The organism is Serratia sp. OS31, assembly GCF_014164835.1.
Lineage (GTDB): Bacteria > Pseudomonadota > Gammaproteobacteria > Enterobacterales > Enterobacteriaceae > Serratia > Serratia liquefaciens_A.
In genome coordinates, this window is record NZ_JACJFQ010000029.1 from 1 (window position 1) to 55,771 (window position 55,771).

General features: G+C 57.2%; 60 protein-coding genes (1 of these 60 cut by a window edge). 38 read left to right on the forward strand and 22 right to left on the reverse strand.

The features are described from left to right. Window positions 1–142: 142 nt before the first annotated feature. Window positions 143–1,369, reverse strand: a complete 1,227-nt coding sequence (locus tag H5P17_RS20265; RefSeq protein ID WP_182824877.1) for a Xaa-Pro peptidase family protein — start codon at window positions 1,367–1,369, stop codon at window positions 143–145. A 600-nt stretch (window positions 1,370–1,969) separates the two neighbouring features. On the opposite strand from H5P17_RS20265, the gene H5P17_RS20270 reads away from it, so the two are divergent. The 9 genes from H5P17_RS20270 to kynA all read left to right on the forward strand — a co-directional run bounded on the left by H5P17_RS20270 (window position 1,970) and on the right by kynA (window position 10,580). Further along, entirely contained in the window at window positions 1,970–3,178 is a 1,209-nt protein-coding gene (locus H5P17_RS20270) for an MFS transporter (protein WP_044552129.1), read from the forward strand. A gap of 62 nt (window positions 3,179–3,240) precedes the next feature. Continuing rightward, window positions 3,241–4,107, forward strand: coding sequence for a cupin-like domain-containing protein (locus tag H5P17_RS20275; RefSeq protein WP_197022773.1), 867 nt, complete (start codon window positions 3,241–3,243; stop codon window positions 4,105–4,107). Beyond that, complete coding sequence (locus tag H5P17_RS20280; RefSeq protein ID WP_044552125.1) at window positions 4,094–5,317, forward strand: aminotransferase class I/II-fold pyridoxal phosphate-dependent enzyme; 1,224 nt, start codon at window positions 4,094–4,096, stop codon at window positions 5,315–5,317. The genes H5P17_RS20275 and H5P17_RS20280 overlap by 14 nt, the downstream gene beginning before the upstream one ends. Further along, complete coding sequence (locus H5P17_RS20285; RefSeq protein ID WP_044552122.1) at window positions 5,314–6,177, forward strand: CoA ester lyase; 864 nt, start codon at window positions 5,314–5,316, stop codon at window positions 6,175–6,177. Before H5P17_RS20280 ends, H5P17_RS20285 begins: the two co-directional genes overlap by 4 nt. Continuing rightward, window positions 6,174–7,061 carry an acetaldehyde dehydrogenase (acetylating) gene (locus H5P17_RS20290; protein ID WP_182824879.1) on the forward strand — a complete coding sequence of 296 codons (888 nt, stop codon included), beginning with the start codon at window positions 6,174–6,176 and terminating at the stop codon, window positions 7,059–7,061. Before H5P17_RS20285 ends, H5P17_RS20290 begins: the two co-directional genes overlap by 4 nt. Next, window positions 7,045–8,046 (forward strand): 4-hydroxy-2-oxovalerate aldolase, encoded by a 1,002-nt coding sequence (dmpG, locus tag H5P17_RS20295; protein ID WP_182824881.1) that lies wholly within the window; start codon window positions 7,045–7,047, stop codon window positions 8,044–8,046. The genes H5P17_RS20290 and dmpG overlap by 17 nt, the downstream gene beginning before the upstream one ends. 2 nt (window positions 8,047–8,048) lie before the next feature. Continuing rightward, on the forward strand, window positions 8,049–8,999 hold the full coding sequence (locus tag H5P17_RS20300) for an ornithine cyclodeaminase family protein (RefSeq protein WP_182824927.1): 951 nt from the start codon (window positions 8,049–8,051) through the stop codon (window positions 8,997–8,999). Then, window positions 8,993–9,487 (forward strand): MaoC family dehydratase, encoded by a 495-nt coding sequence (locus H5P17_RS20305; RefSeq protein WP_044552113.1) that lies wholly within the window; start codon window positions 8,993–8,995, stop codon window positions 9,485–9,487. The genes H5P17_RS20300 and H5P17_RS20305 overlap by 7 nt, the downstream gene beginning before the upstream one ends. Before the next feature lie 250 nt (window positions 9,488–9,737). After that, entirely contained in the window at window positions 9,738–10,580 is an 843-nt protein-coding gene (gene kynA, locus H5P17_RS20310) for a tryptophan 2,3-dioxygenase (protein ID WP_020827548.1), read from the forward strand. A 34-nt stretch (window positions 10,581–10,614) separates the two neighbouring features. Here the strand turns inward: kynA and H5P17_RS20315 are convergent, their stop codons facing one another. Then, window positions 10,615–11,544, reverse strand: a complete 930-nt coding sequence (locus H5P17_RS20315; protein ID WP_182824883.1) for a LysR family transcriptional regulator — start codon at window positions 11,542–11,544, stop codon at window positions 10,615–10,617. A gap of 98 nt (window positions 11,545–11,642) precedes the next feature. Here H5P17_RS20315 and pcp point away from each other — a divergent pair, with 98 nt between their 5' ends. Next, the gene (pcp, locus tag H5P17_RS20320) at window positions 11,643–12,290 is read left to right on the forward strand and encodes a pyroglutamyl-peptidase I (RefSeq protein ID WP_182824885.1); all 648 of its coding nucleotides are present in this window, start codon (window positions 11,643–11,645) and stop codon (window positions 12,288–12,290) included. Window positions 12,291–12,334: 44 nt separating this feature from the next. On the opposite strand, the gene H5P17_RS20325 is transcribed toward pcp, so the two are convergent. From H5P17_RS20325 to ydgT, 3 genes are all read right to left on the reverse strand, one after another. After that, a complete protein-coding gene (locus H5P17_RS20325; RefSeq protein ID WP_182824887.1) occupies window positions 12,335–13,369 on the reverse strand; it encodes an NADP-dependent oxidoreductase in 1,035 nt (344 codons plus the stop codon). 78 nt (window positions 13,370–13,447) lie between these two features. After that, window positions 13,448–13,867 carry a universal stress protein UspC gene (uspC, locus tag H5P17_RS20330; protein WP_044552103.1) on the reverse strand — a complete coding sequence of 140 codons (420 nt, stop codon included), beginning with the start codon at window positions 13,865–13,867 and terminating at the stop codon, window positions 13,448–13,450. A 151-nt stretch (window positions 13,868–14,018) separates the two neighbouring features. Beyond that, window positions 14,019–14,234: a transcription modulator YdgT gene (gene ydgT / locus H5P17_RS20335; protein WP_012145712.1), complete on the reverse strand. Its 216-nt coding sequence runs from the start codon at window positions 14,232–14,234 to the stop codon at window positions 14,019–14,021. Between the two features lie 1,407 nt (window positions 14,235–15,641). Here ydgT and flhD point away from each other — a divergent pair. The 17 genes from flhD (at window position 15,642) to umuC (ending at window position 33,637) form a co-directional block, all read left to right on the forward strand. Continuing rightward, complete coding sequence (flhD, locus tag H5P17_RS20340) at window positions 15,642–15,992, forward strand: flagellar transcriptional regulator FlhD (RefSeq protein WP_044552100.1); 351 nt, start codon at window positions 15,642–15,644, stop codon at window positions 15,990–15,992. Continuing rightward, window positions 15,992–16,576: a flagellar transcriptional regulator FlhC gene (gene flhC, locus H5P17_RS20345; RefSeq protein ID WP_020827541.1), complete on the forward strand. Its 585-nt coding sequence runs from the start codon at window positions 15,992–15,994 to the stop codon at window positions 16,574–16,576. The genes flhD and flhC overlap by 1 nt, the downstream gene beginning before the upstream one ends. Before the next feature lie 158 nt (window positions 16,577–16,734). Continuing rightward, window positions 16,735–17,625 (forward strand): flagellar motor stator protein MotA, encoded by an 891-nt coding sequence (gene motA, locus H5P17_RS20350; RefSeq protein WP_020827540.1) that lies wholly within the window; start codon window positions 16,735–16,737, stop codon window positions 17,623–17,625. Further along, window positions 17,622–18,587 carry a flagellar motor protein MotB gene (gene motB, locus H5P17_RS20355; protein ID WP_182824888.1) on the forward strand — a complete coding sequence of 322 codons (966 nt, stop codon included), beginning with the start codon at window positions 17,622–17,624 and terminating at the stop codon, window positions 18,585–18,587. The genes motA and motB overlap by 4 nt, the downstream gene beginning before the upstream one ends. Window positions 18,588–18,591: 4 nt before the next feature. Next, window positions 18,592–20,565 carry a chemotaxis protein CheA gene (gene cheA, locus H5P17_RS20360; protein WP_182824890.1) on the forward strand — a complete coding sequence of 658 codons (1,974 nt, stop codon included), beginning with the start codon at window positions 18,592–18,594 and terminating at the stop codon, window positions 20,563–20,565. A 32-nt stretch (window positions 20,566–20,597) separates the two neighbouring features. Further along, on the forward strand, window positions 20,598–21,098 hold the full coding sequence (cheW, locus tag H5P17_RS20365; protein WP_020827537.1) for a chemotaxis protein CheW: 501 nt from the start codon (window positions 20,598–20,600) through the stop codon (window positions 21,096–21,098). A 171-nt stretch (window positions 21,099–21,269) separates the two neighbouring features. After that, window positions 21,270–22,940, forward strand: a complete 1,671-nt coding sequence (locus tag H5P17_RS20370) for a methyl-accepting chemotaxis protein (RefSeq protein ID WP_044552092.1) — start codon at window positions 21,270–21,272, stop codon at window positions 22,938–22,940. 83 nt (window positions 22,941–23,023) lie between these two features. Continuing rightward, entirely contained in the window at window positions 23,024–24,649 is a 1,626-nt protein-coding gene (locus H5P17_RS20375; protein WP_044552089.1) for a methyl-accepting chemotaxis protein, read from the forward strand. A gap of 28 nt (window positions 24,650–24,677) precedes the next feature. Next, the gene (cheR, locus tag H5P17_RS20380) at window positions 24,678–25,550 is read left to right on the forward strand and encodes a protein-glutamate O-methyltransferase CheR (protein WP_044552087.1); all 873 of its coding nucleotides are present in this window, start codon (window positions 24,678–24,680) and stop codon (window positions 25,548–25,550) included. Beyond that, on the forward strand, window positions 25,550–26,599 hold the full coding sequence (locus tag H5P17_RS20385; RefSeq protein WP_044552080.1) for a chemotaxis response regulator protein-glutamate methylesterase: 1,050 nt from the start codon (window positions 25,550–25,552) through the stop codon (window positions 26,597–26,599). Before cheR ends, H5P17_RS20385 begins: the two co-directional genes overlap by 1 nt. 211 nt (window positions 26,600–26,810) lie before the next feature. Next, a complete protein-coding gene (cheY, locus tag H5P17_RS20390; RefSeq protein WP_020827532.1) occupies window positions 26,811–27,200 on the forward strand; it encodes a chemotaxis response regulator CheY in 390 nt (129 codons plus the stop codon). A 12-nt stretch (window positions 27,201–27,212) separates the two neighbouring features. Then, entirely contained in the window at window positions 27,213–27,857 is a 645-nt protein-coding gene (cheZ, locus tag H5P17_RS20395) for a protein phosphatase CheZ (protein WP_182824892.1), read from the forward strand. 174 nt (window positions 27,858–28,031) lie between these two features. Continuing rightward, window positions 28,032–29,183: a flagellar biosynthesis protein FlhB gene (gene flhB, locus H5P17_RS20400; protein ID WP_182824894.1), complete on the forward strand. Its 1,152-nt coding sequence runs from the start codon at window positions 28,032–28,034 to the stop codon at window positions 29,181–29,183. After that, the gene (flhA, locus tag H5P17_RS20405) at window positions 29,176–31,254 is read left to right on the forward strand and encodes a flagellar biosynthesis protein FlhA (protein ID WP_020827529.1); all 2,079 of its coding nucleotides are present in this window, start codon (window positions 29,176–29,178) and stop codon (window positions 31,252–31,254) included. The genes flhB and flhA overlap by 8 nt, the downstream gene beginning before the upstream one ends. Further along, window positions 31,254–31,658 (forward strand): flagellar protein FlhE, encoded by a 405-nt coding sequence (locus H5P17_RS20410; RefSeq protein ID WP_044552074.1) that lies wholly within the window; start codon window positions 31,254–31,256, stop codon window positions 31,656–31,658. The genes flhA and H5P17_RS20410 overlap by 1 nt, the downstream gene beginning before the upstream one ends. 298 nt (window positions 31,659–31,956) lie before the next feature. Then, a complete protein-coding gene (gene umuD / locus H5P17_RS20415) occupies window positions 31,957–32,391 on the forward strand; it encodes a translesion error-prone DNA polymerase V autoproteolytic subunit (protein WP_182824896.1) in 435 nt (144 codons plus the stop codon). Next, complete coding sequence (gene umuC / locus H5P17_RS20420; RefSeq protein WP_182824899.1) at window positions 32,375–33,637, forward strand: translesion error-prone DNA polymerase V subunit UmuC; 1,263 nt, start codon at window positions 32,375–32,377, stop codon at window positions 33,635–33,637. The genes umuD and umuC overlap by 17 nt, the downstream gene beginning before the upstream one ends. Before the next feature lie 91 nt (window positions 33,638–33,728). Here umuC and H5P17_RS20425 read toward each other — a convergent pair whose 3' ends face one another. The 5 genes from H5P17_RS20425 to flgA all read right to left on the reverse strand — a co-directional run bounded on the left by H5P17_RS20425 (window position 33,729) and on the right by flgA (window position 36,208). Then, on the reverse strand, window positions 33,729–34,031 hold the full coding sequence (locus H5P17_RS20425; RefSeq protein WP_044552069.1) for a DNA-binding transcriptional regulator: 303 nt from the start codon (window positions 34,029–34,031) through the stop codon (window positions 33,729–33,731). Next, window positions 34,012–34,398, reverse strand: a complete 387-nt coding sequence (locus tag H5P17_RS20430; protein ID WP_182824901.1) for a type II toxin-antitoxin system RelE/ParE family toxin — start codon at window positions 34,396–34,398, stop codon at window positions 34,012–34,014. Before H5P17_RS20430 ends, H5P17_RS20425 begins: the two co-directional genes overlap by 20 nt. Before the next feature lie 226 nt (window positions 34,399–34,624). Then, window positions 34,625–35,059 carry a flagella synthesis protein FlgN gene (locus H5P17_RS20435; RefSeq protein ID WP_044552068.1) on the reverse strand — a complete coding sequence of 145 codons (435 nt, stop codon included), beginning with the start codon at window positions 35,057–35,059 and terminating at the stop codon, window positions 34,625–34,627. A 47-nt stretch (window positions 35,060–35,106) separates the two neighbouring features. Next, window positions 35,107–35,433: a flagellar biosynthesis anti-sigma factor FlgM gene (flgM, locus tag H5P17_RS20440; RefSeq protein ID WP_044552066.1), complete on the reverse strand. Its 327-nt coding sequence runs from the start codon at window positions 35,431–35,433 to the stop codon at window positions 35,107–35,109. Window positions 35,434–35,554: 121 nt separating this feature from the next. Further along, window positions 35,555–36,208, reverse strand: coding sequence for a flagellar basal body P-ring formation chaperone FlgA (gene flgA, locus H5P17_RS20445; protein WP_182824903.1), 654 nt, complete (start codon window positions 36,206–36,208; stop codon window positions 35,555–35,557). A 160-nt stretch (window positions 36,209–36,368) separates the two neighbouring features. Here flgA and flgB point away from each other — a divergent pair, with 160 nt between their 5' ends. The 11 genes from flgB to flgL all read left to right on the forward strand — a co-directional run bounded on the left by flgB (window position 36,369) and on the right by flgL (window position 46,640). Further along, the gene (gene flgB / locus H5P17_RS20450; RefSeq protein ID WP_020827522.1) at window positions 36,369–36,782 is read left to right on the forward strand and encodes a flagellar basal body rod protein FlgB; all 414 of its coding nucleotides are present in this window, start codon (window positions 36,369–36,371) and stop codon (window positions 36,780–36,782) included. Window positions 36,783–36,787: 5 nt separating this feature from the next. Next, entirely contained in the window at window positions 36,788–37,192 is a 405-nt protein-coding gene (gene flgC / locus H5P17_RS20455; RefSeq protein WP_020827521.1) for a flagellar basal body rod protein FlgC, read from the forward strand. A 12-nt stretch (window positions 37,193–37,204) separates the two neighbouring features. Then, on the forward strand, window positions 37,205–37,882 hold the full coding sequence (gene flgD, locus H5P17_RS20460) for a flagellar hook assembly protein FlgD (protein WP_044552063.1): 678 nt from the start codon (window positions 37,205–37,207) through the stop codon (window positions 37,880–37,882). Window positions 37,883–38,001: 119 nt separating this feature from the next. Then, window positions 38,002–39,225 carry a flagellar hook protein FlgE gene (flgE, locus tag H5P17_RS20465; RefSeq protein ID WP_020827519.1) on the forward strand — a complete coding sequence of 408 codons (1,224 nt, stop codon included), beginning with the start codon at window positions 38,002–38,004 and terminating at the stop codon, window positions 39,223–39,225. Between the two features lie 12 nt (window positions 39,226–39,237). After that, window positions 39,238–39,993 (forward strand): flagellar basal body rod protein FlgF, encoded by a 756-nt coding sequence (locus H5P17_RS20470; protein WP_020827518.1) that lies wholly within the window; start codon window positions 39,238–39,240, stop codon window positions 39,991–39,993. Window positions 39,994–40,011: 18 nt separating this feature from the next. After that, complete coding sequence (flgG, locus tag H5P17_RS20475) at window positions 40,012–40,794, forward strand: flagellar basal-body rod protein FlgG (protein ID WP_020827517.1); 783 nt, start codon at window positions 40,012–40,014, stop codon at window positions 40,792–40,794. A gap of 235 nt (window positions 40,795–41,029) precedes the next feature. After that, window positions 41,030–41,731 (forward strand): flagellar basal body L-ring protein FlgH, encoded by a 702-nt coding sequence (gene flgH, locus H5P17_RS20480; RefSeq protein WP_044552059.1) that lies wholly within the window; start codon window positions 41,030–41,032, stop codon window positions 41,729–41,731. Window positions 41,732–41,741: 10 nt separating this feature from the next. After that, window positions 41,742–42,842 carry a flagellar basal body P-ring protein FlgI gene (locus H5P17_RS20485; RefSeq protein WP_044552058.1) on the forward strand — a complete coding sequence of 367 codons (1,101 nt, stop codon included), beginning with the start codon at window positions 41,742–41,744 and terminating at the stop codon, window positions 42,840–42,842. Beyond that, complete coding sequence (flgJ, locus tag H5P17_RS20490; RefSeq protein ID WP_044552056.1) at window positions 42,842–43,783, forward strand: flagellar assembly peptidoglycan hydrolase FlgJ; 942 nt, start codon at window positions 42,842–42,844, stop codon at window positions 43,781–43,783. Before H5P17_RS20485 ends, flgJ begins: the two co-directional genes overlap by 1 nt. Window positions 43,784–43,972: 189 nt before the next feature. Further along, complete coding sequence (flgK, locus tag H5P17_RS20495) at window positions 43,973–45,622, forward strand: flagellar hook-associated protein FlgK (protein ID WP_044552055.1); 1,650 nt, start codon at window positions 43,973–43,975, stop codon at window positions 45,620–45,622. A 58-nt stretch (window positions 45,623–45,680) separates the two neighbouring features. Next, window positions 45,681–46,640: a flagellar hook-associated protein FlgL gene (gene flgL, locus H5P17_RS20500; protein WP_020827512.1), complete on the forward strand. Its 960-nt coding sequence runs from the start codon at window positions 45,681–45,683 to the stop codon at window positions 46,638–46,640. A 430-nt stretch (window positions 46,641–47,070) separates the two neighbouring features. On the opposite strand, the gene sra is transcribed toward flgL, so the two are convergent. The 12 genes from sra to fliH form a co-directional block, all read right to left on the reverse strand. Next, window positions 47,071–47,202: a stationary-phase-induced ribosome-associated protein gene (gene sra / locus H5P17_RS20505; RefSeq protein WP_182824905.1), complete on the reverse strand. Its 132-nt coding sequence runs from the start codon at window positions 47,200–47,202 to the stop codon at window positions 47,071–47,073. Between the two features lie 344 nt (window positions 47,203–47,546). Continuing rightward, window positions 47,547–48,329 (reverse strand): flagellar biosynthetic protein FliR, encoded by a 783-nt coding sequence (fliR, locus tag H5P17_RS20510; RefSeq protein WP_020827510.1) that lies wholly within the window; start codon window positions 48,327–48,329, stop codon window positions 47,547–47,549. Between the two features lie 2 nt (window positions 48,330–48,331). Next, window positions 48,332–48,601, reverse strand: coding sequence for a flagellar biosynthesis protein FliQ (gene fliQ / locus H5P17_RS20515; protein WP_041414697.1), 270 nt, complete (start codon window positions 48,599–48,601; stop codon window positions 48,332–48,334). Between the two features lie 35 nt (window positions 48,602–48,636). Then, window positions 48,637–49,413: a flagellar type III secretion system pore protein FliP gene (fliP, locus tag H5P17_RS20520; RefSeq protein WP_255477967.1), complete on the reverse strand. Its 777-nt coding sequence runs from the start codon at window positions 49,411–49,413 to the stop codon at window positions 48,637–48,639. Beyond that, window positions 49,410–49,814 (reverse strand): flagellar biosynthetic protein FliO, encoded by a 405-nt coding sequence (gene fliO / locus H5P17_RS20525; protein ID WP_044552048.1) that lies wholly within the window; start codon window positions 49,812–49,814, stop codon window positions 49,410–49,412. The genes fliP and fliO overlap by 4 nt, the downstream gene beginning before the upstream one ends. After that, window positions 49,814–50,227 (reverse strand): flagellar motor switch protein FliN, encoded by a 414-nt coding sequence (gene fliN / locus H5P17_RS20530; protein WP_020827506.1) that lies wholly within the window; start codon window positions 50,225–50,227, stop codon window positions 49,814–49,816. The genes fliO and fliN overlap by 1 nt, the downstream gene beginning before the upstream one ends. Next, window positions 50,224–51,225 carry a flagellar motor switch protein FliM gene (fliM, locus tag H5P17_RS20535; protein WP_044552047.1) on the reverse strand — a complete coding sequence of 334 codons (1,002 nt, stop codon included), beginning with the start codon at window positions 51,223–51,225 and terminating at the stop codon, window positions 50,224–50,226. The genes fliN and fliM overlap by 4 nt, the downstream gene beginning before the upstream one ends. Window positions 51,226–51,230: 5 nt before the next feature. Beyond that, entirely contained in the window at window positions 51,231–51,713 is a 483-nt protein-coding gene (gene fliL / locus H5P17_RS20540; protein WP_044552046.1) for a flagellar basal body-associated protein FliL, read from the reverse strand. 416 nt (window positions 51,714–52,129) lie between these two features. Next, a complete protein-coding gene (locus tag H5P17_RS20545; RefSeq protein ID WP_182824907.1) occupies window positions 52,130–53,344 on the reverse strand; it encodes a flagellar hook-length control protein FliK in 1,215 nt (404 codons plus the stop codon). Then, the gene (gene fliJ, locus H5P17_RS20550; RefSeq protein WP_020827502.1) at window positions 53,341–53,787 is read right to left on the reverse strand and encodes a flagellar export protein FliJ; all 447 of its coding nucleotides are present in this window, start codon (window positions 53,785–53,787) and stop codon (window positions 53,341–53,343) included. Before fliJ ends, H5P17_RS20545 begins: the two co-directional genes overlap by 4 nt. Before the next feature lie 22 nt (window positions 53,788–53,809). Beyond that, complete coding sequence (gene fliI, locus H5P17_RS20555; RefSeq protein ID WP_020827501.1) at window positions 53,810–55,171, reverse strand: flagellar protein export ATPase FliI; 1,362 nt, start codon at window positions 55,169–55,171, stop codon at window positions 53,810–53,812. After that, window positions 55,171–55,771, reverse strand: the 3' portion of a protein-coding gene (fliH, locus tag H5P17_RS20560) for a flagellar assembly protein FliH (protein ID WP_044552043.1). Its footprint extends 104 nt past the window's final position; 601 of the gene's 705 nt are visible here — the last part of the coding sequence; the start codon falls outside the window, past its right edge; its stop codon occupies window positions 55,171–55,173. Before fliH ends, fliI begins: the two co-directional genes overlap by 1 nt.

Genomic DNA, 55,771 nt, shown 5'->3' on the forward strand with positions numbered 1-55,771 from the left:
GGTTAGGATGGTGTTATAAATTAATGGTTATATTAAATTGAATAATTAAATAAGATGACTAAATGAAATCGATATTAATAACCGCTATTTTCATTGGCCAGCTTATCTTTTAATTCGGGCGGCATCGCCGCCCGAAGGGGGATCAGGAGGCTAAACCAAAGGGATCATCAATAGATTTTGCCGGGGGGGTAAACCAGCGTGCCCCGTTTTCAGTGACGTAGAAATGATCCTCAAGACGAATGCCGAACTCGCCCGGCAGGCATAGCATGGGTTCGATACTGGCGCACATGCCCACGTCGAGCGGCTCCTGCTGCTTGCGGATCAGATACGGCGCTTCATGAATGTCCAGTCCGATACCGTGCCCGGTGCGGTGCGGCAGCCCCGGCAGTTGATAATCCGGCCCAAAACCATGAGAAATCAGCGCTTCGCGCGCGGCATCATCCACTTTATGGCAGGGTACTCCGGGCGCGATAACGGCAAATGCCGCAGCCTGCGCATCATGTTCAGCCTGCCAGGCAAAGCGTTGGCGCGGGTTGGCTTCGCCGTACACATAAGTTCGGGTGATATCGGACAGGTACCCCTTGTAGCGACAGCCGGTATCCAGCAGCACGACATCGTTATATTGCAGCGGGTTGGGGGCTTTTACGCCATGAGGAAACGCGCTATCGGATCCGAACAGTGCAATGCAGAAGTAAGAGCCGGTGGTGCCCATTTTGCGATGGGCCTGATCGACAAAATCGACCAGCTCTCTGGCGGTGATCCCTGGACGCAATATGCTTGCCGCCGCCTGTTGGGCCCGCAGGGTAATGTTATTTGCGGTTTGCATCAGCGCAATTTCGGCCGCCGATTTGCGGCTGCGGCAGTACCCGGTGACCGGCAGGGCGCTGACCAACTTTATCTCACCGGCATGCTGTTGCAGGCCGAGGAACAGCGTAACCGACGCGGTTTCGCAAATGGCCACTTTGAGTTGGCGGCCTGAGCCTGTCAGCCCACGCACGGCCAGTACGGTGAAGAACAACCGATAGGGATCTTCTTCCTCATGCCAGCTAAATATTTCCCCCTCAATCACCTGCGCATCCCTGAACGTGCCGATCTCAAACCAGGGCACAATATAGGCGATTTCCCCCTCGGCCGGGATCACCGCGCCCACCATACGTTCGCTGGGCGACCAGGAGGTACCGGTAAAATAGAGCAGATTGCTGCCGGCATTGAGGTAGCAGGCGTCAATGCCGTTGTCGCGCATCAGGCGCTGTGCGTGCTGAATGCGTTGCCGGTATTCCACAGCGGCGATTTCAGGCGGGTTGTCCGTGAGCGGTTGCAGCTGTTCCAGGGCCTGTTGTGGCGTACAACCGCCAATGCCTGTAGCCATGTGTTCTCCTAGCGTGATGTTAATGTCAGGGCCAATGTCCCCGCGCGTCAAACCTTCATCATAAATAAAGCGCGGCAGGAATACTTGGCTCCAATAGGGAATAAAAATGACGATTACGGCACAGTTTCTGCTTTCTGCGCCGCTATACCGCCAGAGGTCCCAGAGAGTTTGGTTCAAAGGGCGTTATTCGCGGACTGAAAATTATAATTTCCACCTTAATTAACACCTAACACACTGTATTTAATTATGAATGCAATAACGCATCAATGTGATGCAAAAACGCTCTTGTAAATAATGATTAGCGTTGCTAATTCTTAATGCCCATGCATTAAAATTGTTTATGATAAATTTCGGGGACTTTTTAAGATGGTGAATTAATCATTATTAACCAGGATGATTTCAACGCTAACAATATCCTATGGCTTGAACGCCATTCGGGAAGGATTAACGCCTGAGCGCGTTACCTTCGCTTTATTGTTGCGCATAAATAAATATTTAAATCATTTATTCCATTGAGTGTATCCATTCAAATAAATGAGTGGGTATGTTCGATTGATATATTCATTCTTTTTTTTTGCGAATTTCTCTTGAGAGCACCTTATGGAAACAGAGGCCGTTGAGTCCAAGTTCAGTTTTGGTTCTTATACCCGATTATTGTCTGATCCCGGACATGCGACGCTTTCATTATTTGGCCTGCTGGTCAGGTTTCCGGTGGCGATGCGGTCCATCAGTTGCATAATGTTGATTTCCGCCACTATGGACTCGTTATGGATTGCCGGAACCGTGGCGGGAACATTAATGATTACGCAGGCGATAGCCAGCCCGGTATTAGGCCGATTTGCCGATAAATTCAGTCAGCGAAAGGTGCTTATTATTACTTGCTGCTGCCACGTCATTGCGATCCTTTCGTTAATTGGCCTGGTGCTGCTGAATATGCACTTATGGGCCATTATGGCGGCGGCCATTGCTACCGGTTGCTCGTCGGTGCCGGTGGATGGATTTATTCGTACTCGCTGGGCCGCCATGGTGACCGACGAAGCGCTACGAACCGCGTACGCGTTAGAAACCGTGCTTGATGAGATCATTTTCTTATTGGGGCCGTTAATCGCCATTGTTTTGGCCACGGCGTGGCACCCCGCTGCGGGGCTGGCGTTATGCGCCGCGCTCACCTTCAGCGGTTCTCTGGCCCTGGTGTTACATCGGCGTTCTGAGCCGGTTATTGTGCACAAGAGCGAAGAAAGCGACCGTCGGGCAATCAGCATGCTCTGGGTACGGGCGCTAATGATCTCCTATGCGGCGGTAGGCCTGTTTCTTGGCTCAATCGACGTCATGATGATCGCCTACGCCAAAGAGGTGGGCAATCCAACCCTCGCCGGGGTGCTGTTGTCCATTTGCGCCGCGGGCAGCCTGGTGGGCGGCACTTGCTACGGCGCCATGAACTGGTCTTTATCGCAACCCCGCCTGCTGCTTATCACTTCCGCCACTCTGTGCGCCGGCACGCTGCCCCTGATTTTCACCAGCGTTCCCGTTGTCATGGGCATTTCCGCTTTCATCGCCGGGCTGTCGGTGGCGCCGTTATTGATCACCTGCAGCAATCTGCTGGAATCCTTGACGCCGAAAGGGTGTTTATCCGAAGGCTTCTCCTGGTTGTCCAGCGCCGGTTGGCTGGGCTTTTCACTGGGCGTCTCGCTTGGCGGACAGCTTTCCGATCAAAGCGGAGCGGGTCAGGTGGCCTGGGTCGCCATGGCCGCCGGAACACTCGCTTTATTATCCAGCCTGTTTAGTCAGAAATTACTCAGCAATAAATAAAAACCACGCCCCAGAATAGCGGGGCCTCACATTATTATTTTCGAAACAGGAAAACGGCAATCGTGAAACAGTTAACGACGGGGGTTCCCGTTCCACGCATGACCTTTAAAGAGTTCGTCGCCTTTGGTGTTGAAGCTATTTTCCGAGCCGACGTCCCGGTCATTATTACCGATTTACCCATTGATACCAGCATAGGGGCGAGTGACCTGATTTCACAACGCTTGGGCGATGACAATGTCACCTTATTCCGGGAGGCCAGTAATAAAGAAAACACCGAACGCTGGCAAACCATGAAAATTCAGCTGCGTGGTTTTTTGGAAAATAAAGAGTACCAAAGCGACAATAATACCTGGTATCGCGTGGTTTCCAATATTATGCACCGCCCCGAGGACGTCAATAATATCCTTGGCTTCGATGCCTTTTCCCTGTTGGCCTCCCGTCGTGGGTTGAACGCCGCCAATTTATGGGTCAGCTACCACGGGGTCTTTACCCAAAGCCACTTCGATGAGCTGGAAAACTTTAATATTTCTTTGCAGGGCAGAAAACGGTTCATTCTTTTTCCTCCTGGCCGCAGAGATTACTATCCGCGATCTATCCTGCAGGGCTTCGGCGATAAATCCCAGGCCTTTGATTTTGACAATATCGACCCGCAACGTTTTCCCCGGTTGGCGGCAAAAATCCCGCAGCGCCGTGACTTTATTTTAGAACCCGGCGAAATGCTGTATTTGCCGCTGGGGTGGTGGCACCAGGCCGAATCTTTAGACGACCTGAATATCAACGTTAATTTTTGGCTGTGGGATCTGAAAATCCTGCGCCGCCCTTATGTTTTCTACTCCGCGCTCTACACGGCGGCTTACCGCAAGTTTAAAGGCATCTACAACTATCAACCAGAACCCACCAAGAGGAAGGCACTTGATGAGCAGCCGTAAGCAGATCATTCCCACCAATAAATTCCGCAACAACGATAAGGCCATCGGCATAGGCAATCCTTTCTGGGATATGTCAGAGCAAAACGGCCTTGCGGGTATCGTTGCCGGGCTCGATAACGACCTGTTGTCCACCCCAAGTGGCCATCAGTTCGTCAATTTCAGCTGCTGCTCCTACCTGAACCTGGACTCCCACAGTAAGGTGATCGAAGGCGCTATCGACGCTGTGCGCCGCTACGGCGTGCTGGATCATTGCATCGCCCGCAGCCGGGTCCAGCTCCCTGCCATGAAGGAGTTGGAGGCGTCGCTGGGTGAGCTGTTCCAGGCCGATGTGCTCAGCGGCGTGTCGGCGAGCAGCGTCAGCGGCGGCTTGCTTCCGCTTATCGCCTCGGGCCATTTAGGCAACGGCGTGCGGCCTTTGATGATATTCGATAAGCACGCCCACGTGTCGCTGGCGGCGGCCAAACCCGCCTGTGCCGATGAAACCGAGGTCGTTACCTGCAATTACCACGATCTGAATTTCATCGAAGACTGCTGCAAACAATATCAACGGGTCTGTTACGTGGTCGACGGCAGCGATAGCCTGGGAGGCTATGCCCCGGTCAAAGCCTTGGCTGAACTGCAGGATAAATACGGCCTGATGGTGTTTTACGACGATTCGCATTCGATCTCCGCTTATGGCGAACGCGGTATTGGCTATGTTCGTTCCCATAGTCCGGCGTTGGATGAAAACACCATTATGGTGGTCACGCTCAACAAAGCTTTCGGCACCAGCGGGGCAGCGATATTGCTCAACGGTTATTCGCAGCAGATGCTGCGCCTGGTCGAACGCTTTGGCGGCGGGCTCAACTACTCGCAAAACCTGAATACGGCGGCCATTGGCGCCAGCCTGGCGTCAGCGGAAATTCACCGCACGGCCGAATTGCCCCGGCTGCAAAAGAAACTGTACGACAACATCTCGCTGTTCGATTCCCTGATCCCGACGGAGCAAAGCGGCAATACCTACCCGATCCGCCTGGTGCCGATGAGCGATGAGCGGGTGATCGAGGCCGGGCGTCAGGTGATAGAGGCTGGCTTCTATGTCTCGCCGGTCTTTTTCCCGATCGTCGCCAAAGGCACCGCCGGCCTGCGGGTCATGATGCGAGCCGGACAAACGCAAGAGCAGATCCGCGGCCTGTGCCAGGTGATCTCTGCTGTCAGGGGGCCGCAATGACGGATATCGCCCGGGCTGTTCCCCGCAGCATTCTGTACACGCCGGCCTTGTCGCTCAGCCGGGTCGTCAAGGCTCTGTCCTATGACGCCGATGTGCATTTGATGGATTTGGAAGACTCGGTACCTGGCCCGGCGAAAGCGGAGGCCAGGACCATTTGCCGCACGGCTCTCGATAATGCGCCGCCCTCAGCCAATATTGCCGTGCGGATCAACGCGCTGGGCACGATTGACGCTTTGCATGATCTGGTGATGCTGTGTTCCGGTCAAACCACGCCCAGTTTTATCGTGATGTCCATGGTTCGAACCCCGGCCGAGGTGGTTTTCCTACGCGAAACCTTCGCCTCTGCCGGAAGGTTTCCTGAAATTTACCTGACGATAGAGACCGTCGAGGCCATTACCGATCTGGACAATGTCGCGGCGGTGGCGGATGGGCTGATTTTTGGCTCTGCAGATTTGGCGGCCACTTTAGGGGTGCCGATCACCTGGTCCGGGATGCTGGCCGCGCGCCAGGCGATGGTGTTGGCGAGTGCCAGACACGGTATTGGCTGTATCGATACCGCCAATTATCGGCTTTCCGAACCCGACGTGTTGGCTAATGAAATTCAGTGCGTCAAAGATCTGGGCTTCCATGGCAAAGCCACAGTTCATCCCAGCGAGCTCGAACTGATCAACTCGACGTTACGGCCCTGCGAGAGCGCACTTTTGGCGGCAAGCCGCATTACCGATGCCGTGAAAGCGGCGCAGGGCGGAATTGCCTTGTTGGATGGGCACATGGTGGGGCCGCCTTTTGCCCGCATGGCGCGCAATACCCTGCTATCAGGCAAGGCTTGGGCCGCTCGTTTCAGTAGGGGGAACTCATGACGCTCTCCGTCGCGGTCATTGGAACCGGCGCCATTGGTATGGATCTGGTCAATAAGATCCAGCGTTCCCCGCTGCTGCATTGCGGGTTGCTGGCGGGGCGCAACAAGGACTCCGCCGGTCTTGAGGCCGCCGTCCGGTTGGGCTGCCCAACCAGCGCCGGTGGCATTGACGCTGTTTTGGCGTCGCCAACGCCTTTCGACGTGGTTTTCGACGCCACCAACGCGATGTCGCATGTCAGGCATTGGGCGCTGCTGCGTCCGCTGGGCTCCTTGCTGATCGACTTAACACCCAGCCACTTGGGAAAAATGATTGTACCCACGGTAACGGGAACCGAGGCGCTGGCCGAGCGCAATGTCAGCCTGATCAGCTGCGGTGGACAGGCGTCGATACCCATTTTGCATGCCCTGAGCCGACATTTTCGCATCAACGATATCGAGGTGGTGGCGACCGTCGCCAGCAATATTCTGGGGCGGGCCACCCGGATCAACATCGACGAATATGTGGACACCACGCAGCGGGCACTCAGCGCTTTTACCGGCGTAGCCAACACCAAGGCGATCCTCAACATCAGCCCGGCCGCGCCGCCCGCCATGTTCAGGGTCACCATTTTTGCCGGTATCCCTGGGGTCACAAAGGAACAGATCGCTCCGGTACTTGCTGAAGCCGTTGAAGCGGTGCGGGGATTCTCGGCGGGCTATTCGCTTACGGCGCTCAACGTCAGCGAAGGACGCGTTTCAGTCTCGCTGGAGGTGGTTGCCAGCAGCAAGGTGATGCCTGAATACGCCGGGAATCTGGATCTGATCAATTCTGCCGCCATCCTGGTTGCCGAACAGTATGCGAGCTATCGAAATAAAACGGAGGGGGCTAATGGCCATTCTGATTAACGACTCCACCCTGCGTGATGGTCAACACGCGGTGAAACATCAACTCACGGTGGCTCAGCTACGAGACTACGCGACGGCGGTGGATAAAACGGGGGTGGCGATTGTCGAGGTTGGCCATGGCAACGGGCTTGGCGCCTCTTCGTATCAGGTCGGGCGCGCCGCGTTGAGCGATGAAACCATGCTGAACACCGTGCGCGAGTGTTTGCAAAACAGCAAGATGGGCGTATTTATGCTGCCCGGTTGGGGAACCATCGTCGATCTGGCGAAGGCGTTATCCTGCGGTGCGGATGTGGTGCGGATCGGGACCCATTGCACTGAGGCAACCCTGGCCGAACGTCATCTGGGATGGCTGCGTGAGCACGGGGTCGAGGCGCATGCGGTACTGATGATGAGCCATATGGCCACGCCCCAACAGTTAGCCGATCAGTCTCAATTGCTGGTGGAGTACGGTGCGCAGGCCGTTGGCATCATGGATTCTGCCGGCAACCTGTTGCCGCAGGATGTGACCGAACGCATCACCGCGATGCGGCGGCAGGTGGATGTGCCACTTATTTTCCACGCCCACAATAATTTGGGCATGGCGGTAGCCAACTCGGTCGCCGCCGCTCAGGCCGGCGCTACCCTGATTGATGGCTGCGCTCGCGGGTTCGGAGCTGGGGCAGGGAACACCCAACTTGAAGTTCTGGTGCCGGTATTGGAACGTTTGGGATTCAACACCGGTATCGATCTTTATCATTTTCTGGACGCTGCCGAGCTTGCCGCCCGGGAGCTGATGGTCACCCCACCGATGATCGACTCCGTGGGCATCGTCAGTGGCCTGGCCGGCGTTTTTTCCGGCTTCAAAAACCCGGTGTTAAGCCATTCGGCCTCTGCGGGTGTCGATCCGCGTGATGTCTTCTTCGAATTGGGAAAACGCCAGGCGGTGGCCGGGCAAGAAGACCTTATCGTAGAAGTGGCCGCGCAGTTGAAGAGGGTCACCCTGTGACGATGCAAATCATCAATGCTGCCGAAATGTCCGGAGAGATCCGACTGCGGCAGGTCATGGCGATGCTGAGTGAGGCGTTCGGGGATTTACGTCGTGGCGACGAACAATCGCCGACGCGGACCTTACTCCAGCATGGTCCTTCTGAGACCTTGATCAGCCCGGCGGCCTGGAGCAGACGCGGTGTCGCCAGCGTCAAAATCACTACGCTCACGCCCGGCAATGCTGAGCATGGACTGCCGTTGATTCATGGTGTGGTGGTACTCACGAACATCAATACCGGCCAGATACTGGCTTTGCTCGACGGCGCAAGTTTGACCGCCGTGCGAACCGGCGCGGTGGCCGGGCTGGCGACCCAGCTGTGCGCGCCTGAGCAGGCCGGCGATCTTGCCATCCTGGGCGCGGGCGTGCAGGCACGCGCCACGCTGTTGGCGATGCTGGCGGTGCGGCAGATCCGCAAGGTGCGAATTTTTTCCCGTTCGGCGCTCAGAACGCAAGAGTTTGCGCACTGGGCCCGTACGCTGACAACCGCGCCGGTCAGCGTTTGCAGTAGCGCATTCGAGGCCGTGCAGGGGGCGGATCTTATCTGCACCACCACCTCAACCCATGCCCGTGAACCTTTGGTGTATGCCGATTGGGTAGCGCCAGGAGCCCACCTGAACATTATCGGCGGCACCCACGAGGACGCCATTGAGGTCGACCCTGCGTTATTGAAAACCGCCTTTGTGGTGGTGGAAACCGGCGCGGCCGCCAGGGAGGATGCGGGAGAGGTTCGAAGCGCTCTGGCGCACGGATACATTCAGCCTGAAGGACTCAATGAGCTGGGTGCTCTCGTTTTGGGTGAGTCCGCGGCAACGGCGGGGCAGACCACGGTATTTCGCAGCGTGGGGCTGGCCATTGAAGACACCGCTGCCGCGGTTGCGCTATACCCATTCAGGGAGAAAACCCCATGTTAAGAAAAGTCGGCGAAAATGAGTATCAGGAAGAGCACGGTGGGGACTATGAAGACTTCGAAACCGGCATGACGATTAAGCACTGGCCGGGGCGCACGCTTTCCGAAGCCGACAACACCTGGCTTACCCTGTTGACGATGAATCAGCATCCTTTGCATTTCGATCGGGCCTATGGCGCCCAAGCTGAATATGGCCGCGTTTTGGTCAACAGCAGCATCACGCTGGCGCTGGTCAGCGGAATGACCGTGCAGGCATTGTCTGCCAGGGCGGTGGCTAATCTGGGCTGGGAAACGGTGCGCCTGAAAGAGCCGCTTTTTGTCGGCGATACGCTTTACGCCACCAGCAGGATCCTGGCTAAACGGCCGTCAAAATCCCAACCGCACAACGGCATCATCACGGTAGAAACTCGGGGTATCAAGTCAACGGGAGAGACGGTGATCACCTTCGAGCGCTCCTTTATGGTTCGGCGACGAGATTACAAAGAGTCTTGATTTTCAGCGGTTCGGGGATCGGCAGAGCAATGTTTATGCTCAGGCGTCGCCGATCCCATCCCCGCAGATAATCACTGCGGGGGGCAATTCAGGCCTTAATAAGGAGGGCGTCGACCTGGCATGACCAACCCTGAAATCTGCGAGGCAACTCTCGTTTATAGTCCTTCGCGGTGGGGAGTTATGGACTATTGTTTTCTGTTTGCAGCACGCTACACGCCGCTTCCGGCCGTGAGCGCAGCGGAGAGAGCAGATGAACAAACGAGAATTAGAAAGCGCGATTGTCACCGATTTTTCCAAACGCATGAGCTATGGCGACTATCTGTGCCTGGATCAACTGCTGGACTGTCAGCACCCGCTGTCCAACCCGCAACACCATGATGAAATGCTGTTTGTGGTGCAGCACCAGACGTCGGAACTGTGGATGAAGTTGATGCTGCATGAACTGCAGGCGGCGCGGATGCTGGTGCAACAAGATAAGCTCAGCCACTGCTTCAAGATCCTGGCGCGGGTCAAACAGATCCAGCGGCTGCTGTTCGAACAATGGGCGGTGCTGGAAACCCTGACGCCGTCGGAGTACGTCGAATTTCGCGACGTGCTGGGCAGTTCGTCGGGCTTCCAGTCCCATCAATACCGTTCGATTGAATTTTTACTCGGCAACAAGAATGCGGCGATGCTGGCGGTGTTCAGCAACGATGCGGAAAAACACGCGGCGCTGAAGGCCATTCTTGAAGCGCCCAGCCTGTACGATGAATACCTGCTTTACCTGTCCCGCCACGGTCTGCCGATCCCGCAGGAGTGTATTGAACGTGACTGGACGCAACCTTACCAACGCAATCCAAACCTGCTGCCGGCTTTTAAAGAGATCTATGACCATCCGCAAAAGTATTGGGAAGCCTATGAAATGGCCGAGAAGCTGGTGGATATAGAGGAAAGCTTCCACCTGTGGCGTTTCCGGCACATGAAGACGGTGGAGCGGATTATCGGCTTTAAAACGGGCACCGGCGGTTCGAGCGGCGTCAGCTTCCTGAAAAAGGCGCTGGAGTTGACTTTCTTCCCTGAACTGTTGGATGTGCGCACCGAAATCGGCGCCTAGCTTAGGGCCTTGATCGTACCAGCAGAGGCAATTTTCATCGATTCTCTCCCCAATTCAGTTGGGTAAGGGTATCGCACAGCCAGGTCAGCGCCGGATCGCGCCGGGCCTGGCGACCGGCAACCAGATCGACAGAAAACTCGCCCACCGCCAGTTCTGCCGGCAGCGGCAGAAAGCGCACCTTCGCCGGATCGGCGAACTGCCTGGCGACGCTGTGCGCCAGGGTTGCGATCAAATCGCTGCCGGCGACGACCGCAGGCAGCGCGACGATATGCGAGAATGTTGCGGCCACGCGTCGTTCCAGCCCCAGTTCAGCCAGCCGACGATCGATAATCCCGCGTGCAGAGCCGTCGTCCGAAGGCGCGTAAAGGGCGTGGGGCAGGCCGACGTATTGCGCCAGGCCCCAACTTTCGGCAGCTAACTGCGGATGATGTCGGCTGGCGATACAGGTAAAGCTTTCGGTAAACAACGGCTGCACCAGCATGCCCTTCACCGCCTCGATATGCCCGCCCAGCGCCACATCTATCTCGCCACTCTCAAGCTGTTGCACCACATTGCGGCGATCCAGCCGAGAAACCCGGATATCTATGCCCGGAGCATCCTGCCGCAGCCGACTGATAATGGTGGGCAATAGCGTGATATCGGCGTAGTCGCCGGCGGCTAGCCTGAATCGGCGCTGGCGGGCCGTCGCGGGATCGAAGCGCATCGGCGGCGTCAGCGTCTGGTGGATTTGTTCCAGCACCGGATGGATTTGCAGCATCAGTTGGTGAGCTCGCGCGGTTGGCAACATGCCGCCGCCGCTGCGGATAAACAGCGGATCGTCAAACAACAGCCGCAAGCGAGACAGCGCATTGCTGACCGAAGGCTGTGCACGGTTCAGACGTCCGCCGGCAGCAGTGACATTGCGTGTTTGGTATAACGCTTCAAACACCACCAGAAGATTGAGATCGACGCTGGATAAATTCATTTTATGAATACTCTATATACAGATAATCCATTTCCAGAATCATAGCGCGTTGTTTAGGCTGAGAGCACGCGGATTCAATAACAACCTGAGGTGTGACGATGGAAAGGGTATTGGTGACCGGCATTGAGCCGTTTGACGGGGACGAGGTTAACCCTTCGTGGCAGGTGGCGCAGGCGCTGGCGGGAGAGCGGATCGCCGGCGTAGAAGTGGTGGTGCGTCAATTGGCCTGCGTGCTGGGGTTGTCCAACCAGCAGCTGATTGCCGCCATCGAAGAGCTGCGGCCCAAAGCCGTGATCTGCCTGGGGCTGGCCGGCGGGCGTGGCGAAATCTCCGTTGAACGGGTCGCCATCAACCTGATTGACGCCCGCATTCCGGATAACGCCGGAAAACAACCGATAGACATCCCGGTGGTGGAAGGGGGGCCGGTGGGCTATTTTTCCACGCTGCCGGTAAAGGCGATCGTGCATCATTTACATCAGGCAGGCATTCCCGCCGCGGTGTCGCACACGGCAGGCACTTATAATTGCAACCAGCTTTTCTACGGGCTGAGCCATCATATCGCCAGCCAAAATTTGGCGATCAAAGGTGGGTTTATCCACATTCCTTACAGCCATCAGCTGGCGGTGAATCATCCGGGAAAACCCAGCCTGGCGTTAACCACAATGATAGAGGCGGTACGCAGTATTGTGCATACCACACTGACGGTGGATGAGGATTTATCCCTCAGTGGCGGTGCGCTGCATTGAGGGCATATCAGGGCGCGGCAGTTCATCTCCGCGCCCAGCGGGGCTTACTCGTCGGCGACGCGGATCACCAACTTGCCGAAGTTCTTGCCCTGCAACAGGCCGATAAATGCCTGAGGTGCATTTTCCAGTCCGTCGACCAGGTCTTCACGGAATTTTATTTTCCCCTGTTCGACCCATTCTCCCATTTGCTGCAGGAATTCATCAAAGCCTTCCGCGAAGTCATCGAAAATGATGAAGCCTTGCATGCGGATGCGCTTGCGTAAGATCAACCCCTGCAACATCGGCAGACGATCCGGCCCGGCAGGCAGGTCGGTGGCATTATAGTGGGCGATAATTCCGCAGACCGGGATACGTGCCTGGGTATTCAACAGCGGGATCACCGCATCAAACACCGCACCGCCGACGTTTTCATAATAGATATCGATGCCCTGTGGGCAGGCGGCGGCCAGTTGCTCGGCAAAGTCGGCAGCACGATGATCGATACAGGCATCGAAGCCCAGCTCCTCCACCACATAGCGGCATTTTTCTTTACCGCCCGCCACGCCGACGACCCGACACCCTTTCAGTTTGGCAACCTGCCCGACGACCGATCCGACGGCACCGCTGGCGGCAGCCACCACCAGGGTTTCACCGGGTTTCGGCTGGCCGATCTCCAGCAGCCCCATATAAGCGGTGAAGCCCGGCATACCCAGAACGCCGAGCAGGCGAGAAGGGTGCGCCTGATGAGGGCCGAGGTTGCGCAGGCCGCTACCGTCAGACAGCGCGTAATCCTGCCAGCCGTCGTAGCCTAATACCCAGTCACCGGGTTTGAAATCGGGGTGCTGTGAGGTCACGACCCGTGAGACCGTGCCGCCCACCATGGTTTCGCCGATCTGCACCGGCGGGGCGTAAGAGGGCGCATCGCTCATGCGGCCTCGCATGTAAGGATCGAGTGACAGGTAGACGGTGCGCAATAACACCTGGCCGGCGGCGGGCTGCGGCGTAGCGACGGTTTCCAGACGGAAGTTGTCTGCGACAGGCTCGCCGTGCGGGCGAGAAGCCAACAGAAAACGACGGTTTTGTTGTGTAGACTGAGACATCAGGCATTCCTTATGCGGACAAGAGAGCCTAAGTCTAGTCAATCATCGAAAAGAGCGAATGGCCTAATGTGCTCAGCGTTACAGCGGAATGATCAGCACGTCGATGCGGCTGGTATTGATAAAGCGGGCGGCAGAGCAGGCGATTTTATTCATCACGCCGTCGCTGTGATTGCCGCAAACCACCAGATCAAAGGGGTGTCGTTGGCTGGCATAGTTCAGGCTATCGGCCAGTTCACCGTGGACGATCAGCGTATCGGTAATCGGGTAATCCGCCCGCAGGCGAAGTTCCTCCAGAAACAGCAGCGTTTCTTCTTCCATCAGCGCACGCAGGTCACCCAGCATGGGGCCCGCAAAGTTATTGTACATTTCCGGATTGGCGATGGTGCTTAGCAGGGTAATTTTGCCGTTGTAAGGACGTACGATGGAGACGGCTTTTTCAACCAGGCGGTGGCTGTCTGCCGCCACGGCGACGGTAACCAAAACGTTTTGATATCCCATCTTCCACTCCTGTTTCCTGTTGATAGGGTAAAGGGTAGAGCCTGGTGAAGTGAATAAATGTGTTTTGTATCACGCGCACCAATAAATCCGGGAGAGATTGCCGTTATTTAGCAATAAAAGATAAATTGCCTGCGCGCGCAATGAATGCAAATTATAGCACCTGTGCCCACAGCGTCTTCGGCACCTTGCCCAAATCGAAGAGTTTCCCTGCAACCAGCTCAGCGCGACGATGATCGGCGGCGCGATACATGTTGCTGATTTCAATGTCATTATCGATGGAGTAGTTAAGCTTGTCGTACACTTTCTCCACGCTGTCCAAGCTGGTGCATTTACGGAAAGTCATCAGGTAATCCAGGGTATCGGTCATGATTAAAATATAGCCTGTTAAGAGTTGTAGCCGAACGAAGAAACATCACGCTGTCATCGTGACAGCAGCAAAAGCGTGATGTGCGACCTGAAAAATTAATTTCAAATAAATAAATTGCGATACGTAATAATTGTCTGCGTGCAAGTTTCCCTGCTGTGAGAATAATAATATGCCCATGCGCCGTCGGCAATGGCATCTTGCTGATCTGTACGCAAAATAGGGAAAGCCTCAGGTTGGGTAGCCAGCAGCCAGGGGGACAGAACCGCTTGCCAATGCGCCTGGCGTTGAGTTCCGGCCTTTTTAGCGACAAGGAGGGCGGATTACACCTGGGATTGAACGTTTTCTAGCCCGATTGCGCCCCTGTTCCGGCAGCAGGTTGCTTGTCTGAACCGCCAGGATTAATCGAACGGCCCGCGACGCGCTATTTTCCACCGCGCAGGAGAGAGTGGCCCCTCTGAGAAGAATAAAACGAAACTGCGTTTTACTTTATTAGTGCTACTGAAAATAACAGCACTTATTCTTGGCGCATAAACATCAGACAGGATCTAATTTTTCCGTGGCGCTGAAAAACTATTAAAGTTTTAATTAACGCTGCCGATAAAACGTTTTGCCATCATCTCGCCTAAAAAACCACCTGAAGCCTGCGGCTTTCATTCCATTTGTCAGGAAACAAATCGTTACCTCTGTTTTCTTGTTTACAACGTAACCGAGCCGTTGTTAATCGAATTGGAACATTCGTTGAAAAATAAAACAGGGAATTCCAGCAGGTTTAAGTCAAATCCGAAAGCTAATATCCTTATAGTTTACATGCGTTATTTTTCAATGCTGATAGTTTATTGTTTATTAAACGGTTATTTATACTGTCTTTATCGGCTACGAGCAGATTTTTGTTCTGTTATTTTAGTTTGGTGATGCTTTTGTTCGAATTGATCTAAAAAAGATATTTTTTTGGCTTATATACATTGTTTTTAAGACGTTTTTTTACTTATGTCTGTTTTGTGAGCGGAAATGCGGTTAAAAACCATACGGCAAACCTGATATTTGGCTTATTTATTTTTTATTTTTGTGATCTAGATCACATTGTATTTAAAATTGCCTCTCACTTACATTGTGTGTGCTAATGGTTCAGGGGTAGAGTTGCGCTGCATTAGGAATAATCTTATTAATTTTGTAAAAATAGTTTCACGGTGATTAAACACCGCTGGAGCAAAATGCTGTACATCCATACACGTTGGTTTGCGCACGTATCAAATACTGAATGATGGTCCGAATTTAGTGATGTTGAAAAATTTATAACGGTCGTTATTCAGGGCTTCATTGCCAACTTAGGGAACAAACCCAGGTCACGGGCGATAAAAATTATCACCCAGCGTATGTTTTTAAACATAGTCTGTCGGGATGGGGAATATGGGTACGTCTGAATTACTTAAGCATATTTATGACATCAATTTGTCATATTTACTTTTAGCACAGCGTCTGATTAATGATGAAAAAGCCTCGGCAATGTTCCGTTTGGGTATCGACGAAACCATGGCCGATGCGCTTGCTCAGCTCACGTTACCGCAAATGGTCAAATTGGCTGAAACCAACCAGCTGGTCTGCCACTTCCGCTTTAACGATCACCAAACCATCGAGCGTCTGACGAAAGAGTCGCGTGTCGACGATCTGCAGCAAATCCATACCGGTATTTTGCTCTCAAGCCATTTACTGCAAGAACTGTCGGCAAAAGACGGCAGTGCGACGAAGAAAAGAGCTTGATGATGGCAGAGAAAAGTATTGTTCAGGAAGCCAAGGATATTCAGCTGGCCATGGAGCTGATTACGCTGGGTGCGCGTTTGCAGATGCTGGAAAGCGAAACGCAGCTCAGCCGTGGGCGTTTGATCAAGCTCTATAAGGAGTTACGCGGCAGTCCACCGCCGAAAGGGATGTTGCCGTTCTCGACGGACTGGTTTATGACCTGGGAACAGAACATTCATTCATCGATGTTCTACAACGCCTACAGTTTCCTGATGAAAAGCGGGCACTGCACCGGCGTTGAGGCAGTGATTAAAGCCTATCGTCTGTATCTGGAACAGTGCCCGCACCAGCCGGGTGAGCCGCCGTTGCTGGCGCTGACGCGAGCCTGGACGCTGGTGCGCTTCGTCGACAGCGGCATGCTGCAGCTCTCTGCCTGCAACTGCTGCGGCGGCACTTTTATCACCCACGCGCACCAACCGTTGAACAATTTTGTTTGCAGTTTATGCCAGCCCCCATCCCGCGCAGTAAAAAGACGTAAACTTTCGCCGCAACTGGCCGATATTATTCCTCAACTGCTGGACGAGCAGGTTAAACGCGCAATTTGAGCCGGCGGCAGCGCCGGTTTATCCAGATTTAAACCGATTGATGAAATGCAGGGTTCGGCGTGCCGAACCCAAAGGCGCAGCTCAGCCTGTTGCGCCTGTGCGGCTCATTTGCGCGCTTACCCCACCTTCCATCCACATTGTTAATTTAAGGAATGCGTGTGTTAGTTATTTTGGGTTATCTCGTGGTATTGGGTGCGGTCTTTGGGGGCTACCTGATTGTGGGGGGCCATCTGGGCGCGCTTTATCAGCCGGCAGAATTTCTGATTATCGGCGGCGCGGGTATCGGCGCTTTTATCGTGGGCAACAACGGTAAGGCGATAAAATCCACCCTGCGCGCCATTCCCAAGCTGATGCGTCGTTCGAAATACAGCAAAGATCTCTACATGGATCTGATGGCTCTGCTGTTCCGGCTGCTGGCCAAATCCCGTCAACAAGGCATGCTTTCTCTCGAGTTCGATATTGATAATCCGCAGGAAAGTGAAATTTTCTCTAATTATCCCCGCATTCTTGCCGATAACACCCTGGTGGAGTTTATTACCGATTACTTACGGCTGATGGTGAGCGGCAACATGAATGCCTTTGAGATCGAAGCCTTGATGGACGAAGAGATCGAAACCTTTGAACAGGAAAGCGAGGTGCCGGCAGGCAGCCTGGCGATGGTCGGTGACTCGTTGCCGGCCTTTGGTATTGTTGCGGCGGTGATGGGGGTAGTGCATGCGCTGGCCTCGGCCGACCGTCCGGCAGCCGAACTGGGGGCGCTGATCGCCAACGCGATGGTCGGCACCTTCCTGGGCATTTTGCTGGCTTACGGCTTTATCTCACCGCTGGCGACCCTGTTGCGACAAAAGAGTGCCGAAAACGTCAAAATGATGCAGTGCATCAAGGTCACTTTGCTGTCCAGTTTGAATGGCTACGCGCCGCAGATTGCGGTCGAATTCGGCCGTAAAACGCTATACACCACCGAACGTCCCTCCTTCGTTGAGCTGGAAGAACATGTGCGCCGCGTGAAGGCGCCGGCACAGCAGGCGACGGAAGAAGAACAGGCATGAAACAGAATCACCCGGTTGTTCTGGTCAGAAAACGCAAGTCGCATCACGCCAGCCATCATGGCGGTTCCTGGAAGATTGCCTACGCCGATTTTATGACGGCGATGATGGCCTTCTTCCTGGTGATGTGGCTGCTGGCGATTGCCAGCCCGCAGGAACTGACGCAAATCGCCGAATACTTCCGCACGCCGCTGAAAGTGGCGCTGACTTCCGGCGACAAGAGCAGCTCTGAAAGCAGCCCGATCCCCGGCGGTGGCGACGATCCTACTCAGCAAGACGGGTTGGTGAAAAAGCAGATTGATACGCTCGAGAAGCGTGACGAAGAACTGCGGCTGAACAAGCTGCGGGAAAAACTGGACGAACTGATTGAGTCCGATCCGCGCCTGAAAGCGCTGCGGCCGCATCTGTTGATCAACATGATGGATGAAGGCTTGCGCATTCAGATCATCGACAGCCAAAACCGACCGATGTTCAAGACCGGCAGCGCACAGGTGGAAAGCTATATGCGCGACATCCTGCGGGCAATTGCGCCGATCCTCAATGACCTGCCGAATAAGATCAGCCTGTCCGGCCACACCGACGATATTCCCTACGCCACCGGCGAGCGCGGTTACAGCAACTGGGAGCTTTCGGCCGATCGCGCCAATGCCTCGCGGCGAGAGTTGATAGCCGGCGGGTTGTCGGAAGGGAAGGTCCTGCGGGTGGTCGGCATGGCCGCCACCATGAGCCTGAAACAGCACGGCGCCGACGATGCCATCAACCGTCGCATTACCGTACTGGTGCTCAACAAACAAACCCAGCAGGGCATTGAACATGAAAATGGTGAAAGCAACGCGATGGAGATTGCCCAGCCGGTCGATTTAAAACCGTTGGCCCCGTCGGCGACGGCTCCGGCCACCCTCATTGCACCGGAGCAGCCGGCGGCTGTCCCTGTACCGACTAACAGCGACTCACAGCAGAGGTGACCCCGTGAGCATGGATATTAGTGCGTTTTATCAGACCTTTTTTGATGAAGCAGACGAGTTGCTGGCCGATATGGAGCAACACCTGCTGGAGCTGGATCCGCTGGCTCCGGACATTGAGCCGCTGAACGCCATTTTTCGCGCGGCGCACTCGATCAAGGGCGGTGCGGCGACCTTTGGCTTTTCGGTGCTGCAGGAAACCACCCACCTGCTGGAGAACCTGTTGGACGGTGCGCGGCGTCAGGAAATGAGCCTGAGCACCGAGATTATAAACCTGTTTCTGGAAACCAAAGACATTATGCAGGAGCAACTGGACGCCTATAAAACTTCGCAAAAGCCTGACGTCGACAGCTTTGAATACATCTGTCAGGCGTTGCGGCAGCTTGCGTTGGACGCACAGCAGCAAGATGCCCCCGCAGCACCTGCCGTCGCGCAACACGCCGTCGCAGCACCGGCGGCCATCGAAGGCGGCATGCGGGTTTGCCTGTGCGGTCTGAAGCCGAACGAAGTCCCGTTGATGCTGGAAGAGTTGGGCAATCTGGGTGAGGTGAAAAACCCGCATCAGACCGAAAATAGCCTGGAAGTGACGCTGCTGACCTCCGCCAGCGAAGATGACATCAGCGCGGTGCTGTGTTTTGTACTGGAGCCGGAGCAAATCAGCTTCACCACGCCGCCACAGGCAGAATTGCCGCCGGTGGTTGCCGAGCCGGTAGCGCCGGTAGCCGTTGCGCCCGCGGTCGCCAAACCGGCGCCGGCAGTGACGGAAGCGGTTAAACCGCGCGCCAAGGCCAGCGAATCCACCAGCATCCGCGTAGCGGTAGAAAAAGTGGACCAATTGATCAACCTGGTCGGAGAGTTGGTGATCACCCAGTCGATGCTGGCGCAGCGCTCCGGCAGCCTGGATCCGGTGAATCACGGCGATCTGCTCAACAGCATGAGCCAGTTGGAACGCAACGCACGCGACCTGCAAGAATCGGTGATGTCGATCCGTATGATGCCGATGGAATACGTATTCAGCCGCTTCCCTCGTCTGGTACGCGATCTGGCCGGTAAGCTGAACAAGCAGGTGGAGTTGCAGCTGCAGGGCAGCTCTACCGAACTGGATAAGAGCCTGATTGAACGCATTATCGATCCTCTGACGCACCTGGTGCGCAACAGCCTGGATCACGGCATTGAAGATCCGGCCACGCGCCTCGCGGCGGGCAAGTCGGAGGTGGGGAACCTGATCCTGTCGGCAGAGCATCAGGGCGGCAATATCTGTATCGAAGTCACCGACGACGGTGCCGGCCTGAACCGCGAGAAAATTCTCGCCAAGGCGGCTTCGCAGGGGCTGGCGGTCAGTGACAGCATGAGCGATGAAGACGTCGGCATGCTGATTTTCGCGCCGGGTTTCTCCACCGCCGAGCAGGTCACCGACGTCTCCGGCCGTGGCGTCGGCATGGACGTGGTGAAGCGAAATATTCAGGAAATGGGTGGGCACGTCGAAATCCATTCCCAGGCGGGCAAGGGCACGGCCATCCGGATCTTGCTGCCGCTAACGCTGGCGATCCTCGATGGCATGTCGGTCAAGGTGAACAATGAAGTGTTTATCCTGCCGCTCAACGCGGTGATGGAATCGCTGCAGCCACAGGCTGAAGATCTGCATCCGTTGGCCGGTGGCGAGCGGGTGTTGCAGGTGCGCGGGGAATATTTGCCGCTGGTAGAGCTGTTCCGGGTGTTCGACGTGGCGGGGGCCAAAACCGACGCCACCCAGGGCATTGTGGTGATCCTGCAAAGCGCCGGCCGCCGCTATGCGCTGTTGGTGGATCAGCTGATCGGCCAGCATCAGGTGGTGGTGAAGAATCTGGAAAGCAACTATCGCAAGGTGCCGGGCATTTCCGCCGCCACCATTCTCGGTGACGGCAGCGTGGCGCTGATTGTCGATGTCTCGGCGCTGCAAACCCTGAACCGCGAGCAGCGTCAGACGGACGCAGCTGCATAATAATTAATCTATTGATTTAAAGGGTGAATGACATGGCAGGACTGGCAACCGTCAGCAAATTGGCTGGCGAAACGGTAGGGCAGGAGTTCCTGATTTTTACCTTGGGTAACGAAGAATACGGCATTGATATCCTCAAGGTGCAGGAGATCCGCGGTTACGATCAGGTTACGCGCATTGCCAATACTCCGGCCTTTATCAAGGGCGTCACCAACCTGCGCGGCGTGATTGTGCCGATTATCGATTTGCGGGTGAAGTTCGCTCAGCAGGACGTGTCCTATGATGAAAACACCGTGGTGATCGTGCTTAACTTTGGTCAGCGCGTGGTGGGTATCGTGGTTGACGGCGTGTCTGACGTATTGTCGCTGACCACCGAACAGATCCGCCCGGCGCCGGAGTTTGCCGTGACGCTGGCCACCGAGTACCTCACTGGGCTGGGCTCGTTGGGCGAACGCATGCTGATCCTGGTGGATATCGAAAAGCTGCTGAGCAGCGAAGAGATGTCATTGGTTGACAGCGTAGCGAAAAGCGCCTGATCCGCTACCCGTAGGGGCGCGGCATGCCGCGCCCTGATTTGGAAACCGGACCAACCCAAACTCTGCACAAAATAGTTACCTCTTCTCATAAAGTTCTTCCCCGCCGCGCCGATAACTCTGTCAATCAACGTAATCAGGGCCTGTCCGCGCGGGCGTTCAACAAGGGAAAACATGTTTAATCGTATGAAGGTGGTCACCAGCCTGTTACTGGTGCTGGTGTTATTTGGCGCCTTGCAGCTGGTTTCAGGCGGGCTCTTTTTCTCCTCACTGAAGAATGACAAAGAAAACTTCACCGTTTTGCAAACCATTCGCCAGCAGCAGTCCGAGCTGAACGAAAGCTGGGTCAACCTGCTGCAGGCTCGAAACACGCTGAACCGTGCCGGTATTCGTCACATGATGGACGCCACTAACATCGGCAGCGGCGCCAGCGTCACCGAACTGTTGGCTCGCGCCAAGAGCAACCTGGTGGTTGCGGAACAGCACTATGCTGCCTATGACAAAATTCCTCTCGACGCCCGTCAGGACGCGCAATCGGCCGAAAAGCTCAAACAGCAATACGGCATCTTGCAGGGTGCGCTGACCGAGCTGACCCAACTGCTGGGTGAAGGCAAAATCAACGCATTCTTTGACCAGCCGACGCAAAGCTATCAGGACGCGTTCGAAGACATCTACAACATCTATCTGGCGCAAAATGACAAGCTTTACCAGACCGCGGTAGAAGACAGCAACAAGTCATTCAGCTTCGCCATTTGGACGCTGGTAGTGGTGCTGTTGGTCGTGCTGGCGGTGATTGTGCTGGTATGGAGCGGTATTCACCACATTCTGGTCCGCCCGCTGAACCGCATGATCGAACACATCAAGATGATTGCCGCTGGCGATTTGACTCAGCCGATTGCCGTCACCAGCCGCAATGAAATGGGCGTGCTGGCTGCCAGCCTCAAGCACATGCAGAGCGAATTGATCGACACCGTCAGCGGCGTGCGTCAGGGGGCCGACGCTATCTACAGCGGCGCTTCCGAAATTGCCGCCGGCAATAACGATCTCTCTTCACGTACCGAGCAGCAGGCTGCCTCGCTGGAAGAAACCGCCGCCAGCATGGAGCAGTTGACCGCGACGGTGAAACAGAACGCCGAAAATGCCCGTCAGGCCAGCCAACTGGCATTGAGCGCCTCCGAAACCGCGCAGAAAGGCGGCAAGGTGGTGGCTAACGTGGTGCAGACCATGCACGACATCGCCGGCAGTTCGCAGAAGATTGCCGACATTACCGGCGTAATCGACGGCATTGCTTTCCAGACCAATATCCTGGCGCTGAACGCGGCGGTAGAAGCGGCGCGTGCCGGTGAGCAGGGGCGTGGCTTTGCAGTGGTGGCCGGTGAAGTCCGTAACCTGGCGCAGCGCAGCGCCCAGGCGGCGAAAGAAATCAAAGGCCTGATCGAAGACTCCGTCAACCGCGTTGATATGGGGTCGGTACTGGTGGAAAGCGCCGGGGAAACCATGGGCGATATCGTCAATGCCGTGACCCGCGTCACCGACATCATGGGTGAAATCGCTTCGGCGTCGGACGAACAGAGCCGCGGTATCGATCAGGTCGGCCAGGCGGTGGCGGAAATGGACCGTGTCACTCAGCAGAACGCCTCGCTGGTGGAAGAATCCGCCTCTGCGGCGGCGGCGCTGGAAGAACAGGCCAGCATGCTGACCCAGTCCGTGGCGGTCTTCCGCCTGAAAGCGGCAGGGCAGGAAGAGTTCAAAATGCCCGTCAGCAGCAAGGCGGCAGTCACACCGGTACTCAATCATAAAAAAATGAACGCCAGCGATCCGCAGGATAACTGGGAAACGTTCTAACCGGCATTGGGCCTCCCTGCATTTTCGGGGAGGCCGATTCCCCGTCGTAAGCTGGCCATCGGCCGGCTGCAAGGAGGTTCACAGTGTTTAACCGAATCCGCGTCTCTACCAGCCTGTTTCTGTTGTTGATGACTTTTTGTGTTATGCAGTTGGCCACCAGCGGCTTGTCGTACACCGCTTTCCGTTCCGATAACCACAATCTGAACCTGATCACCCTCGGCAGCCAACAGCGCGACGCCCTCAGCCTGAGCTGGGTTTCCCTGCTGCAGGCCCGCAATACGCTGAACCGTGCCGGGACCCGTGCGGCGCTCAAACTGCCGCAGGATCAGGTCAATGCCCTGATGGGCAATGCACGCAGCTCGCTGCAGAAAGCCGACCTCTATTTCAACCAGTTCCTGGCCGTACCGCGTAACAGCGAGCAGGAACAACAGCTGACCGAAACCACCAAAGCCAGTTACGACAAGTTGCGCAGCGCGCTACGTGAGCTGATCGGCTTCCTGGAAAACGATCAACTGCAGGCCTTTATGGACCAGCCGACGCAGAAAACCCAGGATCTGTTTGAAGCGGATTTTGTTCAGTACCTGCAGTTGGTGAACGCCAACGTGAGCGAAGCCAATGCGGCGAATCAGCAATCCTTCACCCTGTCCGGCTGGCTGGTCGCCGGTGCGGTACTGATGCTGCTGGTGGTGACCGGCAGTGCCATGTGGTGGTTACGCAATATGCTGGTGCAGCCGCTGAACATCATGCGCAGTCACTTTGACCGCATCGCCGCCGGCGATCTGGCCACGCCGATTCAGGTGTACGGCCGCAATGAGATCAGCCAGCTGTTCGCCAGTTTACAGCGCATGCAGCAGTCGCTGATCGGCACCGTTGGCGCGGTGCGTGACGGTGCCGAGTCGATCCTGATTGGCCTGCAGGAAATCTCCGAAGGTAACAACGATCTCTCTTCCCGCACCGAGCAGCAGGCCGCTTCGCTGGAAGAAACGGCCGCCAGTATGGAGCAGTTGACCGCGACGGTGAAACAGAATGCCGATAACGCGCGTCAGGCCTCTCAGTTGGCGCGTGACGCCTCTACCACTGCCGCCAAGGGTGGTGAACTGGCGGGCGACGTGGTGACCACCATGCATGATATTGCCAACAGTTCGCAGAAGATTGGCGCCATTACCAGCGTTATCGACGGTATTGCCTTCCAGACCAATATCCTGGCCTTGAACGCGGCGGTTGAAGCGGCGCGTGCCGGTGAGCAGGGGCGCGGTTTTGCTGTGGTGGCGGGCGAAGTGCGCAATCTGGCACAGCGCAGCGCCCAGGCGGCGAAAGAAATCAAAGGCCTGATCGACGAATCGGTCAGCCGGGTCAAGCAGGGTTCGGTACTGGTGGAAAACTCCGGCGCCACCATGCAGGACATCGTTCGTTCGGTCACCCGGGTTACCGACATCATGGGTGAAATCGCTTCGGCTTCCGACGAGCAGAGCCGCGGCATCGAGCAGGTGACGCAGGCCGTGACCCAAATGGATCAGGTAACCCAGCAGAACGCCGCGCTGGTAGAAGAAGCCGCCTCGGCGGCCACCGCACTGGAGGATCAGGCGATTACCCTGGCCGATGCGGTGTCGGTATTCCGCCTGGCGGATGATAACTTCACCGCGCAGGCTAACCATCAAGACGCAGTTTCACCCGTGGTAAAGGAAGCCCCAGATTGTCAAACCGCATAAGCAGTCCGTTCTTTTTGAGTGATATGGCATGAAGCCGGCGTCGTCGATCCCTAACCGAGACCCTGCGACATTACTGACGCAGATGGTGCAGCGCCTGCCGTTGCTGGACGTGCATTTTCGCCGCATCAGCCAACTGATTTATCAGCGTGCCGGCATCGTGCTGGCAGAGCACAAGCGCGAGATGGTTTATAACCGCCTGGTGCGACGCCTGCGGCTGCTGGGCCTGAACGACTTTGGCGATTATTTGGCGCTGTTGGAAAGCGATCCGAACAGCGCCGAATGGCAAGCGTTCATCAATGCCCTGACCACCAACCTGACGGCTTTTTTCCGCGAGGCGCATCACTTCCCGATCCTGGCGGAACATGCGCGTCAGCGGCCTAACGGCTACAGCGTGTGGAGCACGGCGGCTTCGACCGGCGAAGAGCCTTATTCGATTGCCATCACTTTAAGTGAGGTGCTTGGACAACGCGCCACGGGTTGCCAGGTATGGGCCAGCGATATCGATACCCAGGTGCTGGAGAAAGCGGAAGCGGGCGTTTATCGCCAGGAAGATCTGCGAACCCTGACGCCGGCGCAAATGCAGCGTTATTTCCTGCGTGGCACCGGCCCGCATCAGGGGCTGGTGCGGGTACGGCCGGAATTGGCTGGGCGGGTGAATTTTCAGGCGCTCAACCTGCTGGCGCCAGAGTGGGCGTTACCGGGGCAATTCGACGCCATTTTCTGCCGCAACGTAATGATTTATTTCGATAAGGCGACACAGGAGCGCATTCTGCGTCGCTTCGTGCCCTTGCTCAAACCGGGGGGCCTGATGTTTGCCGGCCACTCCGAGAATTTCAGCCAGATCAGCCGGGATTTCTACTTGCGTGGGCAGACCGTGTATGGCCTGACCAAGGAGAGGTAATGAATAAAATCAGAGTATTGAGCGTAGACGATTCGGCCCTGATGCGGCAGTTGATGACCGAAATTGTCAACAGCCATCCCGATATGGAGATGGTGGCGAGCGCGCCCGACCCTCTGGTCGCGCGCGATCTGATCAAAAAGTTTAACCCGCAGGTGCTGACGCTGGACGTCGAAATGCCGCGCATGGACGGCCTCGACTTCCTCGAGAAACTGATGCGCCTGCGGCCGATGCCGGTGGTGATGGTGTCGTCGCTGACAGGCCAGGGGTCGGAAATTACGCTGCGCGCGCTGGAGCTGGGGGCGGTGGATTTTGTCACCAAACCGCAGCTTGGCATCCGCGAGGGCATGTTGGCCTACAGCGAGCTGATAGCCGAAAAAATTCGCACGGCGGCCAAGGCGCGGTTGCCGCAACGTTCCAGCAGCCCGGCCCCGGCAATCCTCAGCCATGCGCCGCTGTTGAGCAGTGAAAAACTGATCGCCATCGGGGCCTCTACCGGCGGCACCGAAGCCATTCGGCAGGTGCTGCAGCCGCTGCCGGCTACCAGCCCGGCGTTGTTGATCACCCAGCATATGCCGCCGGGGTTTACGCGCTCATTCGCCGAGCGGCTGAACAAGCTGTGTCAGATTACGGTGAAAGAGGCCGAGGACGGTGAACGCGTGCTGCCGGGCCATGCCTACATCGCGCCGGGCGATCGCCATATGGAACTGTCACGCAGCGGCGCCAACTATCAGGTGAAGCTGCACGACGGCCCGGCGGTCAACCGTCACCGGCCATCGGTAGACGTGCTTTTCCGCTCGGTTGCGCAGTACGCCGGCCGTAATGCGGTTGGCGTGATCCTGACCGGCATGGGCAATGACGGCGCGGCAGGCATGTTGGAAATGCATCGCGCCGGCGCCTATACCCTGGCGCAAAACGAAGCCAGCTGTGTGGTGTTCGGTATGCCGCGCGAGGCGATCGCCAGCGGCGGAGTGAATGAAGTTGTCGAACTGGATCGCATGAGCCAACGCATGCTGGCGCAAATTGCCGGTGGGCAAGCGCTGCGTATTTGATTTTTACCCTTAATGATACCCGTCGCCTTTCGAGCCGCAGCGTTGTTACCTGCACTCGCTCACCTCAGTCACTTACTTGAGTAAGCTCCTGAGGATGAGCGAGCTGGTCGCCTAGCTGCAACTCGAAATTCATAGGGTATATAGGGGGGTATAGCGAACAGCTGCCGTGAGGCTGGCTGTTGTTTGTATTAGGTAAACCTTGGGAGTAAATATGGCAGATAAAAGCCTCAGATTTCTGGTGGTGGATGACTTTTCCACTATGCGTCGCATCGTCAGAAACTTGCTGAAAGAGTTGGGATTCAACAACGTTGAAGAGGCCGAAGACGGTGCGGATGCGTTGAACAAACTGCGTGCCGGCGGCTTCGATTTCGTGGTGTCCGACTGGAACATGCCGAACATGGACGGCCTGGAACTGTTGCAAACCATTCGTGCCGATGGCGCATTGGCGGCGATGCCGGTGCTGATGGTGACGGCGGAAGCCAAGAAAGAAAACATTATCGCGGCGGCGCAGGCCGGTGCCAGCGGTTACGTGGTGAAACCTTTTACGGCGGCGACGCTGGAAGAAAAGCTCAATAAGATTTTTGAAAAACTGGGCATGTAAGGAGAAAGGGCGATGAGAGACATTCCAATGCCTGCCAGCGATGCGGCAACCGCGGGGGAGATCATCTCCCGCATTGGCCAACTGACGCGGATGTTGCGCGACAGCATGCGCGAACTGGGGCTCGATCAGGCGATCGCCCAGGCGGCAGAGGCAATCCCGGATGCACGCGATCGTCTTGATTACGTGGTCACCATGACGGCGCAGGCGGCGGAACGGGCGTTGAACTGTGTGGAGGCGGCGCAGCCGCGCCAGGCACAGCTGGAGTCCGAAGCCAAAGGATTGAAAGGCCGTTGGGACGAGTGGTTTGCCAACCCGATCGAGTTGGACGACGCCCGTGAATTGGTTACCGATACCCGCCACTACCTGGATCAGGTGCCGGAACATACGGCGTTCACCAATGCCCAGCTGCTGGAAATCATGATGGCGCAGGATTTCCAGGATCTGACCGGCCAGGTGATCAAACGCATGATGGACGTGGTGCAGGAGATTGAAAAGCAGCTGCTGATGGTGCTGATGGAAAATATTCCTGAGCAACCGGCGAAAGAGAAAAAACCGAACGACAGCCTGCTCAATGGCCCGCAGCTCGACCAGAATGGCGCCGGCGTGATCGCCAATCAGGCGCAGGTGGACGATCTTCTGGACAGCCTGGGTTTCTGATAGCTCCTGGGGCGCATCTTGTTGCGCCCCAGACAGGCAGCGTTGCTCCTGCGTCCCCAATCTAGCCCCATCCCCCAAATAACCGTCCTTTTTCCCCGCTGTTCCACCAATGAAATCAGTATTTTTTTGGCATGCTGACCGCAATTTTATTCCCTCCGGCACAGGAACCGCCCCGTGGCTGAAGACAGCGATCTGGAAAAGAGCGAGGCCCCCACGCCCCATAGGGTGGAGAAGGCGCGTGAAGATGGCCAGATCCCGCGCTCCCGCGAGCTGACGTCGGTGCTGATGCTGGTGGCAGGCTTGTCGATCATCTGGGTTTCTGGCGGCAACATGGCCCAGCAGTTGGCGGCCATGCTGACCCAGGGCCTGAACTTCGACCACGGCATGGTCAGTAACGACAAACAGATGCTGCGCCAGTTGGCGATGTTGTTACGTCAGGCGGTATGGGCGCTGCTGCCGATCATGGCCGGGTTGGTGCTGGTAGCGCTGACTGCGCCGATGCTGCTGGGCGGCCTGCTGCTGAGCGGTAAATCGCTCAAGTTCGATCTCAAGCGCATGAACCCGCTGTCCGGGCTGAAACGGATCTTTTCCAGCCAGGTACTGGCGGAGCTGTTGAAGGGCATTCTGAAGGCGACGCTGGTAGGGTGGATCACCGGGTTATACCTGTGGCACAACTGGGCGGCGATGCTGCATCTGGTGACGCAACAGCCACTTGATGCGCTGGGTAACGCGCTGCGAATGATCATCTTTTGCGGCCTGCTGGTGGTACTCGGGCTGACGCCGATGGTGGCGTTTGACGTGTTTTACCAACTGTGGAGCCACTTCAAAAAGCTGAAGATGACCAAGCAGGACATTCGCGACGAGTTCAAAGAGCAGGAGGGTGACCCGCACGTCAAAGGGCGTATCCGACAGCAACAGCGTGCCGTTGCACGGCGGCGGATGATGGCCGACGTCCCCAAGGCCGACGTCATTGTGACCAACCCGACGCATTACGCCGTCGCGCTGCAGTACAACGATAAAAACATGAGTGCGCCGAAGGTGCTGGCCAAGGGGGCCGGCGAAATTGCGCTGCGCATTCGTGAACTGGGCGCGGAACACCGTATTCCCATGCTCGAAGCACCGCCGTTGGCACGCGCCCTTTATCGACACAGCGAGATTGGACAACACATTCCCGCCACCCTGTATGCCGCCGTGGCCGAAGTATTGGCCTGGGTTTACCAGCTGCGACGCTGGCGGCGCGAAGGGGGGCTGATCCCGAAAAAACCTGAACGTTTACCGGTGCCGGAAGCACTGGATTTTGCTGGAGAAAGTAATACAAATGGCTAATTTGGCCGCCTTGCTTCGTTTGCCGGGCAGTTTTAAAGATACGCAGTGGCAGGTGCTGGCCGGCCCGATACTGATTCTGATGATCCTGTCGATGATGGTGCTGCCGTTGCCGGCATTTATCCTCGATCTGCTGTTCACTTTCAATATTGCCTTGTCGATCATGGTATTGCTGGTAGCAATGTTTACCCAGCGTACGCTTGAATTTGCCGCGTTCCCCACCATTTTGCTGTTCTCAACCTTGCTGCGCCTGTCGCTTAACGTAGCTTCGACGCGGATCATCCTGATGGAAGGGCATACCGGATCTGCCGCCGCAGGGCGAGTGGTAGAGGCCTTCGGTCACTTCCTGGTGGGCGGTAACTTCGCCATCGGTATCGTAGTGTTTATTATTTTGGTGTTGATCAACTTTATGGTTATCACCAAGGGGGCCGGGCGTATTGCCGAAGTGGGCGCACGCTTTGTGTTGGACGGCATGCCCGGCAAGCAGATGGCGATCGATGCCGATCTCAACGCCGGTTTGATCGGTGAAGAAGAGGCGAAAAAACGTCGCTCTGAGGTCACGCAGGAAGCGGACTTTTACGGTTCGATGGACGGTGCCAGCAAGTTCGTCCGTGGCGACGCGGTTGCCGGTCTGATGATCATGATGTTAAACGTGGTCGGCGGTCTGTTGGTCGGCGTGCTTCAGCACGGAATGGAACTGGGCACGGCGGCGGAAACTTACACCTTGCTGACTATCGGTGATGGCCTGGTCGCGCAGATCCCGGCGTTGGTGATTTCGACCGCCGCCGGTGTGATCGTGACTCGCGTGGCAACCGATCAGGACGTGGGCGAACAGATGGTTGGCCAACTGTTCAACAACCCGCGGGTGATGTTGCTCAGCGCCGCGGTGCTCGGCCTGCTTGGGCTGGTGCCGGGGATGCCGAACCTGGTATTCCTGCTGTTTACCGCGGCCCTGTTAGGGTTGGCCTGGTGGCTGCGCGGGCGCGATCAGCAAGCGCCCAAAGTGCAGGAAGTGCCGGTCACGCAGGATAATCCGCAGGCGGTGGAAGCCAGTTGGTCTGACGTACAGCTGGAAGATCCGTTGGGGATGGAGGTCGGTTACCGGCTGATCCCAATGGTGGATTTCCAACAGAATGGTGAGTTGCTGGGCCGTATCCGCGGCATCCGTAAAAAATTCGCGCAGGAGATGGGCTATCTGCCACCGGTGGTGCATATCCGCGACAATCTGGAACTGCCGCCGGCCAGCTACCGTATTTTGATGAAGGGCGTAGAAATCGGCAGCGGCGAAGCGCAACCGGGCCGCTGGCTGGCAATTAACCCAGGCAATGCGGTGGGCGAATTGGCGGGGGATAAAACCACCGATCCGGCGTTTGGGCTGGAAGCGGTATGGATTGACAGCGCGCTGCGCGAGCAGGCGCAGATCCAGGGCTTCACCGTGGTGGAAGCCAGCACGGTGGTCGCGACGCACCTTAATCATTTGATTGGCCAGTTTGCCAGTGAGCTGTTTGGTCGACAGGAAGCGCAGCAATTACTGGATCGCGTCGCACAGGACATGCCGAAGCTGACCGAAGATTTCGTGCCGGGCGTGGTAAGCCTGACCACCTTGCACAAGGTGCTGCAGAACCTGCTGGCGGAACGAGTTTCCATCCGCGATATGCGCACCATTATTGAAACGCTGGCGGAGCATGCGCCGTCACAAACCGACCCTTATGAGCTGACCACCGTGGTGCGGGTGGCGCTGGGCAGGGCGATTACCCAGCAGTGGTTCCCGGGCAACGGCGAAATTCAGGTAATTGGTCTGGATACCCAGCTTGAACGTCTGTTGCTGCAAGCGCTGCAGGGCGGCGGCGGTTTGGAACCGGGCCTGGCAGATCGTTTGTTGGATCAGGCCAAACAGGCGTTGCAGCGGCAGGAAATGCTCAGCGCGCCTCCGGTTCTGCTAGTGAACCACGCATTGCGGGCCTTGCTGGCGCGTTTCCTGCGCCGCAGCCTGCCGCAGATGGTGGTGTTGTCGAATCTGGAGATCAATGACGACCGCCAAATCCGCATGACCTCTACCATTGGGGCGGCATAATGAAATACCCTCTGGCGTTAATTTGCCTGTTAGCGCCGTTGAGCGTGCAGGCAGCATCCGGTTCCTGGGTCGCCGACAGCGTCGGTGCCACGCTGGAATATGGTGGTGAGCGGGGGGAGTCGCCGGGGTTACGCGCCCCCAATGCGCTGCCGGACGCCAATGCCCGCATCACCAGCGTAAGCTGGCGTTACCGGCTGCTGGCCGATGAACCGGCCGGCATGCAGGCGCAGCTTTGCACCCTGACGCGCTGCATTGTCTTGGGCGGCGGCAGTGGCAGCAGCACCGGGCTTAAAGGGGAACCGGCGAACGCCGAGCTGCGTTTTGTTTATTACGTGCAGGCGCGTGGCAGCCTGAATCCGCCGCTGCGCGTGATCAGCAATCAGGTGATTGTGAATTACGAGTAAAAATAAAATGGTCCAAACCCAGACCGTTACCGTCGACCAACGACAGGCGTTTTATTGTGGCGGAGTCAGCAACGACTTCGCCACGTTCTTATTTAGCCCCGTCTTTTTGCTGACGCTTATGTTTGCCGGAGGGGACCAGGAATTTCGGTACCTCAGGGCATCTTTAGCGATGAGATCGGTAAGCCAATTTAAATTATCTGACGCTTCAATCGCTTTCAGGAATTTTATTATACGCCGCTTGATCGTGACTGCTAATCATGGATACTGTATATAAATACAGTTATTCAGGTTCGCCATTATGCAGTTTATCCATCCCAGTCAGTTCACCAGCCACCAGCCACTTCCCCTCTTTATGGAGCGAGTCCCCTGCGGTTTTCCCAGCCCGGCTCAGGACTACGTCGAAGATAGCCTCGATCTGAATAAGCTGGTGGTTAAACACCCCAGTGCGACGTACTTTGTCCGGGTCAGCGGCGATTCGATGATTGGCGCAGGTATCGGCCACGGAGACTTACTGGTGGTTGATCGTTCCCTCACCGCCGTTCATGGCGACATCGTCATAGCGGCAGTCGCCGGCGAATTTACCGTGAAGGAGCTGCAAACCCATCCACGCATTCAGCTGGTGCCTCACAATACGGACTATTCTCCGATTGTTTTCCAGGCCGAAGAAGAGCTGGAAATCTTTGGCGTTGTGACATTTACATTGAAATCAAACAGACATGTTCGCGCTTGTTGACGTTAACAGCTTCTACACGTCCTGCGAGACTGTTTTTCGGCCAGATCTTAAGGGCAAACCCATCGTCGTCGTTTCAAACAACGACGGATGCATTATTTCGCTTTCGGCGGAAGCCAAAGCGCTGGGCATCAAAATGGGGGCGCCTTACTTCAAAATCAAAGAGGAATTACGCCGCCAGCAAGTCAGCGTTTTCAGCTCGAATTATACGCTTTATGCCGATCTCAGCCATCGGGTGATGCTGACGCTAATCGAGATGGCCCCTGTCGTAGAGATATACTCTATCGATGAAGCTTTTATCGATGTGTCTGGCCTGAGTGGCAGCCTTTCGCTGAGCACCTTTGGGCACCAAATGCGCCAGCGGGTGTTAAAGAATACCGGGCTGACCGTTGGCGTTGGCATCGCGCCGACAAAAACGCTGGCGAAGATCGCCAATTTTGCGGCAAAGAAATGGCGTCAAACGGGGGGCGTTGTTGAGTTGTCCGATCCTGAGCGTCTGCGAAAACTGCTGGCGTTAGTGCCGGTGGACGAGGTGTGGGGCGTGGGCCGCCGCATCGGCAAGAGGCTCAGCTTGATGGGGATCGAAACGGCGCAACAGCTTGCTGACTGCTCAACCTGGGTGGTGCGTAAACACTTCAATGTAGTCCTCGAACGTACGGTTCGTGAGCTGCGCGGCGAATCCTGCTTAGCGCTGGATGAGTTTGCGCCCACCAAACAGCAGATCATCTGTAGCCGCTCATTTGGTCACCGCATCACGGCTTATCAAGATATGCGCCAGGCCATTTGTACCTATGCGGAACGCGCAGCCGAAAAACTCAGGGCAGAGAAGCAGTTCTGCTGTGTGATCAGCGTCTTTATGCGGACCAGCCCCCATGCCGAAAATGAAATATTTTACGGCCCTCAGGCCAGCGGGCGTCTGGCGATCCCTTCCAACGATACGCGTGACATCATTCGCGTTGCTGTGAGCGCGCTTGACCGGATCTGGAAAGAGGGTTTTCGCTATATGAAAGCCGGCGTAATGCTGAGTGATTTCTTTAGCCAGGGGGTGGCGCAGCTTAATTTGTTTGATGAACACCAGCCCAGGCCCAACAGCAATGAGCTGATGCAGACCCTCGATCGACTTAATCAGTCCGGCCGAGGCACGGTGTGGTTTGCCGGGCAGGGGATCCAAAAAAGCTGGGCGATGAAACGCGAAATGCTGTCCCCCAGCTATACCACAAGGTACTCGGACCTGCCGTCCGTCAAATAGCCCTGGAGGGCTTATCATTCACCGGTTGAGCCCGCTGAGGCGCATTAACCATCATTCGTAACATTCATCGGGTATGCGCAGTGCGGGTAGCCTACGTCAGGATCGCCAGACCACTGCGGTCGACCAGCGAAAGCAATTTCATGGCGGCGGAGTTAGGGACGGCTTCGCCGCGCTCCCATTTTTGCACCGCTTTTTTGCTGACGTTCAGATGCAGGGCAAACACCGGCTGACTGACGTTTTCACGCTCGCGCAGGGCGCGGATGTCCGCAGGTGTGTATTGTTTGACCGGGCGTAAGCACAGCATGTCGAAGGTCCGCATAGTCACATCGTCGACAAAACCGGCATGATGCAGTTCCTGAACTTCCTGGTGGATTTCAGCAAGGATCTTGCTCATAGGTCAGCCTCCTCAACTTCCTGTCATTAACCAACTGATAAAGCCTGAAAGGCGAATAATCCAGATAGAGCGCAGCCAGGCGTTTTAACCCGACTAGCTCATCATTCGCCACGGTATCCTTTTCATTTTTGGCAAATCCCCGCATGAAAAACAGGCGGTCCTCATCCCGAAAAGCGATAAGCACACGATAGCCCCCACGCTTTCCGCCTCCTGCTCTGGCGACGCGTTTTTTATAAACGCAGCTGCCCAGATTAGCCTCGTAGAGGTGGTTTTGTATTTCACGTGCGGCCTTGATTACCGTGGCATCGCTGATGCGTTCATGGGCGGCAAATGCCTGAAACGTTTTGGTGAGATAAATATCGGTCATTCACTCTCTCTGTGAAACTATCCCCTTCGCGGGTATAGATCAAGCGGTTTAAAAACCAATACAGGGTGAAGGAATTGAATGGGAAGGCGAATGGGGGAAGGTTGGGTATGCGCAGCGTTGTGCAAATAAAAACTGCCGAGCAGGCAAGGGAATGTTCAAAGTGCGAGCGGGCTCGCAGCGTAAGGGAGGCACCCGACTTCAGGCTGGCCGGGTGAAGTGTCTTTGATTAAACGCCGATTTTTCGTCCCAGCAGGCTGGCATTGCGCGACTGGCCATCCGGGCCGTAGAGCGATTTGTTTTGCTTGCTCAGGATCGCCAGCGCCTGAGCGTTGTGGTCGATCTGCTGATTGAGCAGCATGCCGTTATGCTGGTTTTTTTCCCGCAGCTGCTGGCTGAGCGTTTGTACTCGTTGCCAGCCGTCAGCCAGGCGCGGGTGCGCGGAATAGGGTGCCTGTAGTCCCTGTGAGCGCTCCAGGTTCAGCCGCTGCTGCTCGAGATAGTTTACCGTAGCCAGCAACTGGCTCTTGGCATCGGTAGCGCGTTGCAGCGCCACGCCCGGTAACTGTCCCGAACAGAGCAAGTGATGTTCTTCCGTCAGCACCGTACTCAGCGCATTCAGGGTTTCCAACAGCTTATCAATCAGTTGCGCCAGACTTTCCATTACGAATAACCACCTGTCAAAGAATTCCTTGGTGTTTAACCCGAGGGTTAAGCCTCCGGCGTTTGCTGGCCGTTAGCCATCCACAGGGCATCACTTTGCGCGTCTTTCAGCAGCGCATCGGCAATTTTCCCGGCATCCATTTTCAGTTCGCCGTTGCGGATCGCCTGCTTGATGGCGTCCACCCGGTTCATATCAATATCTTGCGTACCCGGCTGCATCAGGCGTGCTTGCGCGTCGCTCAATTTTACCTGGGTGCCGCTGACGGTGCCTTCCGTCTGGGGGGCCAAGCGCCGCTGAAGTTGGTTTTCAGTCGGTGTCTCACGAGGTTGCACCGTTGGAACGGGTTGCAGCCGCTGGGTGCGATCGATACTCATGGTCAATCTCCATCGATGCCGTCGCCGCGAAGGCAATGGCTGATATTTTTGTGGCCCTGGCGGCCAATAAAAGTCTGCTTATGATTTTCTTATCGGCAGGTTTTGATAAACCTTTACCTTTTTATAACCCAATGCGGATAGTACCGTCGTCACCGGCTGTGCCGCTGACGATTTGCCCGGAAGCCATACGTACGCGGACGTTGTCTTCGGCGGCGGCATTGTTCATGGCTTTGCCCGTGCCGCTGATGTTAAATCCGCTGCCCTGAGCGGTCACCTGCACCGTCTGGCCGGCCTTGACGGCCCAGGCACGGCGCAGCATGGTGAAGGTCAGCGGCTGACCGGGACTGATATTGCGCAGGCTGACGGCCCCCAGCGCTTTGCCGGTTTCACTTAGCGTGCGCGGTGGCAAGGTGTCGAGCCGGCCACTTTTGAAGGTGATATCCGCCGCCGTCAGCTTGCTGCCGGCGCTGATGCCGCGGGCCGACACCAGATATTTGCCAATCACCTGAACCTGGGTCTGGATAAAACGTCGTTCCTGGCCGCAGCGCGCCGAAACGCTGATGTTACCCCAACGCCGCGCATTCTGCGGCAAAGAAAGCTGCGGGAATTCGCACTGCGGCCATTGGGTGGCGGGCGTACGCACCAGCACTTTAACCTGCACCGGACTGCCGGTGAACTGGCTGCTGATGAAGCGATCGATCTGCGCCGCCAGATCTTCGGCCCGTGCATTCAGGCTGCACAGCAGGGCGGCCAACAGCAGCATTTTCGCTTTCATCTTCGCTTCCTCAAAAAGCCTTAGGGTGCGCGTAAGTGTACCCGGAGTGCGCGCAGGCTAAGCAGATAAATAGCGACGCATTTTGCCCTTATTCCCACGATAGGCTGGTGGAAGGGACGTTTATGCTGTCGGCTCCAAATTCTAACCTCGCGGAGGGAGCATGATCGACAAACTGGACGCTGCTCTGCGCTTTGGTCAAGAGGCGCTGAACCTGCGCGCCCAGCGGCAGGAAATTTTGGCCGCCAACATCGCCAACGCAGACACCCCGGGTTATCAGGCGCGGGATATCGATTTCGCCGGCCAACTGAACAAGGTGCTGGAACAGGGCCGCGCTAGCGGCAGCGGCATTGCGCTGAACATGACGTCATCGCGCCATATTCCGGCGCAGAACATGCAGCCGCCACAGCTCGACCTGCTGTTCCGCGTGCCGGATCAGCCCTCCATGGACGGCAACACGGTTGACATGGATCGCGAACGCACCAACTTCGCCGATAACAGCCTGAAGTATCAGACCGACCTGACGCTGATCAACGGTCAGATCAAAGGGATGATGTCAGTGTTACAACAAGGATAAGGCGCATGTCGCTACTGAACATTTTTGATATCTCCGGCTCGGCGCTGTCTGCCCAGTCGCAACGCATGAACGTCAGCGCCAGCAACATGGCCAATGCCGACAGCGTTACCGGGCCGGACGGCCAACCCTACCGCGCCAAGCAGGTGGTGTTTGAAGTTGCCGCCGCGGCCGGACAGCCCACCGGCGGCGTACGCGTAGCGCAGGTGGTTGACGATCCGGCGCCGGAGCGCCTGGTTTACCAGCCGGGTAACCCGCTGGCGGACGGTAAGGGCTATGTGCGTATGCCTAACGTGGATGTGGTGGGCGAGATGGTCAACACCATTTCCGCCTCCCGCAGCTATCAGGCCAACGTCGAGGTGCTCAACACCACCAAGTCGATGATGATGAAAACCCTGACGTTGGGTCAATAACCGGAGCTCGTCATGGCGATTGCCGCAACCACCAATGAATCACTGAATAACGACCTCACCGGCGTCAACACCCAAAAAAGCACCAGTCAGGATCTGCAGACCAATTTCCTGACGCTGCTGGTGGCGCAGTTGAAGAACCAGGATCCGACCAACCCGATGCAGAACAATGAACTAACCACTCAGCTGGCGCAGATCAATACCGTTCAGGGCATCGAGAAACTCAATACCACGCTGGGGTCGATCTCCGGTCAGATCAACAGCAATCAGTCACTGCAGGCCACCGCCTTGATCGGCCACGGCGTGATGGTTCCGGGCAGCAATATTCTGGCCGGCAGCAAAGACGGCAAGGTCAGCACCACGCCGTTCGGCCTGGAACTGGAGCGTTCGGCCGATACGGTGACCGCCACCATCACCGACGCCACCGGCAAAGCGGTACGCACCATCGAACTCGGCGGCCTGACCGCCGGCGTGCATTCGTTCAGTTGGGACGGTTCGATGACAGACGGCACCACCGCACCGGACGGCGCCTACAGCTTTACGATCAACGCCAAAGCCAACGGCGAACAGCTGGTGGCGCGCAACCTGCATTTTGGCATGGTCAACGGCGTTATCCGCAGCGCGGACGGAGCAAAGCTGGATCTGGGCCTGGCGGGCAGCGCCACGCTGGAAGATGTCCGGCAGATCCTTTAACCCAATACCCTTCATCCTTCAGGCTGACGCATCGATGCGGTCACCTGAAGGTTATTGGGGCTATCCACAGATTATCAGGCGTTATCGGACGATAGCCTGACCATTATTCGGAGAATGACATGGCCTTTTCTCAGGCAGTAAGCGGCTTAAACGCGGCAGCAACCAATCTGGACGTGATCGGTAACAACATCGCTAACTCCGCCACTTCCGGTTTTAAATCAGGCAGCGTTTCCTTTGCTGACATGTTCGCCGGTTCACAGGTTGGCCTGGGCGTTAAGGTGGCGGGGATCACCCAGAACTTTAAAGGCGGTACCACCACCGGCACCAGCCGTGCGCTGGACGTGGCGATTTCCGGCAACGGCTTTTTCCGCCTGCAGGATCAGGACGGCGGCATCTTCTACAGCCGCAACGGCCAGTTCAAGCTGGATGAAAACCGTAACCTGACCAACATGCAGGGCCTGCAACTGACCGGCTACCCGGCTGCCGGTACGCCACCGACCATTCAACAGGGCGCGAACCCGGTGCCGCTGAGCATTCCTGAAGGCATGATGAACGCCAAGGCGTCAACCTCCGGCAACATGGTCGCCAATCTGAAATCCACGCACAAGGTTCCGGATAACCACACCTTCGATCCCGCCAAGAAGGATTCTTACAACTACGTCAACACCATCACCACTTATGACTCGCTAGGTAATGCGCACAACATCAACGCCTACTTTGTGAAAACCGACGAGAACAAGTGGCAGGTTTATACCCAGGATGGAACGGCTGCTCCGGTAGATGCCGGCACCATGACGTTCGACACCAGCGGCAATCTGGCCAGCACCACCAGCAAACAAGGCACCGCCGGCGAATTCAGCATGCTGATCCCGATGGAGGCCAAAGACGGCGCTCCGGCACAGAACTTCACCCTTAACTTCGCCAAGAGCATGCAGCAGAGCGTCAGCGCCGACTCCGTCAGCAAAGTGTCGCAGGATGGCTATGGTGCGGGCGAATACACCAACTTCCAGATCAACAACGACGGCACGGTGATGGGCATTTACTCCAACCAGCAGACTCAGGTGCTGGGCCAGATCGTCATGGCCAACTTCTCCAACCCGGAAGGCCTGTCCTCGCAGGGCGATAACGTTTGGCAGGAAACCGGCGCATCCGGTCAGCCACGCGTAGGTCTGGCGGGCAACGGCGGTTTGGGCAAGCTGACCAGCGGCGCGCTGGAAGCGTCCAACGTCGATCTGAGCCAGGAACTGGTGAACATGATCGTCGCGCAACGTAACTACCAGTCGAACGCCCAAACCATCAAAACGCAGGACTCGATTCTGCAAACGCTGGTTAGCCTGCGCTAATAGGACTGATTTATGGATCACGCGATTTATACCGCGATGGGCGCAGCGCGACAGACGCTGGAGCAGCAGTCTGTCACCGCCAATAATCTGGCCAACGCATCGACGCCGGGCTTTCGCGCCCAGCTGTCGGCGCTGCGAGCCGTGCCGGTGGACGGGCCAAGCTTGCCGACGCGAACGCTGGTCACCGCATCAACGCCGGGCGCGGACATGAGCCAGGGGGCGCTGAATTATACCGCACGCCCGCTGGACGTGGCGCTGCAGCAGGACGGCTTTCTGGCCGTCAGCCTGCCGGACGGCGGCGAAGCCTACACCCGTAACGGTAACATCCAGATTTCCTCCACCGGGCAGTTGACGGTGCAGGGCGTGCCGCTGATGGGCGACGGCGGACCGATTGAGGTGCCACCGTCGGCAGAGATCACCATTGCCGCCGACGGGACCATTTCGGCGCTGAATGCGGGCGATCCGCCGAACAGCATTGCACAAATCGGCAGGCTGAAACTGGTGAAGGCCGACGCGCGCGAAGTGATGCGTGGCGATGACGGCTTGTTCCGCCTGACGCCGGAAACCCAACGGCAGCGCGGCAATCAGTTGCCCAACGATCCGCTGGTGCAGGTGATGCCGGGCGTGCTGGAAGGCAGTAACGTCAAACCGATGGAAACCATGGTCGACATGATTGCCAACGCCCGCCGTTTTGAAATGCAGATGAAGGTCATCCACAGCGTGGATGAAAATGAACAGCGCGCCAACTCATTGTTATCAATGAGTTAATTAGCAAGGAAATAACCCATGATCCCATCTTTATGGATTGCCAAAACCGGTCTGGATGCGCAGCAGACCAATATGGACGTGATTGCCAACAACCTGGCCAACGTCAGCACCAACGGTTTTAAACGCCAGCGTGCGGTATTCGAAGACCTGTTGTATCAGACCATGCGCCAGCCGGGGGCGCAGTCCTCCGAGCAGACTACGCTGCCGTCCGGTTTGCAGATTGGTACCGGTGTGCGTCCGGTGGCGACCGAGCGTCTGCACAGCCAGGGCAACCTGTCGCAGACCAACAACAGCAAAGACATCGCCATCAAGGGGCAGGGCTTTTTCCAGGTGATGATGCCGGACGGCACCCTGGCTTATACCCGTGACGGCTCGTTCCAGAGAGATCAGAACGGCCAACTGGTGACCGCCAGCGGTTTCCAGGTGCAACCGGCGATCACCATTCCGGCCAATGCCCTGAGCATCACCGTAGGCCGCGACGGCATCGTCAGCGCCACCCTGCAGGGGCAGACCGCCGCTCAGCAGGTGGGCCAACTGACGCTGACCACCTTTATCAATGACAGCGGCCTGGAAAGCATGGGCGAGAACCTGTACCAGGAAACCGAGAGTTCCGGCGCGCCAAACGAGAGCACGCCAGGGCTAAACGGCGCCGGTCTGCTGTATCAGGGGTATGTGGAAACCTCCAACGTCAACGTGGCGGAAGAGCTGGTCAACATGATCCAGACCCAACGTGCTTACGAGATCAACAGCAAAGCGGTATCGACGTCCGATCAGATGCTGCAAAAACTGACGCAACTGTAATTGACGGGCGCTGCAGCGCCCGCCAGGTAGCTAACCAATCTTAAAACAGGGTTGGAAGGTCAGGATTTGCGAATAAAAAATGAAGGAAAATCAAATTATTGATTTTCGGCTGATAACCACAAAGTGGGGAAAAACCACGCTTTTTCCCCACTTTGTCAACACATTGACGGGCGCTGCAGCGCCCGTAACCCTATTTTGTGAAACAAAGGCGATACCCGTGGTAACCACAACTCTGATGGCAAACGTGCCGCCGCAAGGCAAACGCTGGTTGACGGCGATGGTGATGCTGACGCTGAGCGGCTGCGCTTACATTCCACATAAACCCCTGGTGGACGGGGCTACCACGGCACAGCCGGCGCCGGCGGGCGCGCCCGTGCCGAACGGTTCCATTTTCCAGACGGTGCAGCCGATGAACTACGGTTATCAGCCGCTGTTTGAAGACCGTCGTCCGCGCAACGTCGGCGATACTCTGACGATCGTGCTGCAGGAAAACGTCAGCGCCAGCAAAAGCTCCTCGGCCAACGCCAGCCGCAACGGAGCCAGCAAGTTCGGCGTGGCCACCGCGCCGCGTTATCTCGATGGCCTGTTAGGTAATGCGCGCGCGGATATGGAAATGTCCGGCGACAGCACCTTCGGTGGCAAGGGCGGAGCCAACGCCAACAATACCTTCAACGGCACCATTACCGTGACGGTCAATCAGGTGCTGGTTAACGGCAATCTGCACGTGGTGGGCGAAAAACAGATCGCCATCAATCAGGGGACCGAGTTCATCCGTTTCTCTGGGGTGGTCAACCCGCGCACCATTAGCGGCAGCAACTCGGTTACCTCCACCCAGGTGGCGGATGCGCGCATTGAATACGTCGGCAACGGCTATATCAACGAAGCGCAGACCATGGGGTGGTTACAACGCTTCTTCTTAAATGTCTCACCGTTCTAAGGATTGACCGATGCTGAAAAAACTACTGCTTACGCTGCTCATTGGGCTGGTTGGTTTACCGGCCGCGGCGGAGCGCATTCGCGATCTGGTCACGGTGCAGGGCGTACGCGATAACGCGCTGATCGGTTACGGACTGGTGGTGGGGCTGGACGGTTCCGGTGACCAGACCATGCAGACCCCGTTCACCACCCAAAGCCTGAGCAACATGCTGTCGCAGTTGGGCATTACCGTGCCGCCAGGCACCAATATGCAGTTGAAAAACGTAGCTGCGGTCATGGTCACCGCCAAGCTGCCACCGTTTTCGCGCACCGGGCAAAATATTGACGTGGTGGTGTCCTCAATGGGGAACGCCAAAAGCCTGCGTGGCGGCACCCTGCTGATGACGCCGCTGAAAGGAGTGGACAACCAGGTCTACGCGCTGGCGCAGGGCAACGTGCTGGTCGGCGGAGCCGGCGCTTCGGCCGGTGGCAGCAGCGTACAGGTTAACCAACTGGCCGGCGGGCGCATCAGCAACGGCGCCACCATTGAGCGTGAGCTACCGACCACCTTCGGAGCCGGCGGGGTGATTAACCTGCAGCTCAACGATGAAGACTTTACGCTGGCGCAGCAAATCAGCGATGCCATCAACCGCCAACGCGGTGGTGGTACGGCCTCACCGTTGGACGCCCGTACCATTCAGGTGCTGGTGCCGCAGGGCAACAGTTCACAGGTGCGCTTCCTGGCGGAGATCCAGAACATTAACGTCAGCGTCGGCGCGATCGACGCCAAGGTGATCATCAACTCACGCACCGGCTCGGTGGTGATGAACCGCGACGTGATCCTGGATTCCTGCGCGGTGGCGCAGGGCAACCTGTCGGTGGTGGTCGATCGGCAAAACACCGTCAGCCAGCCAAATACGCCGTTTGGCGGCGGGCAAACGGTGGTGACGCCGAACACCCAGATTTCGGTGCAACAGCAGGGAGGCTCGCTGCAGAAGGTCAACGCCAGCGCCAATCTGAACAACGTGATCCGCGCGCTTAACGCGTTGGGGGCAACGCCGATCGACCTGATGTCTATTCTGCAGGCGATGCAAAGCGCCGGCTGTCTGCGCGCCAAGCTGGAAATTATCTGATGGCCGGCGATCTGATGGCAATGTCGGGCGCCGCCTATGATGCGCAGGCGCTCAATGGACTGAAACGCGATGCGGCGAGCGATCCGCAGGGCAACCTGAAGCAGGTGGCGCAGCAGGTGGAAGGCATGTTCGTGCAGATGATGCTGAAAAGCATGCGCGCAGCACTGCCGCAGGATGGGGTCTTGAGCAGCGATCAGTCCCGGCTCTACACCTCAATGTACGACCAGCAAATTGCCCAGCAGATGTCGCAGAAAGGCCTGGGGCTGGCCGACATGATGGTGAAGCAGATGAGCAACGCCAACGCGGTGCCGAGCGAAACGGCGGGCACCTCACCGATGGCGCTGGACGATGAGGTGCTGCGAACGCTGCCGAATCAGGCGCTGGAGCAGATGATCCGCCGCGCGGTGCCAAAAGCGCCGAGCGCGGCCCCGCTGTCGCTCAACAACGGCAACTTTGTGGCCCGGCTGTCTACCCCTGCGCGCGTCGCCAGCCAGCAGAGCGGCATTCCGCATCAGCTGATTGTGGCGCAGGCCGCGCTGGAATCCGGCTGGGGTCAGCGTGAGATCCCGACCGCCGACGGTTCGCCGAGCTACAACCTGTTTGGCATCAAGGCAGGCGGCAGCTGGGACGGACCGGTGACCGAGATCACCACCACTGAGTTCGAGCAGGGCGCGGCGAAGAAGATCAAGGCGAAGTTCCGGGTTTACGGCTCTTACGTCGAGGCGATGGCCGACTACGTCAAGCTGTTGACCAATAACCCACGCTACGCCGGGGTGGCCAACGCCCGCAGCCCGGAGCAGGCGGCGCAGGCGCTGCAACAGGCCGGTTACGCCACCGATCCGCAATACGCCAGCAAGTTGGTCAGCGTGATACAGCAGATGAAAAACGCCGGCGAGCAGGTGGTGAAGGCTTATACCCACGACCTGAAGGATCTGTTTTAGCCACTGGGCGCAGCATGCAGCGCCCCTACGCAATAGGCCGTATTTAATGTAGGGGTTCAGCATGCTGAACCCTGTTTTTTTCTCTCAAGTTTCCCCCGTTTTTGCCGATAACCAAGACAGGCTGAGTGAACGGCTCAGCAGATTAATTGACTCCTGTGGGCCACCGGCGCCGCAGCAAAAGGAATTTTTATGTCCAATAGCTTAATCAATACCGCGATGAGCGGGCTGAATGCGGCTCAGGTGGCGCTCAGCACCGTCAGTAACAACATTTCTAACTACAACGTGGCGGGCTATAACCGACAGACTGCGATCCTGGCGCAGAACGGCGGTATGAGTACCATGAGCGGCTTCATTGGCAACGGCGTCACCGTGACCAGCGTTAACCGCGAGTACAACCAGTTCATCACCAATCAGTTGCGCGGAGCCCAGAGCCAGGCCGGGGCACAGAACGCCTACTTCGAGAAAATCTCGCAGATCGATAACCTGCTGGCGAGCAAAACCAATACCTTGTCGACCAACATGCAGGATTTCTTCAGCAACCTGGAGAACCTGGTCAGCAACGCCGGCGATGACGCCGCGCGCCAAACGGTGCTGGGCAAGGCCAATGGGCTGGTCAATCAGTTCAACAACACCGACAAATACCTGCGCGATATGGACAGCGGCGTTAACCAACAGCTCAGCGACAGCGCTAACCAGATCAACAGTTACAGCCAGCAAATCGCCAAACTGAACGATGAAATTACCCGCCTGCGCGGCAGCGGCGGTGAGCCGAATGCCTTGCTCGATCAGCGCGACCAACTGGTGACTGAGTTAAACCAGGTAGTGGGCGTGCAGGTGATGCAGCAAGACGGCGACGCTTATACAGTGTCTTTCGCCAACGGTCTGACGCTGGTGCAGGGGAGCAATGCCTACCAGGTGGAGGCAGTGCCCTCCAGCGGCGATCCTTCTCGCCTGACTATCGGCTATAACCGTGGCAACGGCGTCAGCGAAGTGCCGGAAGGGCAAATTACCAGCGGCAGCGTCAGTGGCGTACTGAAGTTCCGCAGCGAATCGCTGGATAGCGCACGCAACCAGTTGGGGCAATTGGCCCTGGCGATGGCGGACAGCTTTAACCAGCAGCACCGTGCCGGGTTCGATCTCAACGGCGACGCCGGCACAGATTTCTTCAGCTTCGGTGGTGGGCGCGTGGTGGATAACAGCCGCAATGCCGGCGATGCGGCGCTGTCGGTGTCCTACACCGATACCAGCAAGGTGAAGGCCAACGATTACCGGGTGGAGTTCGACGGCAGCAACTGGCAGGTCAGCCGCCTGCCGGACAACGTCAAGGTCAACGCCACGGCGGGCGTCGATGCCACCACCGGCAAACCGACGCTGAGCTTTGACGGCCTGAAGGTCGATATCGACGGCACGGCACAAAAGAACGACAGCTTTACCGTGAAACCGGTCAGCGACGTGGCGGGCAGCCTGAAAGTCGCCATTACCGACTCGGCGAACATTGCCGCTGCCGGCAAAGACGACAGCGGTCGCGGCGATAACGAAAACGCCAAAAAGCTGCTCGACCTGCAGACCAAAAAGTTGGTCGACGGCAAAGCCACCTTCAGCGGCGCCTATGCCAGCATGGTGAGCAGCGTCGGCAACCAGACGGCATCGGCCAAGGTTTCGGCGACCTCTCAGGCCAATATCGTCAAGCAGCTGACCATTCAGCAGCAGTCGATCTCCGGCGTCAACCTGGACGAAGAGTACGGCGAACTGCTGCGTTTTCAGCAATATTACCTGGCCAATGCACAGGTCATTCAAACCGCCAGCTCAATGTTTGACGCGCTGCTGAATATCCGTTGATTTCCACTTTGACCGGAGCCCCGACGGCTTCGGTCGCTGATTTTGAGGAACCTGCACCATGCGCATGAGCACCAGCATGATGTACCAACAGAACATGTCCGGCATTACCGGCAACCAGTCGCTGTTTATGAAAGCCGCCGAGCAGCTCTCCACCGGCAAGAAAGTCAGCAATCCATCCGACGATCCCCTGGCGGCTTCGCAGGCGGTGATGCTGGCTCAATCGCAGTCGGAAAACACCCAGTACGCTTTGGCGCGTACCTTTGCCCGTCAAAGCGTGTCGATGGAAGAGACGGTGCTGTCCGGCGTGACCAGTACCATCTCCGATATGAAAGCGCTGATCGTCAGCGCCGGCGGCACCAAAAGCGACGACGACCGCGATTCTCTGGCGACCCAGTTGCAGGGCTTGAAAGATCAACTGCTCAACCAGGCCAACAGCACCGACGGCAACGGCCGCTATATGTTTGGCGGCTTTGTGAACGACAAGCCCCCGTTTGAAGACAAGGGCGGATCGGTCAGCTATGTCGGCGGTAATACGCCGGTCGAGCAGAAAGTGGATGCCAACCGCACCATGACCATTGGGCATACCGGCGATAAGGTCTTCATGGCATTGACCAGCAACCCGAAGCCGGAGCCGGATGGCAGCGCCTCTGTCGCTAACGTGTTTGAAAGCATTGATATCGCGCTGAAGGCGTTGAAAACACCGCAGAAGGATGCGGATGATGCCACCAAGCAGCAGGTGAACGATGCGCTGGCCAAAGCCAACCGCGGCCTGGACAACTCTTATAACAGAGTGCTTAGCGTGCGCGCGGAGCTGGGCAGCCAACTGCAGGAAATGGATACGCTGGACAGTATCGGCAAGGACCGCGACATGATCAACAAAACGCAAATGAGCGCGCTGGTTGATGCCGATCTGGCCGAGTCGATTTCCAGCTATTTCATGCAGCAGGCGGCCTTACAGGCGTCATACAAAACCTTCGGGGATATGCAGGGGATGTCGCTGTTCCAGCTGAATCGCTAATCCCCTTTGTTACTCGGGCAGATAAATTCACTCCGATATGGTTGATGCGGGCGCAGCATGCAGCGCCCCTACGTTAGCCGGGGATGGAGGAGCGTGAGCCTGGCTGCAACTCGAAATCCATAGGACAGGGGAATAGGCCGTTTTTGGCCTGCCGTGGAGTTGAAGTCATGGCGGGTAATCTCTTTGGGTGTGCTTAGAAGACGTTATTGCTGCGTAGCAGCGGTAGGGAATTCTTGAAACCGGGCGCACTTGTTTGGCACGTCACGCTTCCCCCACACAGGTTTGGCGTGACGTGCCTTTTTTTCGGCTATCCGAAATTATGTGCGCTTATATCTGCCTGAATTTAACGGCGCGAAGCGTTAGAATATTCAATGATGAGTGCAGAGATAAGAACGAAAATTATATATTTTTCGGGGAAATAACCACGTGGTTATTTTTTCTTTTTTACCACAAGCCATTTTTCACCACTGGGCGAGGGCGATAAGGCAATCTGAGAACGGTTGGTTGCCCAGTGTGCCAGACCTAGTGCTCTGCGCGCTCTTCGGTTGGTTTTAGCTTTCATTTTTATATTCCTTATTAGTAGGGTAAGTAATGATTTCGTGAGGAATAAATACACCTCCTTCGCTAGCATTTTTTTAAATCCCGACGGATGTCTGAAATATATTTTTATTCTCACGCCACCTGTTTTTTACAGTGAATTCCACTCCTTATTTGTTGAATTTATTTTTTATATTTTTTATTTGATAAGGACATTCTAGGGTGGGTATTTTATTATTCAAGCCAATAAGATTAATTGAAGGCAAATAGTGATAATTTGCTTTTTCCAATTTTTTATACTGAGAAAGGGAATTTGTTGCCACTTTATCCGGCGTGAAGCGGCCGTTAAGCCGCACCGTGAGGGTAACGCTAGGGGGTCATGCTGCCGACGACATCGGCCAGACGATCGAAGAACTCGCCAAACAGGTGCTCACAAAACGGCGCCAGCATCGGCATCATCATGCCGATGGTCATAATGCCAATGGTCATGGTCACCGGGAAACCGATGACGAACACCGACAGCTGCGGTGTCATGCGGTTAAGCAGGCCGAGCGCCATGTTCAGCGTCAGCAACAGGCAAATTAACGGCAGTGCCAGCATCATGCCATTGATGAAAATCAGTGACCCGGCCTGGGTCAAGGCGAGAAAACCATTGCCGTTCAGCGGCTCGGCTTGGATCGGCAGGGTATGGAAGCTGTCCACCAACAAAGAAATCAGCCACAGATGGCCATTGAAACTGAGGAACAGCAGCATCGCCAGCAGGTTGAGCAGCCGTGCCAACACCGGCATGTTAGGTCCACCGCTGGGGTCGAAGAAGGTGGCGAACGACAGCCCCATCTGCATGCCGATCACTTCGCCGGCCAGGCGTATCGCCGCGAAGGCGAACTGCATGGTCAGGCCCAGCGCCACACCGATCAGGATTTGCTGGGCCGCCAGCCACAAGCCGGCCGCGGAGAAAATAGGCACGGTGCTGGTGGGCAGTCCGGGAGCAATCAGTATGACGATCAGCCCGCCGAGGCCAATTTTCACCTTCTTGCTGATCTGCTTTTCGCTGAACACCGGCGCGGTGCTGATCAGCGCCAGAATGCGCAGCAGCGGCCAGAAATATTGGCTGAGCCACACGCCGAACTGTGCGCTGTCAAATGTGAGCATGGTTAACCAATCAGGTTCGGCAGGTTAGTGAACAGCGTACGCATATAGTCCAGCAGCAGGTTCAGCATCCACGGCCCGGCAATCACGATGGTCGCGACCACCGCCAGGATTTTGGGAATGAACGACAGCGTCATTTCGTTGATTTGGGTCGCGGCCTGCAGCAGGCTGACCACCAGGCCGCTGACCAGCGCGGCGAGCAACAGCGGTGCGGCCAGGGCCAACGCCACTTTCATCGCCTCGGTGCCCAGCGCCATAACCGATTCGGGTGTCATTATGGATCCCTCAGTGGCGGCAGGTATGCCGCGAATTACGAATAGAAACTTTGCGCCAGCGAACCCAGCAGCAGTTGCCAGCCGTCCACCAGAACAAACAGCATCAGCTTGAAGGGCAACGAGATGGTTGCCGGTGGCACCATCATCATCCCCAGCGCCATCAACACGCTGGCGACCACCAGATCGATAATCAGGAACGGAATAAACACCGTGAAGCCGATTTGGAACGCGGTTTTCAGTTCGCTGGTGACGTAGGCAGGCAGCAGGATGCGCATCGGCACTGCTTCCGGCCCGGCCAGCGGCGGCTGGTTGGCGAGCTTGACATACAGCGCCAGATCGGTCTCACGCGTTTGGCGCAGCATAAACTCGCGCAACGGTTGTGAACCTTTATCCAGCGCGATATCCAGGCTGATTTTGTCCTGACTGAATGGCAAGTAAGCGTCCTGATAAACCTTGTCGAACACCGGCGACATAATGAAAAAGGTCAGGAACAGCGCCAGGCCCAGCATCACCTGGTTGGGTGGGGCAGAGGGGGTGCCGAGGGCATTACGCAGCAACCCCAGCACGATAATGATGCGGGTGAAGCTGGTCATCATCAGCAGCATCGCCGGCAGGAAGCTGAGTGAGGTCAGCAGCACCAGGGTTTGCACCGGCAGCGACCAGCTTTGGCCACCGTTGGCCAGCGGCTGGCTGATCAGACCGGGCAATTGCGCCAACGCCGCAGGGCTGATCAACAACAGGGCGGTGGCTAGAATGCCAAGGCATTTTTGGCCTCGCCCACGGGCGGCGACACAGGGAACGAGGGATTTCATGCCGATTTTTCCGGACGTTTGAGAACTTTTTGCATCAGTTGGCGAAAATCCGCCGGCGTGGTCACAGCGGCGGCGTCGGTGTCCTGCGCCGGGGCGGGCAGGCTATGCAGCGGGGTGATTTGCTGGGCGGTGACGCCCAGCACCAGCAAGGTGTTATCCACTTCGATCACCACCACGCGCTCGCGTTGCCCGACCTGACAGCTGGCGCGCAGGTTGAGCAGTTTACTGTTGCGTGCCTGCGGGGCAAAGCCCAGGCGCCGGAACAGCCAGCCGGCCAGCAGGATCAGCAGCAAAATGCCGCCGAGTGCGCTGCTGACCTGCGTCAGCACTGAACCGGCCGGCAGTGCCGGCTCGGTGGATTGCAAGGTGCCCACGGTGGGTGCGGCGGCGCTTGGGTTCATCAGCGGCTCAGGCGGCGCATGCGCTCGGAAGGGGTGATGATATCGGTAATGCGCACGCCGAATTTGTCGGCGACCACCACCACCTCGCCCTGGGCGATCAGATAACCGTTGATCATAATATCCAGCGGTTCACCCGCCAGCCCATCCAACGCCACAACGGAGCCCTGCGACAGGCGCAGCAGTTCCTTGATGGTCATCTTGGTGCGGCCCAGTTCAACGGTCAATTTGACCGGGATGTCGAGGATCAGATCGATATCCTGCAGGCTGCCGCTGGTATCCTGCGGCTCCAGCGATTTGAACACCGCATCGCTGGCAGACGTCTTTTCGGTTGCTTGCTGTTCGTTAAACGCATCAGCCCACAGATCGTCCACGGATTCCTTTCCTTCGCCAGACGGTTGCTTAGGATCACTCATTTGGGCTGTTCCTCACTCAGAGCATTCAAAATAGGGTTAATCAAATGTTCAACACGCAGGGCGTACTGCCCGTTTAACGTGCCGTATTGGCTGGTCAAAACCGGCACGCCGTCGACGTGGGCGATAAGGCGATCCGGTTTATCAATCGGTAATACATCTCCCGGCTGCAGCTTCAGGATTTTTGACAGGCGCATCGGGATATCGACGAAGTTGGCAATCAGCTCCAGCTCGGAATGTTGCACCTGCTTCACCAGCGTTTCACGCCAGTGGCTGTCTTCCTGCCGCGAATTTTCCAACGGTGGGTTGGTCAGCAGTTCGCGCAGCGGTTCGATCATGGCAAACGGAATGCAGATGTTGAACTCACCGCTCAGCGCGCCAATTTCCACCTGGAAAGGCGTGGTGACCACGATGTCGTTTGGCGACGTGGTGATATTGGTGAACTTCACCTGCATTTCAGCACGCACGTATTCCACGTTGATCTTGTAAATTGCGCTCCAGGCGTCGCCGTAGGCGTCCAGCGCCAGCCGCAGCATGCGCTTGATCACCCGCTGTTCGGTCGGCGTGAATTCGCGGCCTTCCACTTTGGTGGGAAAACGACCGTCGCCCCCGAACAGGTTATCTACGGCGATAAACACCAGGCTCGGCGCAAACACGAACAGCGCGGTACCGCGCAGCGGGTTCAGGTGCACCAGGTTCAGGTTGGTGGGCACCGGCAGGTTGCGCGCAAATTCGTGGTACGGCTGGATCTTGATCGGGCCAACGGTAATGTCCGGGCTGCGGCGCAGCAGGTTGAATAACCCCATGCGGAACTGCCGGGCAAAACGTTCGTTGATGATTTCCAGCGCGTGCAGCCGTTCGCGCACCACTCGGCGCTGGGTGGTCGGATCGTACGGCTTGACCTCGCTCTCATTGAGGGCAACCGCTTCGGGTTCATCACCCGCGCTGTCGCCGTTGAGCAAGGCGTCGATCTCTGCCTGTGAAAGAATGCTGTCGCCCATAGTGATTACCGCAATATGAAGGCAGTGAACAGCACGTCGCTGACCACCTGCTTCGGTTGTCCCTTAACCAGCGGCGGGCTAAGCACGTCCTTAATCTGCGCCACCAGTTGCTGCTTTCCTTGTTCACTGCTCAACTGGCCCGCTTCCTGACGGGACAGCAGCATCAGCAGACGGCTGCGCACCTCCGGCAGGAAATCATTCAGTTGGCGGCGGGTACTTTCATCCGGCAAGCGTAACGTCAGGCCGATATACAACACGCGATCCGGGTTGTTATCGGGCGTCATCAGATTGACGGTAAAGGTGTCCAGCGGCATAAACACCGGTGCGGCCGGGGGAAGTTCTTTGGCTGCGGGCTGCGCGCCCTCCTGGTGCTGTTTGAGCTGCCACCAGCTGTAGCCGGCCGCGCCGCAGGCGACGAGGGTTATCAGCACCAGCAGAATGACCAGAAGGGAGCGTTTTGGTGCTGCCGGTAGGGTATTTTGAGACATAGATAAATCAAATTCCTGTTGTTATACCCGTCGTCTTTCAAGCTGCAGCGTTGTTCCCTGCACTCACTCCCCCCAGTCACTTACTAGAGTAAGCTCCTGGGGATGAGTGAGCTGGGCGCCTAGCTGCAACTTGAAATCCATAGGGTATATGCCCTTCATTTTTCAAGCTGCAACCTAAGATCTCGCGGGTATATAGCGCGTGTAAAAGCCGCACGCATGACATAATTTACCCAAAATATTTGGAGTTGCATCGCGCCGGCAAGTTTGTAAGTTCCCAGCAGCATAGATAACTATATGGCCGGGGCGCGCAAATGCAGCTTCAAGTATGAAGGGTAGCGGTATTATCGCGCCTATTCCGGCACGCAATAGCCAGAATAGGCAGAGAAAAGCGTTCCAGCTTGGGCGTTTGCGGCCACTCAGGCGAAAATATCAACGCCGCTGACGGCGCGGGCCATCGCCTGCAATTCCGGCGGCGCGCTGTGGGCATCGGCGGACAAATCGCCGTCACCCTGACGCTCGCGATAATCCGGGCGACCCTGCTGCCCGCCGCTGTGCTGCTGCGCCTGTTGCCACTGCGGCATCTGGTCGCCGCCCACGCTGCTTTGTCCCAAATTGATGCCATTCTCAGCCAGCGCATGACGCAGCTGCGGCATCGCCGCTTCTACGGCGGCACGGACCTGGCCATGTGCCGAGGCAATGTGCAGCTGCGCCTGGTTGTCATCCAGCTTGAGGGTGATCTGTAACGCCCCCAGTTCCTGCGGATGCAGACGCAGCTCGGCGCTTTGCTGACCGTTGCGATGGAACATCAGTACCTGTTGGTTCAACGCCTGCTGCCACTCCGGGCTGCCCAACTGGGCGTTTAGCTGTGGCGTAGGCGGGGCAGTGACCAACGCAGCGGTTGGCGCTGCCGCGATAGTCGGGCTGGAGACCGGTGGGGCGATCAGGGAGGCATTCGGCGTTGGCGATTGGCTATCTGCGCCAAGCTTCAACGCCGCGGCATCCGGTTTTTCGTGCGCAACTGCAATTTGCTGTGGGCTGCCGGCACGGCTTTCACTGCCGAGAGACGCTGGGGTTACCGGCGTTGGCGCCTTTTGCGTGTCCGTTACCTCAGTCTGGCGCCCCAGCGAAGCGCCGGGGAGCGTTGCAGGCTGAGGAGTATCTTGATCGCCTTGAAGGCTCAGTTCCGCCGCGCCGCTACCTGCATCAGGCATTGCTGGGGGAATGGCGATTGGCAGCATGGCGAACAGCGCTTGCAGCGTAGCGGCGTCGATCTCACCGGCAGGCCGCAGCGCGGCGTCGTGCGACGGTTGCTCCAACGTCGGCTCTTCGCCATTGCTGATGGCGGCTGGCTGGCCTTGCGTTAACAGCGAAGGCGCCAACAACCCATCGCGCTCGCCGAATGCGGCCAGTAACTGCGTCAGTTGGTTGCGGCTCAGCGGCGCAGAGTCTTCTTCTGCGCTTAACGCCATCGGTGACGGCTTGCCTGCGGACTTGTCGGCCGGCAGCACGCGGGCGCCAAGCAGTTGAGCAAAAGCGGAAGAGAGCGATGACTCATCCAGCGGCAGCTGCGCGTCCGGCAACAGGCCGGGATCGCCCGGTAGCGACGGGCCCGGCAAAGCGTTCAGGTTCATTGATGTATATTCCTTTGTGCACTGCGTTGAGCGAACTCATCCATCAGTTTTTGATCCCGTTTGTTTTCCAACTGCAACTCCGCGCTCTGGGCTCGGGTATGCAGGGTTTCGAAAGCGTTCAGCCGTTGCTGTTTGTCCTGCCATTGTTTCATCGCGTGGTCCACTTTCTCTCCCCACTGCGTCAACTGCTGGCGGTGCTGGGCGATCGCCTGTTCAAGCGTGCCGATAAACTGCTGGTAGTTCTGCCAATTAGACGATTCCATACCGCCGCTCAGTTGATTATTCAGCTTCTGACGGTATTCATCCTGATAGTTGAGCAGCATGGAAAGTTGCTGTTCAGCGGCTTGCTGAGCTTTGCGCACCTGGCCCAGTTGGCGAGTCGCCTGTTCTACTGCATCCTGCGCCAGGTCGCGCAGGGTAATCAGGGGGGACTGTGGTTTCATCGGGTTTGCGCCTTTGGTGACGTTAAACGATCAACTGCTGTAACTGCTGGCAGGCGTCCTGGTAGCCGCTGCGCTCGAAAATGCCCTGCTGCAGATAGGCTTCCATCTGCGGATATAACGTCATGGCTTTATCCAGCAGCGGGTCGCTGCCTGCGACGTAAGCGCCGACGCTGATCAAATCGCGGTTGCGTTGGTAGCTGGCCAACATCTGTTTGAAGTTACGCACCCGACGATAGTGCTCTTCGTCGATCAGCGAGGTCATGGCGCGGCTGATGGAGGCTTCAATGTCGATGGCCGGGTAGTGACCGGCTTCCGCCAGGCGCCGTGACAGCACCACGTGGCCGTCGAGGATGGCGCGAGCCGAATCGGCGATCGGATCCTGTTGGTCGTCGCCCTCGGTCAACACGGTATAAAAGGCGGTAATCGACCCGCCGCCGCTGATGCCGTTGCCCGCACGTTCGACCAGTGCCGGCAGCTTGGCGAAAACGGAGGGCGGGTAGCCTTTGGTGGCCGGCGGCTCGCCGATGGCGAGGGCTATCTCTCGTTGTGCCATGGCGTAGCGTGTCAGTGAATCCATGATCAACAGCACGTGCTGACCGCGATCGCGGAAATCTTCAGCGATGCGTGTGGCGTAGGCCGCACCCTGCATGCGCAGCAGCGGCGAGACGTCCGCCGGCGCGGCGATCACCACCGAACGCGCCCGGCCTTCGGGGCCGAGGATGTTTTCGATAAAGTCTTTCACCTCACGGCCACGTTCGCCGATCAGACCGACGACAATCACGTCGGCCTGGGTGTAACGCGCCATCATGCCCAACAGCACGCTTTTACCGACGCCGGAACCGGCAAATAGCCCCATGCGCTGACCGCGACCGACGGTCAACAGGCCGTTGATGGTTCGCACGCCGACGTCCAGTACCTGTTCGATCGGCGTACGCTGCAGCGGGTTGAATGGCGCGGTGATCAGCGGTGCACGATAGCCGGTTTCCGGTGCAGGCAGGCCGTCGAGCGGCTTGGCGCTGCCGTCCAGTACCCGCCCCAGCAGGGCCGGACCGAGCGGCAGTTGCTTACTGGCGCTTTGGCCTTCCGGCGAGATGCGGGCGTAAACCCGGGCGCCGGGCACGATGCCTTCCACTTCTTCCAGCGGCATCAGAAACAGCCGCTGGCCGTTAAAACCGACCACTTCGCTTTCTACTTCCTGGACCTCACCGGCGTCGTGACGCTCGATCAGGCAGGTGGCACCGATCGGCAGCTGTAGCCCGGTGGCTTCCAGCACCAAACCGGTGGCGCGGGTCAGGCGGCCGTAGCGGCGTACCGTCGGGGCGTGTGCGATGCGTTTTTCCAGCGCATCCAGTGAGGTCAGCCAGCGGCCGAGGCGCAGGGTCATTACACGTCTCCCGGAGCGGCCAGGCGGCAGAGCTCATGCCAACGGGTTGCCAGGCTGGCATCAAGATCGCCTTCGTCGGCGCTGACCTTGCAGCCGCCAGGGTGCAACTGACCGTCCGCCAGCAACCGCCAGCCGTGCAGGCTGAGCGTGGCACCCAACTGTTGCTCGATTCGCTGATAGTCGTCCGGGTGCACGCGCAGCTGCGGCTTGCCGCTGAACATCGGCTCCTGCTGGATCAACTGTTGGATCTGCGCCAGCAGGGCAGTGCCGTCGCACACTGGCGGTTGGCCCAGCACCTGTTTGGCGGCCGTCAGGGCCAGCTGCATCAGGCGCGAGGCAATCACGCTGTCGAGGGCGTCCAGCGTGTGCTGGAATTCCGTCACCAGATGCTGCCAGTGTGCGGTCAGCGGCTGCTGCTGTTGCTGAGCTTCCAGCAAGCCCTGTTGGCGACCCTCTTCCATGCCGGCCTGGAACCCGGCGTCGTAGCCTTTTTGCTGGCCGTCCGCATAGCCCAGTTGCTGGCCCTGCTGCTCCGCCTGCAGGCGGAGCTGGGTGAGCTGCTGTTCCCGAACCAGGCTGTCGTCCAGCGATGCGCCGTCG

What these genes read in the sequence shown, in the direction of transcription:
- H5P17_RS20265 (WP_182824877.1), bottom strand. Translation starts at nt 1,369, where the DNA reads ATGGCTACAGGCATTGGCGGTTGTACGCCACAACAGGCCCTGGAACAG.
- H5P17_RS20270 (WP_044552129.1), top strand. Translation starts at nt 1,970, where the DNA reads ATGGAAACAGAGGCCGTTGAGTCCAAGTTCAGTTTTGGTTCTTATACC.
- H5P17_RS20280 (WP_044552125.1), top strand. Translation starts at nt 4,094, where the DNA reads ATGAGCAGCCGTAAGCAGATCATTCCCACCAATAAATTCCGCAACAAC.
- H5P17_RS20285 (WP_044552122.1), top strand. Translation starts at nt 5,314, where the DNA reads ATGACGGATATCGCCCGGGCTGTTCCCCGCAGCATTCTGTACACGCCG.
- H5P17_RS20290 (WP_182824879.1), top strand. Translation starts at nt 6,174, where the DNA reads ATGACGCTCTCCGTCGCGGTCATTGGAACCGGCGCCATTGGTATGGAT.
- dmpG (WP_182824881.1), top strand. Translation starts at nt 7,045, where the DNA reads ATGGCCATTCTGATTAACGACTCCACCCTGCGTGATGGTCAACACGCG.
- H5P17_RS20300 (WP_182824927.1), top strand. Translation starts at nt 8,049, where the DNA reads ATGCAAATCATCAATGCTGCCGAAATGTCCGGAGAGATCCGACTGCGG.
- H5P17_RS20305 (WP_044552113.1), top strand. Translation starts at nt 8,993, where the DNA reads ATGTTAAGAAAAGTCGGCGAAAATGAGTATCAGGAAGAGCACGGTGGG.
- kynA (WP_020827548.1), top strand. Translation starts at nt 9,738, where the DNA reads ATGAACAAACGAGAATTAGAAAGCGCGATTGTCACCGATTTTTCCAAA.
- H5P17_RS20315 (WP_182824883.1), bottom strand. Translation starts at nt 11,544, where the DNA reads ATGAATTTATCCAGCGTCGATCTCAATCTTCTGGTGGTGTTTGAAGCG.
- pcp (WP_182824885.1), top strand. Translation starts at nt 11,643, where the DNA reads ATGGAAAGGGTATTGGTGACCGGCATTGAGCCGTTTGACGGGGACGAG.
- H5P17_RS20325 (WP_182824887.1), bottom strand. Translation starts at nt 13,369, where the DNA reads ATGTCTCAGTCTACACAACAAAACCGTCGTTTTCTGTTGGCTTCTCGC.
- uspC (WP_044552103.1), bottom strand. Translation starts at nt 13,867, where the DNA reads ATGGGATATCAAAACGTTTTGGTTACCGTCGCCGTGGCGGCAGACAGC.
- ydgT (WP_012145712.1), bottom strand. Translation starts at nt 14,234, where the DNA reads ATGACCGATACCCTGGATTACCTGATGACTTTCCGTAAATGCACCAGC.
- flhD (WP_044552100.1), top strand. Translation starts at nt 15,642, where the DNA reads ATGGGTACGTCTGAATTACTTAAGCATATTTATGACATCAATTTGTCA.
- flhC (WP_020827541.1), top strand. Translation starts at nt 15,992, where the DNA reads ATGATGGCAGAGAAAAGTATTGTTCAGGAAGCCAAGGATATTCAGCTG.
- motB (WP_182824888.1), top strand. Translation starts at nt 17,622, where the DNA reads ATGAAACAGAATCACCCGGTTGTTCTGGTCAGAAAACGCAAGTCGCAT.
- cheW (WP_020827537.1), top strand. Translation starts at nt 20,598, where the DNA reads ATGGCAGGACTGGCAACCGTCAGCAAATTGGCTGGCGAAACGGTAGGG.
- H5P17_RS20370 (WP_044552092.1), top strand. Translation starts at nt 21,270, where the DNA reads ATGTTTAATCGTATGAAGGTGGTCACCAGCCTGTTACTGGTGCTGGTG.
- cheR (WP_044552087.1), top strand. Translation starts at nt 24,678, where the DNA reads ATGAAGCCGGCGTCGTCGATCCCTAACCGAGACCCTGCGACATTACTG.
- H5P17_RS20385 (WP_044552080.1), top strand. Translation starts at nt 25,550, where the DNA reads ATGAATAAAATCAGAGTATTGAGCGTAGACGATTCGGCCCTGATGCGG.
- cheY (WP_020827532.1), top strand. Translation starts at nt 26,811, where the DNA reads ATGGCAGATAAAAGCCTCAGATTTCTGGTGGTGGATGACTTTTCCACT.
- cheZ (WP_182824892.1), top strand. Translation starts at nt 27,213, where the DNA reads ATGAGAGACATTCCAATGCCTGCCAGCGATGCGGCAACCGCGGGGGAG.
- flhA (WP_020827529.1), top strand. Translation starts at nt 29,176, where the DNA reads ATGGCTAATTTGGCCGCCTTGCTTCGTTTGCCGGGCAGTTTTAAAGAT.
- H5P17_RS20410 (WP_044552074.1), top strand. Translation starts at nt 31,254, where the DNA reads ATGAAATACCCTCTGGCGTTAATTTGCCTGTTAGCGCCGTTGAGCGTG.
- umuD (WP_182824896.1), top strand. Translation starts at nt 31,957, where the DNA reads ATGCAGTTTATCCATCCCAGTCAGTTCACCAGCCACCAGCCACTTCCC.
- umuC (WP_182824899.1), top strand. Translation starts at nt 32,375, where the DNA reads ATGTTCGCGCTTGTTGACGTTAACAGCTTCTACACGTCCTGCGAGACT.
- H5P17_RS20425 (WP_044552069.1), bottom strand. Translation starts at nt 34,031, where the DNA reads ATGAGCAAGATCCTTGCTGAAATCCACCAGGAAGTTCAGGAACTGCAT.
- H5P17_RS20430 (WP_182824901.1), bottom strand. Translation starts at nt 34,398, where the DNA reads ATGACCGATATTTATCTCACCAAAACGTTTCAGGCATTTGCCGCCCAT.
- H5P17_RS20435 (WP_044552068.1), bottom strand. Translation starts at nt 35,059, where the DNA reads ATGGAAAGTCTGGCGCAACTGATTGATAAGCTGTTGGAAACCCTGAAT.
- flgM (WP_044552066.1), bottom strand. Translation starts at nt 35,433, where the DNA reads ATGAGTATCGATCGCACCCAGCGGCTGCAACCCGTTCCAACGGTGCAA.
- flgA (WP_182824903.1), bottom strand. Translation starts at nt 36,208, where the DNA reads ATGAAAGCGAAAATGCTGCTGTTGGCCGCCCTGCTGTGCAGCCTGAAT.
- flgB (WP_020827522.1), top strand. Translation starts at nt 36,369, where the DNA reads ATGATCGACAAACTGGACGCTGCTCTGCGCTTTGGTCAAGAGGCGCTG.
- flgC (WP_020827521.1), top strand. Translation starts at nt 36,788, where the DNA reads ATGTCGCTACTGAACATTTTTGATATCTCCGGCTCGGCGCTGTCTGCC.
- flgD (WP_044552063.1), top strand. Translation starts at nt 37,205, where the DNA reads ATGGCGATTGCCGCAACCACCAATGAATCACTGAATAACGACCTCACC.
- flgE (WP_020827519.1), top strand. Translation starts at nt 38,002, where the DNA reads ATGGCCTTTTCTCAGGCAGTAAGCGGCTTAAACGCGGCAGCAACCAAT.
- H5P17_RS20470 (WP_020827518.1), top strand. Translation starts at nt 39,238, where the DNA reads ATGGATCACGCGATTTATACCGCGATGGGCGCAGCGCGACAGACGCTG.
- flgG (WP_020827517.1), top strand. Translation starts at nt 40,012, where the DNA reads ATGATCCCATCTTTATGGATTGCCAAAACCGGTCTGGATGCGCAGCAG.
- flgH (WP_044552059.1), top strand. Translation starts at nt 41,030, where the DNA reads ATGGCAAACGTGCCGCCGCAAGGCAAACGCTGGTTGACGGCGATGGTG.
- H5P17_RS20485 (WP_044552058.1), top strand. Translation starts at nt 41,742, where the DNA reads ATGCTGAAAAAACTACTGCTTACGCTGCTCATTGGGCTGGTTGGTTTA.
- flgJ (WP_044552056.1), top strand. Translation starts at nt 42,842, where the DNA reads ATGGCCGGCGATCTGATGGCAATGTCGGGCGCCGCCTATGATGCGCAG.
- flgK (WP_044552055.1), top strand. Translation starts at nt 43,973, where the DNA reads ATGTCCAATAGCTTAATCAATACCGCGATGAGCGGGCTGAATGCGGCT.
- flgL (WP_020827512.1), top strand. Translation starts at nt 45,681, where the DNA reads ATGCGCATGAGCACCAGCATGATGTACCAACAGAACATGTCCGGCATT.
- sra (WP_182824905.1), bottom strand. Translation starts at nt 47,202, where the DNA reads ATGAAAGCTAAAACCAACCGAAGAGCGCGCAGAGCACTAGGTCTGGCA.
- fliR (WP_020827510.1), bottom strand. Translation starts at nt 48,329, where the DNA reads ATGCTCACATTTGACAGCGCACAGTTCGGCGTGTGGCTCAGCCAATAT.
- fliQ (WP_041414697.1), bottom strand. Translation starts at nt 48,601, where the DNA reads ATGACACCCGAATCGGTTATGGCGCTGGGCACCGAGGCGATGAAAGTG.
- fliP (WP_255477967.1), bottom strand. Translation starts at nt 49,413, where the DNA reads ATGAAATCCCTCGTTCCCTGTGTCGCCGCCCGTGGGCGAGGCCAAAAA.
- fliO (WP_044552048.1), bottom strand. Translation starts at nt 49,814, where the DNA reads ATGAACCCAAGCGCCGCCGCACCCACCGTGGGCACCTTGCAATCCACC.
- fliN (WP_020827506.1), bottom strand. Translation starts at nt 50,227, where the DNA reads ATGAGTGATCCTAAGCAACCGTCTGGCGAAGGAAAGGAATCCGTGGAC.
- fliM (WP_044552047.1), bottom strand. Translation starts at nt 51,225, where the DNA reads ATGGGCGACAGCATTCTTTCACAGGCAGAGATCGACGCCTTGCTCAAC.
- fliL (WP_044552046.1), bottom strand. Translation starts at nt 51,713, where the DNA reads ATGTCTCAAAATACCCTACCGGCAGCACCAAAACGCTCCCTTCTGGTC.
- H5P17_RS20545 (WP_182824907.1), bottom strand. Translation starts at nt 53,344, where the DNA reads ATGAACCTGAACGCTTTGCCGGGCCCGTCGCTACCGGGCGATCCCGGC.
- fliJ (WP_020827502.1), bottom strand. Translation starts at nt 53,787, where the DNA reads ATGAAACCACAGTCCCCCCTGATTACCCTGCGCGACCTGGCGCAGGAT.
- fliI (WP_020827501.1), bottom strand. Translation starts at nt 55,171, where the DNA reads ATGACCCTGCGCCTCGGCCGCTGGCTGACCTCACTGGATGCGCTGGAA.